Source organism: Tepidibacter formicigenes DSM 15518, from assembly GCF_900142235.1.
Classification (GTDB): domain Bacteria; phylum Bacillota; class Clostridia; order Peptostreptococcales; family Peptostreptococcaceae; genus Tepidibacter; species Tepidibacter formicigenes.
Window position 1 is genome coordinate 57672 of the sequence record NZ_FRAE01000005.1, and the last position, 45806, is coordinate 103477.

The window sequence follows — 45806 nt, forward strand, 5'->3', positions numbered from 1 at the left end:
CAAGCCCATCTATACCAAATACTTTAAGTACATTTAAAGCTTTTGCTCTTCCTTCTTCTGTTTTAAATTCTAAACATCTAGCAGATTTAAGTATTGTTCCACCTCTATGTATTATATCTCCAACAGAAGATAAGTCCATTTCAAACAAATCTCCATCAATTAATCCTCTATAACCTCTATTTACTCCAAAAACCTTACAACCATTATATATACCCGATCTTACTACTGCTCTCACTGCAGCATTCATTCCTGGAGCATCTCCACCACTAGTTAAAACAGCTATTGTCTTCATAAATGTACCTCCTATTTATTCAGGGACATTTGTTGTCCCTATATGTTGTTTTTTATCCCAGTATATATAAAAAAATATATAATAAACTACTTTTTTCAACTAAATTATATCAATAAAATATATTATAACATAATTTTAAATATTTTTTAAACTCATATTTTTAATTTTGACAATTTTTAATTTTAACATTTTGTTTTCCTAAAAAGCATTCTAATTCATTCAATAAATCCTCATTTATTTGTACCATCCAGCTTTTTTCACCTTTGAATGCTTTTTTATTTTTTTCACAATATATATAAACTAATGAATTTCCTTTGTATTTGTTTAAAATATTTTTTATTTCACTTAACATATGTCTGTCGGATATATCTTTTATTTTTATCCATAATTCCTTATCTTCAATCTTTATAATTTCCTCAAATTCATTAGCTATAATTTTTGCATTTTCATCTTCTTTTATACTAAATCTTCCTTTTACATATACAATATTATCTTCTTTTATTAAATGAGAATATTTTTGCAAAATTCTAGGAAATACTATAACTTCAATACTACCATATAAATCTTCAAGCTCTATAAAAGCCATTATATCATTTCTTTTTGTAGTTTTTATAGTCTTGTTAATTATTATTCCTCCAATTATTATATCTTTATTATCAAGTTTTAAAAACTCTTCATAACTTTCTTTAGCTTGTGACAATATATTGTTATTTATATTACTATTCAATTTAAGCTCTCTTTCATATTGTGACAATGGATGACCACTTATATACATTCCTAAAACTTCCTTTTCTAATGAAAGCTTTTCTTTTTCTCTAAATTCCGATACTCTGGGTAAAACATAAATATTTTCTTCCTCTTTATTTGACATTTCAAATAAAGATACTTGCCCAGCTAAATTTTTCTTTCTATCACTTGTTATACTTTCAAGTATTTTTTCAAACCCAGCCATAAGCTGTGCTCTATTAGAATTTATGCTATCAAATGCACCGCATTTTATAAGAGATTCTATAACTCTTTTATTTAAATCTTTAGACTGAATTCTTTTACAAAACTGAATAAAATCTTTAAATTCACCATTTTTTTCTCTCTCAAGTACTATATCTTTTATAACCTTTGATCCTACATTTTTAACAGCTTCAAGTCCGAACCTTATATTATTTCCTTCTACTGAAAATTTTCCAAAACTCTTATTTATATCCGGCTTTAAAACATCAATTCCAAGACTATTACACTCTCTTATATATTCAACCACCTTATCAGTATTTCCCATTACACTAGTAATTAAAGCTGCCATAAACTCTACTGGATAGTGAGCTTTTAAATAGGCTGTTTGATATCCTAAAACTCCATAAGCTGCAGCATGAGATTTGTTAACAATATGTTATCAATAGGCTCTTTATCCTATTTTCTATAGATTCTTATTCTCTATAGTTCAGACTATATCATCTACCTAATTTTCTTAGGTAGTCGGGCGCTCGTGGATTAGTTTATTCCTAAAGCTGGTCACCAATCTAGTCGTTGCACCTTCCTACTTACTTTTATGCCCTTCAGTAGGCTTGGCTCAGGATCACCATCTCAGGCTTTTCCTGAATTCACCCGATTTGCATTAACAATTACTTGTTAATGGCGCTTAACACTTCTTGCCATTTATTAAATTTTCTTTCAAGGTAGATATTTGCATCATTATATAGATATTCAAATATATTAACCATATCTCTCCTAGCACTACATTCTAAATATTTCATATACTCTGTCCTTGAATTTGTATATGAAAACTTTCCGGGAATATACCTTTCCATATCCTTTAGAAAAGCTACTGTGCCTATAATAGAAAAACGCGGAGAACTGTATCTATATATCTTTATACTTCCATCTTTCATTTTATGATATGAAGTAGATAATCCAAGGGAAATAGAACCATCTCCATCAAAATAACCACGAATAAAATGTCTTATAAATTTTTTATTTATACATGGGATTTTTTGTAACTCAGCTGATTTCCCTGGATAAATACCTAGATTTCTTAAATCTAAAGCCATTCTTTTGGACGAAAAATTAAGTACAATTTTTGGCTTGCTATTTTTATAATTTCCACCTTTTTTCTCATATCTTAATTTTCCTGTAAATTCAATTTCACTAGCTATTCTTTCAAGTAGGCATTTATCTTGTTCTATAAGGGATATAACTATATTGTTAAATTTTTCATTTCCTACAAAGCCATCAGCATATAATAATCCCAATATATAAGACTTCTCTTGGCTATCTATTTCTTTAAAATAAAATTCGTTTAGAGTATATCTGTTTCTCCTTTTTGTATTTATCTCAGCTTCTTTAAGTACTCTAGCAACAGATCGCTTTGATACTTGAAGTGCTTCAATAATGTCTTTAAATTCAAAGCCTTTATTAAACATAATTATTATATTATTCTTATCTACCTCTGTAAGATTATTATACGGTTTCATATAGATACACTTCCTTCTATTCATTATTATCTATAGTGTATCTTATTGAATGTTTTTTATTCGTATTATTTAATAAATGTCACTAGTGCATTGTTAACGCATACTTTGCAAAGTCTATCATATCATCATATATTTTATTAGCTGCATCTTCTGGTACTCCATTTCTCACACAGCCTGGAATTTCTATATTTCCATTTTCATCTAATTTCCCATATATAAAATACTGTCTTTCCTGCTCCATTACATCCATTTTTTTCTTACCCATGGCACGTCTAACAAGGTCACTTCTTCCATAAGAATATCCTGCAAGATCTCTAACAGTCTGCATAACCTGTTCTTGGTAAACCAAACAGCCATAAGTCACATTAAGTATAGGTTCAAGCTTTTCATGAATATATTTTACATCTTGAGGATTATTTTTATTTTTAATATACATAGGAATTGAATCCATAGGTCCTGGTCTATATAGTGATATTCCAGCTACTATATCTTCAAAATTATCTGGCTTTAATTCTTTCATAAACTGTCTCATTCCAGCACTTTCTAATTGAAATATTCCAAGTGTATTTCCTGAACTTAAAAGTTCATATACTTTTGAATCATCATAATCCATTTTAGAAAAATCTATCTTTATTCCGTGTTTTTTATATATAAGATCAAGTGCATCTCTTATTACCGTTAATGTTCTAAGCCCTAAAAAGTCCATTTTTAAAAGACCTAACTCTTCTAAAGTAGTCATTGTAAATTGAGTTGTAACTCCATTTTCATGCATATAAAGAGGCACATATTTGTCTACTGACTCTTTAGATATAACAACACCTGCTGCATGAGTTGATGCATGTCTTGGCATACCTTCAAGAGCTCTTGATAAATCTATAACTTCCTTTACAACTTCATCTTCATCATACATTTTCTTTAAATTTTTATTAATTTCAAGAGCTTTGTCTATTGTCATTCCTAGGGCAAATGGAATTTCCTTTGCTATTTTATCTACCTCAGCATAGCTAACATCAAGTACTCTTCCAACATCTCTTATTGCAGCTTTTGCACCCATTGTTCCAAATGTTATAATTTGAGCTACATGATCTTCTCCATATTTTCGTTTTACATAATCTATTACTTCTTCTCTTCTCTCATAACAGAAATCAATATCAATCCTTTATACCCTTCTCTTTCAAGAGGGAGTAGACCATATCTTTCCCCTCAGCATAACCTGTTAGGGGATGCCCCGCTTCGAACTCTTTATGAGCCCTACGTCCCTTTGGACTGGTCGTTGAACTTTCTCCTATTCGGAGCTTAGCTGCTGATTATCCAATTCAACCAATTTTTAAGCATTCACGCCTAGGCTTGTTTCATCCTTACGTTGTAGCTTGGTTGACTCTAAGGACTTCCCAGCAATTCAAGGCACTTTAACTATAATGTTTCCATTATAGACGACTGTGTATTATATTGCATAATTCTTTATATCTATTATATTTTCTATCAAGATATATGGTTGAATCTTTATAAATTAAATCTAAAAATTTTTTAACTTGATTATTTCCACCTAACTCTATACTATAAACTTTGTCTGTTTTTCTTCTTTGATAAAACTTATTAATTGTAGCAATATTATTTTCTTCTATAAATTTTTTAATAAAATTTAACATGTTTTTTACACCAACTATTTTTACACGAAACTCTTTTTTATTACTTGAATTATAAGTAATTGTTCCATCTCCATCCATATATCCTCTAATAAAATGAGGAACTAAATCTTTTTTTATATTAGGTGGCTCTAATCTCAATGTTTTATTTTCAATTACTCCATGTTTAACAAGATTATTAAAAATTTCCTCTCCAAATATTTGAATTCTACAATATTGCTTCTTACTATAACTATTTTCAATTGGGTTATATACTTTTATTGGATATGTTGCTTCTATAGATTTTTTAAATTTTTCTAAATGTTCTTTATCATCAATAGATAATGCAATACCAAACATTTTACTTTTTCCATTTCTTTTTACATATCCATCTGCATATATAAAACCTAACCAATATGCTTTCTCTGAATTATTAATTTCTTTAAAATAATCCTTATTGTAATTATAAAATCTACTATTTTCTTTATTAGTTCTTAATTCTCCTAAATGTTTCTTTATTAAATAAGCTATTCCAGAGGCTGTACATTTAAAATGTTTAGATATTTGTACTGTACTTAATCCTGATTTATACATTTCAACCATATATCTCTGTTGTTCGTGTGTAAATTTAGATTTTCTCGGCATAATATATTCTCCTTATTAAAGACACTATTATTTTGTGTAATTTTTTTCAAAAAAATTATGCAATATATTTACAATCTGGCATAGATACCCTTTCTGGGTTTAAAAATCTTTCAAAAATAAGACCGTATTTAATAGGATCTATATCTGTTATTTTAAGCGAATATGCAACTATAGAGCCTGCTGCACTACCTCTTCCAGGTCCTACCATTATATTGTTTTCTTTAGCAAAATTTATAAAATCCCAAACAATTAAGAAATACTCAACATATCCCATATTTTCTATAACATCTAACTCATAATTAAGCCTTTTTATTATTTCATCTGATGGATTTTCAAACCTTTCTTTTAATCCATCCATACAAAGTTTTCTTAAATAACTACTTGGTGTAAAACCATTTGGAACTTCATATTTTGGAAGATGTATTTGATTAAAATCAAATTCTACATTACATCTTTGAGCTATTTTTACTGTATTTTCCAAAGCACTTTGTGTATATGAGAATAAATCATACATCTCCTCTTTTGATTTTAAATAAAACTCATCAGTTTCAAATTTCATTCTATGTTCATCTTGAAGTATTTTTCCTGTTTGAATACAAAGAAGTATATCATGTGTTTTTGAATCCTCTTTATTTACATAATGAACATCATTAGTAGCAACAAGAGGTATTCCTGTTTCTTCTGATAGTTTAATAAGACTTAAATTAACTTCCCTTTGTTCTTTTAAACCATGATCTTGAAGCTCTAGGTAAAAATTGTCTTGTCCAAATATTTTATTTAATTTAAGTGCTATTCTCTTTGCTTTTTCATAGTTTCTATTTAATAAGCTTTGCTGAACATCTCCTCCAAGACAAGCTGAAAGAGCAATAATTCCTTCACTATGCTTTTGAAGTTCCTCAAAGTCAACTCTAGGCTTATAGTAAAATCCTTCTACATATCCAGTTGATACTAGTTTTATTAAGTTCTTATATCCTGTCATATCTTTTGCAAGAAGTACTAAATGTCCTTGGTATTTATCAAGTTTAGGATCTTTATCTCTTAAGGAACGTGATGCTGTATATACTTCACATCCTATAATTGGTTTTATTCCTTCTTTTTTTGCTTTTTTATAAAAGTCGATAACTCCAAACATACAGCCATGGTCTGTTATAGCAACAGCTTGCATATTAAGCTCTTTGACCCTTTTTATTAGTTTATCTATCCGCGAAAAACCATCGAGTAAACTATACTCAGTATGAACATGAAGATGAATAAAATCTTCAATCATTTTACCTTCACCTCCCTATAAAAATTTAATAATAAATACTTCTTTATTTTATCATGAATATATATACCTTGTGGATATTGTCCATTAATTGACAATGTATAATTATCATATAATCTTAAATATTTAAAGACACGAAAAAAAAATCCCGTACTTTTTTAATACGAGACTTCACTATATATTCTCTATTAATTATTTTTAAAGTATTCTATAATAGAATCCCTTGCAGTATTTACCATTAAATCCATTTCTTCTTCATTTATTACATATGGAGGCATAAAATATATAATATTTCCTAGAGGCCTTAAAAGTACTCCTTTTCTAAGTGCTATTTTATATATGTTATATCCCACTCTTTTTCTAAAGTCAAATTCTTCTTTTGTTTCTTTATTTTTTACAAGCTCTATTGCACCAATCATTCCAATTTGTCTGTACTCTCCTAAATGAGGAATATATGGTAATATACCTTCTATTTTTTCTTTCAATTTATTTGATTTATATATATTATTTTCTAATATATTTTCTTCTTTAAATATTTTTAAAGTTTCACAAGCAACACTACATCCAAGAGCATTTCCACTGTAGCTGTGGCTGTGTAAAAATGCTTTCATTTTATTATAATCATCATAGAAGGCATCATAAATTTTATCACTCATAAGTGTTAAAGAAAGAGGTAAATAACCTGCTGTAAGCCCTTTAGATAGACACATTATATCTGGAGAAATATGAGCATGCTCACAAGCAAACATTTTCCCTGTTCTTCCAAAGCCTACAGCAATTTCATCAGCAATCAAATTAATATCATATTCATCACAAAGCTTTCTAAGCTTTTTAAGATAACTAGGGGAGTAAATTTTCATTCCAGAAGCACATTGAACTATAGGTTCAATTATTATACCACTTATTTCTTCATGTTTTCCTATAACAACTCTCTGTATGTCTTCAAAGCATTGTGCACTACAGTTTTTTCTATCTTTATTATACTTACATCTATAACAATCAGGTCCATCTACTTTTATAGTATCTAAAAGTATAGGCTTATATATTTTATTATAAAAATCTATATTTCCTACAGATAAAGCTCCAATAGTCTCTCCATGATATGCATCTTTTATTGCTAAAAACTTTTTCTTTTTAGTTTTTCCTGTTTGCTGATGGTATTGGAAACTAAGCTTTAAAGCTACTTCAATGGAAGATGATCCATTATCAGAAAAAAATACCTTTTTAAGTCTATCAGGAGTTATATTTACAATATTTTCTGCAAGTTCAATAGCTTTTTCGTGTGAAAAATTAGCAAATATAACATGTTCTAATTTCTGTGATTGATTATATAATGCTTTATTTATTCTTTCATTAGAATGTCCAAATAAATTTACCCACCAAGAAGACACTGCATCTAAATATCTATTTTCATCTGTATCATAAAGGAAAACTCCCTCTCCCTTTTTTATAATTATAGGAGGAAAAGTCTCATAATCCTTCATTTGAGAACAGGGATGCCATATATATTTTAAATCTTTTTCTTGAAGTTTATTCATTTTATTCTCTCCTTTAAAACAACTCTAAAATATTATCTATATTTATATTTTTTTCATACTCATTTTTTATTGTATTTTTATCTAAATTTTCTAGTTTACTTATTTTTGAAATCACTTTAAGTTTTGTTATATTTTTTATAATGTTAATGTTATCCTCTTCATAAAACTTACCACTATATTCATTTATTATTATTCCTTTTACATATATCCCTTTACTTTTTGCAAATTCATATGTTAGAATAGTATGATTTATAGTTCCAACCCCTGCTCTTGCTACAATAACACAAGGTAGTTTTAAGTCTTTTACAAGATTATAAATATAATACTCATTTCCTATTAAAGGAACAATTATTCCTCCAGCCCCTTCAACTACAACATAATCATATTTTTTTATTAGTTCTTTATATGTATCTAATATTTTTTCTTTTTTAATAGTTATATTTTCTATTTTAGATGCAAGATGAGGTGAAACTCCCTCTTCAAAACAATATGAGTTCATAAAGTCATAACGTTCCTCTATATGGCATACATCTTTTACAAACTTTACATCAATAGGAATTATTCCTCCACTTTGAATTGGTTTAAAATAACATGCTTTATATTCATTTTTTCTAAGCATATAAGTAATACCAGCGCTTACAAAAGTTTTTCCAACATCAGTATCAGTTCCTATTATAAATACTCCTTTTCCCAAAATACCACTTCCTTATATCTCTAACCCTTCGCATATTATCATCTCTTTATCCTTTTCTATATCACTTCCAATAGTAGTTAGATAGTCTCCAACAAGTGCTGAATTAACTCCTGATCTAAATCCTATATTCTGCTTATCTTTAAGAGCTATTCTTCCTCCAGCATATCTTATATATGAATCAGGAATTATATATCTATAAATAGCCATTGTTTTTAATATTTCAATAGGAGATAAAGCTTTTATATTTTCAAATGGAGTTCCTTTTATGGGATTTAAGATATTTATTGGTATAGATTTTATATTTAAATTTTTTATCTCAAATGCCATTTTTACTCGATCTTCCATACCTTCATTCATTCCTATTATTCCTCCACAGCAAATATCAAGTCCAGCTTTTATACAATTTTTTATTGTGTTTACTCTATCTCGATAAGTATGTGTTGTACATATATTTTCATAATTATTACTACTAGTTTCTAAATTATGATGATACATACTTACTCCAGCTTCTTTTAATTTTAGGGCTTGATCATAAGTTATAATGCCATGGGATGCACATAAGTTTAAGTTTGTGTCTTTGCTTAATTTTCTATAAATATCTAATATTTTTTCAAAGTCATCTCCTTCAATCCCTCTTCCACTAGTAACTAAAGAAAATCTATGTACTCCTTTTTTCTCCATATCTAAAGCTCTTTTTAAAACCTCATCATAACTTAAAAGAGGATATTCTTTAACACCTGTATTATAATGAGCAGATTGAGAACAGTATTTACAATCTTCACTGCATCTTCCAGATTTAGCATTTATTATTGTACATAAATCAACTTTATTACCTACAAACTCTTTTCTTATTTCATTTCCTCCATTAAGTAAAGCTTCAATACTTTCAATATCATTTTCATCTATATTTGCTATTTTAATTGCTTCTTCATAATTTAAATCTTCTCCATTTAGAACTTTATTCTTAATTGTTTCTATAAAAAGCTTCATTTTATTCATCTCCTTTATTTAACAAGCTCTTTCTTAAATCCTGCTTTTCTAATAGCAGGTATTACATATAAAGATGTAACAGAAACTAATACGCTTAAAATTAAATCTGATGTTATATAAGGAGTGAACCCAGCTGCAATAGCACTTCTTATTGACATTTCTTTTTTCATATATAAATTTATTATCATATATAGATATGAAACTCCAAATAAATAGACAAAGAATAACCCTATCAATACAGGAGCGAATATCTTTGTAAAGCTTACTTTATCTAAATTCTCAGTTAATTTTCCAACTACATAAGAACATACTATAAATCCTATTAAATATCCAAATGTAGGTTGAAATATGTAAGTTATTCCTCCCCCATTCGCAAAAACAGGTATACCTATTAAACCTATTCCTACATATAAAAGCTGTGAATACATTCCATACTTTCCCCCAAGAAAAATTCCAGAATAAGCACAGAATAAAAATTGTAGCGTAAAAGGAACTATTGGAGTTGGTATTTTTATAAAAGCTCCAATTGCTGTAAGTGCTGCAAATATAGAAATTAAAATCATATCACGAGTTTTTATTTTCATAATTAATCCCCTTTCTTTAGTAAATTTTTCTAGGAAGATTGTATAGCATATTATTTTATTTGTCAACCTATTTTTATTTTTAGTTTACAAATAATTTTTAATTATCTTTTTTGTATTTAAACAATAAAAAAAGAATGCTCAAAACTAAGCATTCTTTTTTTATTGTTATTATATTTCTAGTAACTTTTTAGTTAAAAGTTCTTCCATGGCCTTCATTGCTTCTTTTTCATCAGGCCCATCTATAATTATAGTTATTTCTTCACCTTTTGATATACCTAATGCCATAATTCCCATTATAGATTTTCCGTTAACCTTATTTTGATTCTGCTCAACAAAGATTTCCGATGTGAATTTGTTAGCAGTTTGAACAAATAAAGCTGCCGGCCTTGCATGAAGACCTATAGGATTTAATATTTTAAACTCTTTTCTTATCATACCTTTCTACCCTTTCTTTTTAATTCTTCTGCTATTTTTTCAATTTTTCTTAATCTATGATTAACACCTGATTTTCCAATAGGAGGATTTAGCATTTCTCCTAATTCCTTTAAGCTTAAATCTTCATATTCAGTTCTAAGATAAGCAACCTCTTTTAAATTATTTGGAAGAGCATCAATTCCTATTGTATTTTTTATATATTCTATATTTTGAATTTGCCTTATAGCTGCATTTACTGTTTTACTTAGATTTGCAGTTTCACAGTTGACAATTCTATTTACATTATTTCTCATTTCTTTTACTATTTTTACATTTTCCAAATCTAGTAACGCTTTATGAGCTCCCATTATATTTAATAAATCAGATATCTGCTCACTTTCTTTTAAGTATACAACATAATTTTTTTTTCTAACTACTATTTTAGAGTTGAATTCTAAAGAATTTATAAGGTTCTTAAGACTTACACTGAATTCTTCATTGTTAGTTACAAATTCTAGATGATAAGTTTTTTCTGGATCACTTATAGAACCTCCACCTAAAAAAGCACCTCTTATATATGCTTTTTTACAATTATCCTCTTTAAATATATAGTCAGGTATCTCATTATTTATGAGAAATTTTTTACTATCATCCAATATCCCTACTTCTCTTAAAACATCTCTTGCTCCCATATCATTGGTAACTAAAAGTATGTAATTATTATTTTTTTTCAAATTTGTATTCTTTTTAACCATTATTTCTGTATGTATATTGAAGCATAATTTTAGAAGCTTGAATATTTTTCTAGCTATAGCAGGATTCTCTGTTGAAATCTTAAGATTTAATTTTTCAAATCCCATTAATTGAATAGTTCCACTCATTCTTATTATTGCTGCAAGCTCTGCTGTATTACAGCACCTTTTAGTTGAAATAATTCTAGATAATTCATTTTTTGTTATAGTTGAAAACGACATAAATCTCACCTATATAAATATTATATCCAAACAATTTTTAAGTTAACCTATTATATTAATTCTTAAGAATTAATATAATAGGTTAATTTAATTATTAAAGTTTTAAACTAGTGATAACTTTTTTATTTCTTGCAATGCTACTTTTATTATTTCCTTTTCATCATCATATCTTGCTAAATCTACAACTCTATTAATATGAATAAATTTAGCATCTATAAAACCTTCTTCTTTTTGAGGAATAGTATTCATAGATTTTGATTTCATGAGATACCAAAACACAGTTTTATGAACTGTTTTGCTTTCATCCCAATTTTCTTTAAAAGTATAATGAATTTCTCCTAGATATTTTAATATATCACCTTTTACTCCAGCTTCTTCTAATACCTCTCTTAATGCAGCTTCATCCTTTTCTTCGCCTTCCTCGACTTTTCCTTTTGGAAGTACCCAATCTCCATTATACTTTCTTAAGAGAAGTATTGTATTTCCAAATAATACCACGCCACCAGCACTAATTTCTTCTCTCATTTATAGTTTCACTCCTTAAAAAAGCATAATAATAAAAACTTCTACATAAAATCTTCAAATCCTTCTTTTTATACTATTATAAACAATTTGAATAATGTAGTGCATAGAAGTCTTTTCTATTATTATAGAATTTATCTTTTTTTTAGTGCCAATTCGGCTATTATCTTTCCTAGCTTTTCCGAGTTATGTCTTATATATTTTTTCTTAACTTCAACAAGACTAGTTTGCATAACAGATATATCAATCTCATTGAGTTTATTTGTTTGCTTTTTATCTATTAAAACTTGAACTGCACCATCTTGTTCATATTTTTTTAAGTCATCTTTTGAAATTTTTTCATTATTAGCTATAACCAAATCTATTATTCCATTCTTTGTATGACTTATTATTGAGTTTACATGATCATATACATTATATCCATCCGTTTCTCCTGGTTGTGTCATTATATTTGATATATAAACCTTTAGAGCTTTTGTTTTTAGTATAGAATCAATTATACCATCTACCATTAAATTAGGTATAATACTTGTGTATAAACTACCTGGCCCTATAACTACTAAGTCTGCATCTTCAATAGCGCTTAAGACTTCTCTTAGTGGTTTTGGTTTTTTAGGTTCTAAAAAAACTTTATCTATTTTACTATTTTGATTTTTTACTTCTTTCGGTATTAATGATTCTCCTCTAACTATATTTCCATTTTTAAGCTTTGCTACAAGCTTTATATCTTCTGTTGTTACTGGAAAAACTTTTCCTGTAACAGCAAATATCTCCGATATTTTAGAAACAGCTATTTCAAAATTGCCATAAACACCATTCATAGCAGCTAAAAACAAATTTCCAAAGCTCTGACCTTTTAACTGGCCTTCTGTAAATCTATACTGCATTATTTTTTCCATGGTAGGCTCCATATCAGCAAGAGCCAATATACAGTTTCTTATATCTCCAGGAGGAAGCATTCCAAGATCTTCTCTTAAAACGCCAGATCCTCCTCCATCATCTGCAACAGTAACAACAGCAGTAATATTATCTGTAAATTTTTTTAAGCCTCTTAAAAAAATTGATTGACCTGTCCCCCCGCCTATTACAACTATTTTAGGTCCTTTTTTGCATTTATCTATTACTTTTTTATTTTTTAAAGTTTTATAATTTAAGTAAACTGAAATTCCTAAGCTAATACTTCCTATCATCCCCATATAAAAACCAAAATTATTCATTTTATCCTCCAACTACCTTAATGTATAATCCCTGTGCTTTTTTAGCACTCTATAGTTCTTTTCTTTAAGATAGTCATAAAGTAAATTCGCTATAGTCACAGACCTATGTCTTCCACCAGTACATCCAATAGCAATAACCAAGTGATTTTTTCCCTCTTCTAAATATTGAGGTATTAAAAAGTCTATCATATCTGATAATTTTTCAAAAAACTTTACACTTATAGGAGAATTCATTACATATGTTCTGATTATCTCTTCTTCTCCTGTTTTTTCTCTTAATTCTTCTATATAGTAAGGATTAGGTAAAAATCTAACATCAAATACTAAATCTGCATCAAGGGGAATTCCATGTTTAAACCCAAATGATGTTACTGATATTATAAGATTTCCTTTTGTGTCTCCTTTAAGATATATCCTATTTATTTCTTCTTGTAAATCTCTAGGTTTCATATTGCTAGTATTTATTATATTATCGGCCTTTTGTTTTAGTTCATTTAAAATTTCTCTTTCTTTTTTTATTCCTTCAACTATATCTGTATTAGAAGATAATGGATGATTTCTTCTAGTCATTTTATATCTTTTTACTAAAACATTGTCACTACAATCTAAAAATAATATTTCATATTCATATCCAAATTGCTTTAACGTTTCTAAACTATCATTTAAATCTTTAAAAAATCCTCTTCCCCTTATATCTATTCCCAGAGCTATTTTTTCAATAGAACCTTTAGATTGATAGCAAAGCTCTGCAAACTTTGATATAAGAGTAGGTGGTAAGTTATCTACACAGTAAAATCCTATATCCTCTAAAGACTTCATAGCTTCACTTTTTCCTGCACCAGATAGACCTGTTACTACTACAAACCTCAATCACTTCATCTCCCCATCTATATTTATAATACTTTTCATATCAATTCCTGCTTTTTTTGCTCTATAAATTCCATCTATAAAATTACCTACATCCTCTGCTTCATGTGCATCAGATCCTATTGCAAATTTTACACCACTATCTTTTATTAATTTTAATTCTTCTATTGTCAAATGTCCGTGTTTAGAATTTATCTCAAGTGCTGTATCTGTTTCTTTAGCAACTTTTGCGACCTCAATTAAATCTATCATAGCTTTTGCTCCAGGATGTGTTATTATAAATATATCATTTTTTTTCATTGTGTTCACTACTGCATTTGTATTATATTCTATAGCATTTTTTTTTAATGGTCCTAAGAAATTTATAATATGATTCAGAGTTCCTTTTATTAATTTAGTAGGAGTTGATCCAAAATGATATCCTGCCATAACATAATCAAAATACTTTCTTACTTTATCATCAACATCTATATTTCCCTTATCATCTAAAATATTTGCTTCTATTCCCATCAATATATTTATATTTGGATATTTTTCTCTTAACATATCTATTTCTTCTCTCATTTTAGGAATATCTTTATATTTAATTCCAAAACCCATATGCTTATATCCATGGTCAGAAATTCCTATAGTTTTAAGTCCCTTAGAAATAGCAGATTTTACATTATCTTCTATAGTCCCTTTCCCATGGCTGTAAATAGTATGAGTATGATAATCTGCAGTTATATTCATATCAAGTTCCCCTTTTTTAATCTTCTCCGATAATTTTAACTTCTTCCTCTAATACTACATTAAATTTATCGTAGACTGTCTTTTTAATAATATCAAGAAGTTCTAATATATCACTAGCACTTGCATTTCCTGTATTTACCACAAACCCACAGTGCTTTGTAGATACTTGAGCTCCTTTTAGTGTAAGACCTCTAAGTCCACTATCTTCTATTAATTTACCAGCATAGTAACCTTGTGGTCTTTTAAATGTACTTCCTGCACTAGGCATATTGAGTGGTTGTTTAGTAGTTCTTTTTAAATTTAAATCATCGTATATAGCTTTTATATCTTCGTATTTACCCACTTTAAGAGCTACTTTAGCTTCTAATACTATATAATTTTTTTCAGTTATCAAGCTTTTTCTGTATCCAAATTCCATTTCTTCATTGCTAAGTTCAACTATATTTCCATCCATATCTAATAATCTAACAGACTCAACAACATCTTTCATTTCTCCACCATAAGCTCCTGCATTCATTGCAATAGCTCCACCTAATGTGCCAGGAATTCCACTTGCAAATTCAAATCCTGAAAGTGAATTCTTTAAAATATTTTTAGCAAGTTTTGATAGTAATATTCCAGATTGAGCTTTTATAATATTATCTTTTATTTCAAAATCACTATAGTTTTCTGCTATTTTAATTACAACTCCCCTTATTCCACCATCTTTAACTAATAGATTAGATCCATTTCCCATTAAAAAATAAGGAATATTTTCTTTATTTACAAGGATTATTAATTTTTTTATTTCATCTTCATTTCTAGGAGTAACTAAAAAATCTGCTGGTCCTCCTATTTTAAAAGATGTATGATTTTTCATAAGTTCATCTATTAATATATCTTTTTTGTCTAAAATTTCACATAGCTTATGGTAAACATAATCTTTATTCATATACATCCCTCCAAAAAAATATTACATCTTTAAGTATATAATTAAATTTCCCCAAGGTCAAAAGAAAAAGAGATACTTTATTATATAAAGTACCTCTTATAAAAATATTCTCAAAACTATAAAATTAAAAAGGATGTAAACTAAAGAAAACCACTTAAACCATATCTAAATTATATCACACTGTATACAGTATGTAAATATCTATTAAGACTGCTTTTTGAATTACGTTATTTAGTTAAAATTTCGCATTTGTTATCGTTTTCCTCTTTCTTAAAAGGTTTTACATAACATATATAGTATACAACTGGAACTACTATACCTCCACCTACTATATTACCTATTGTTACAGGAATTAAATTCTTAATAAATATTTCTCCCCAAGTTGCTGATAAGCCTAATAATTTGCCCATAGGTATAAAAAACATATTTGCAATACTATGTTCATAACCAGATAATACAAATAGCATTATAGGAAACCAACAAGCATAAGTCCTACAGGAAATACAAATGCTCCTAAAAATTTCATTATTCCAACGTCTATACTTTTTAAAGTCTGCATAACAACAATATCTCCATAAGCACCAAAACTTATAAACATACCTGCAAAAATTCCCAAAAGAATAAGCCTGCTTATCGAAAGATTAGCTTTAGCTATGCCTGACTTTATAGTAGCTTTAGCTACTTCTGGTGGTAGTAAATATCTTTTTTCCATAAACTCTCCCCCCTTGTATTTTTATACCCCTTTCATTTATATTTTATCTTAATTTCTATTTTTTTACAATTGGTTTCGTTTTACTTTTATCAATCTTCTTAAAGTATTTTAAGTCATTAATTTACATTTTTTTGTTTCTTTTCTTAAATTATACTAAATAATATAATTTACTTATTTTTCATAATTAAATAATAATTAATAATATGTTGTTTTTTGTATACATAATGATATAATTTGTATATAATTATAATTAATTATCAATATTTTAACACAATAAGAAAGGAGACATATTCTTATCATGAACAGTAAAAATTACTTAACACCTGATGAAATTGCACTATCAACGATTAAAACAGGTATTAAAAAAATTAATCGTCCTTATATTAAACAATTTATATTAGGTATTTTAGCAGGAGCTTTTATTGCTTTTGCAGCTGAAGGTTCTAACGTTTCAGCTTATGGATTATGGGCAAAACCTGAAACTTATGGCCTTGGAAAAGCCATGGCAGGAGCAATATTTGGAACTGGACTTATGCTTGTTTTATTAGCAGGAGGGGATTTATTTACAGGAAATACGCTTATATTTATGTCTGTACTTGAAAGAAAAGTAAAATTAAGCGATATGCTGAAAAACTGGTTATTTGTTTACTTGGGAAACTTTGTAGGATCCCTACTTATATCATATATGATTGTAAAATCAGGTCAACTACACATGGGAAATAATATGCTTGCAGGAACTACTATAAAAATAGCATCATACAAAGTATCTCTTTCATTTACATCTGCACTTTTCTTAGGAATTATGTGCAACTGGCTTGTATGTCTTGCTGTATGGATGGCTTATGGTGCTAAAGATTTTGCAGGAAAAATACTTGCTATATTATTTCCAATATGGTTATTTATAACATCAGGATTTGAGCATAGCGTTGCAAATATGTACTATATATCAGCAGGAATACTAGCTAAATCAAATCCACATTATGCTGAAGCTTCTCACCTTACTCAAGAAGCTCTAAATGCATTAAATTGGAAATCATTTATAGTAAATAACTTAATTCCTGTAACTCTTGGAAATATAATTGGAGGAGCAGTATTTGTAGGAGCTGTATATTGGTTCTTATATTTAAAGAAATCTAAAAGCGAAGTAAATTCAGAGGAAAAAACTGCAAAGAGTAATTCTTAATTAAATAATACGCCCTAATGATAACGAAAAGTAAAATATGTAAAAAGATTGTATAGTAATTATTAAAATAATTGCCATACAATCTTTTTTATATTTCATATAATATATTCAATTAAAATAAAGTATCATGGCCTATGTAACAAGCTATATTGTTTTCCATAAATAAATCTTGTATTTCCTCCAATTTCTTTATAGGTGTTGGTTCTTCATTTTTATATTTATATTCTTTCCCTAGCTGTCTCCATTTAGACTCCCCTAATCTATGAAATGGAAGTATGTTTATCTCAACTAAATTATTTTCTTTCATAAAACTAATAGTATCCATTATGTTTTCGTAAGTATCATTAAATTGTCTTATTACTGGCATTCTAAGAACTAACCTTCCATTCCAATTAAAGTTTACTAATGACTTTATATTACTTAGTATTAAGTCATTATAAACTCCAGTTTTTTTCTTATGATTTTCTCTGTTCATATGCTTTACATCAATAAATGCAAAGTCTATATATTTAAATGCTTCTAAAAAAGTATCATTCTCTATATAAGCAGTAGTTTCAATGGCAGTATGAAAATAATTTTTCTTACATTCTTTCAAAACATTTATTAAAAATTCACTTTGAATAAATGGCTCTCCACCGCTAAATGTAACTCCACCATCCTTACTCCAAGAGTGACTGTCCCTATTTAGTATTTTTATAATATCTGAAACTTTATACTCTTTTCCACATACTTTTAATGCGTCATAATAACAAACACTACTACATTCAAAAGTTGTACAATTTTTACATATATCCCAATTTAATTTTAGTTTATTATTTTCAAAATTAAGACCTCCATATTTACATATATTTTTACATCTATTACATCCTTTTTCAAATCTACAACTTGTCTGATTAAACATAATATATTTTTTTAATGTCCAACTTTCTGGGTTTGCACACCACTCACATTTTAAAGGACATCCACTCATAAAAACTGTTGTTCTACATCCCGGTCCATCATGTACTGAAAAGCTCTGTATATCAAATATAGTTCCTTTTATTTCATTATCCATAAAAATCCCCCATTTTTATATTTTAATTTGAGTTGTACAATTACTAATTGTACAACTCAAATTAGTATTATTTATCTAATGCTTCTTTATTCTTACCAATTGATAATGGAAGAAATAGAGCAACAATAGCTGATACTAAAAATGAAGCTGTTGCAAACTTTAATGAATTGAAATAGTTCCCAGATATATCATATAAGTATGCACCCATAAAACTTCCAAACGCAGGTCCTATTCCCATAACTATAAGAGTTGATAACCCCCAAATTTTCCCAAAAGTTTTGTTTCCATAAACAGATGCAGCATATCCTGCAACTCCACCAGGTTCAATAGCCCAATAAACAGCAAATATAATACATGATACTATACTTAAAATTGCTGCTCCTTTTCCAGTCATTAAAACTATACATGCTATAACCCCTGTTATAGGTGCAAAAGTAATCATAAGTTTTCTAGCTTTAGTTTCATTTTTTAGTTTACTTACTAATTTATCAGCTATAAATCCCATAAAAGGCATTGTAAATATTCCAGCTATTCCTATTACAACATAAAGATTTGTTGCAGTGGATAATGATAAATTGCAATCTGATGTCCAATACTTTACAATTTGAGTCCAAACTAAAAATTCAGCAACCATACTTGTTAAAAATGCAATAATCGCTCCCCAAATAGGAAAAGTAGAAAAAGCCTGTTTAATACTCCATTCTCTATTATTTGAGCTAACTTCTCTAGGCTTTATTGTGTCAAGCCCAAAAGGCGAAAGTCCATAATATTCTGGATTTTTCTTTGCAACAATAGTAGCAATTATTAACGCTATAAATACAACTAGTGATAAAATTCTCATTGCAAATCTCCAGTCCATTGTTGCAAGAACTTGTTTTGCACCAAGGCTTAGTATAACTTGTGCAACAGGTGCTCCCATAAATGCCATTCCCCACATGGTAGCATACGCTTTGCCTACATACCATTTTCTTACTGATACTGTTGATGATACCCAAAGCATTCCTGTTCCTATACCTGCAAATACAGCATATGGAAGTAAATATGATATATATGTTTTAGCAAAGCTTGTTATTAAAAACCCTAAAGACCCACTAATTGCTCCTAAAAAATAAGCAGGTTTTGTACCCCATTTATCTATTATCATTCCACTAAAGAATGCAGTTACTGCATAAACACTCATCATAAGTGAATAACCAAGAGTTAATCTAGATGCACTCCATCCTAAATTCTTTGCCATTGGTCCCTGTAAAACTGAAAAAGTAGCCCTATACCCAAACAAGCAAAATACAGCAAGCCATGATGCAAGTACAACCATATACCCTAGGTGTTTTGCTCTTTTTTCACTTACTTCGCTTTCTAACATTAATATCAATCCTTTCAATAGAATTGTGGTTAATATTAAATCAAAAGACGCAATATTCAATTGCGCCTTTTAAATTTTAGGATTAAAAATTACTTAAATTTATGTCCCTTGCATGTTATGGCATTTAAATCTCCAAATGTCCAATCCTCTTTATTTAATCCTAAGCATATTCCTATTTCATCTTTATCAGGTTTTTTAAAGTATTCACAGTTTCTGCATTTAGGTGCTAAATCAAACTTAGAACATACTTCACTATCTATGTTAATCATGGAACCTGTTATCCTGCAAATCCCCTTTGATGCATCAACAGGAGAAAAATTTAAGCAATCGTTGTGTTTTGATTTTGACACATTAATCACACTCCTTCATATTCTGTTCTTGCAATAACTTCATCTTGAATAGGTTTACCAATTTCACACCAATATTGTGTAAATCCTGCAACTCTTACCATAAGATCTCTATAGTTATTAGGATTTTTCTGAGCATCTCTTAATACTTTAGAATCTACAATATTATATTGAATATGAAATCCTCCCTTTCTCATATATGCACGAGTTAATTCTAATAAATGCTTAGTTCCCTGCTCTCCTTTTAATGCACTTGGATGTATTTTCATATTCATTTGAGAGTTTTGAGAACGTGAATGATCCCAAACAGTTGCTGATTCAAATAAAGCATATGGTCCATTTTTATCTGTTCCAGGATAAGCTGACATAGAACCATCTGCATAAGTTGTTCCTGCAAGTCTTCCATCTGGTGTTGCAAGTGTTGCAGCCCCTTGTGCTCCATGAGTAGAAACGGATATTTGACAAGCGTACATAGGTTTTGCGTATAATGATTCTGGCTTTCTAACCATACTACAAAACCACTCTTCATATTCTTTTAAAATATTATCTACATAAATATCGTCATTTCCATATTTTGGAGCCGTTAAGCATTCACCGTATATATCATCATATTTTCCACTTGTATCTGATTTTTCTTGATCTACTAATGAAAAGCTTCTAGTTTCTAGTGCATTTTTAAATCCAAAGTTATTAATTACAGCATCTTTTATTTGTTCTAAGCTGTATTTTTTATCATCATAAACTATCTTTTTAATAGCAGCTAATGAGTTAACCATAGTAATAGTTCCACAGCTTTCTACATTGTATGTAGCATTATATCTATATCCCATATTTCCAATATGATGTCCTTTATCAAGACAATCTGGTTTTAAGAATGAATTTATTACTGCCATATTTTGTTTACGCCATATATCGTGCTGTATATTATTAGTCTTTGACAGTACATCTACTGCTTTTTCATAATATTCTTTAAATGTTTCAAATAATTCTTCATAAGTTTTAAGTTCTTTATTATGAGGTTTAAATACCTGAATTCCAGTTCTATGATCTTTTCCATTTGTAAGGACAAGTTCTAATACTTTAGGATTTGCAATAAAGTGAACCCCTACACTTGTTGGTTGACCTGCTCCTCCAGGTATTTCATATTTTTTACCGTTTAAAGTAAGCTCCTTCCAACAACAAGGTGAAGTTTCAAGACATCCACCTATTGCAAAGGATCTTGCTTCTTCTATTGTCATTCCTTCTGACCCATATTGATTAGTTATAAACTCAATTCCTATCCTATTATTCATCCAAGCAGGATATCCAGCTCCTGTTTTATCACACTGCGCACATTTTAATAAGAATTTCTCAGGCAATCTTTCATCATAAAGAACTGATAATGTAGGCTGAGGAGTTTGACATGTAATTCCTGCCTCTACTATTAACATTTCTAAGTCATTCGTAGCAGATTGCCCATCTCTTGTTAATCCTCCAAGACTTAAATTATTAAATGTATTTCCAGATAAAACTCCACCAACAACTCCAGTAGATGCAAAGCAGTCTATACATGTTATTTTTATTCTATAAAGTTCAAGAAGCTCAAGCACTTCTTTTCTACTTATTCTTCCCGCTTCTATATCTTGTTCGTACCATGGATATAATACTTGACCAAGTCTTCCTATAGACATTCCTGATATTGCATCTTCATTAACTACTGCAATATGTAGAGTATATGAAAGTTGAAGAGCCTCTCTAAATGTTCTTGGCTTATTATGAGCAATCCACTCAAGGCAATTAGCAATATCAGCATACTCTTTTTTCTCTTCAATATTTTTAGCTAGTTTTTCAAGTCTTCTTGCATGTTTTGCATAATTTAATATCCAATTTTGAATACCTTCTATTGAGTGAATTACAGCTTCATAAAAATATAATCTATCCATCCCTATAATGCCGTCACCACCAGCATTACCTGCAACCTCATCTTTACATTCTTTAGCCATTTCAATAAGTCTATCAAATCCATATTGTAGAGGATAGTAATAATTTATTACCTCTCTTCCCTGTGGTAAAGTAAATCCTGAGTCAAACATACAAACTAAGCTTCTCATTATATTCTCTTTTGTTTTATAATCTGGAACCATTTTTTCATATTTATGACCTATATCTTCTACTGATTTTCCTATCCATTCATTTGCTACTTTAAGTAATACTGGAATTTCTTCTTTTCTCATTCCAAACTTTCCAGCAATTGATACTACATTTCCAAAGCTTTTTGTAACATTTCCTCCACCTTGCCCAAATTCACTCAATTCTCCTGCACTCGCACTTCCTGACTCAAGTGCTGCTTTATAAAGCTCACTTTCTTTAGCTACAAAAAAGCTTTCAGAAAGCCATGGCATAGGAAATGAACCTCTATAATTGTATGTCTTTTGCATAACTAATTTTTCACCTGGAATAATATTTGGTGTTAAATGTGAAAACGCTTCTTTCAAAGCCTTAGCTCTTCTAACTATAGTAACTTCTCCATCTAATTCCTTCCATTTTCTATTATACCAATAAGGAAACTCCATATTTGCAGTTGACAATGTATTATAAAAGATATCTCTTAACCTTTTGGACCTCGGGGCAGGTTCCTTTTTAATCTCTCTATCTACCATCTCGTCTGGTGCATTCCCTCCATATTGATAATTCATAGATAACCCTTTTGAAGCTAAAATTTCAGCTAGCTTCATTTTTTTACTTTCATCCATATTCACTTTTCCCCCTTTTTAAATGACTTTCATCAATATATTTATATGATTTTAATTTTTAAAATATTATATAATTACTAAACCGAATTAATTTATATTAATAAGGTTAAAATATTATTAAAATGTAAGCATCGGAGGATATATGTAATGAATGAAGAAATACTATCTGATAAACAAGGTCTTTCTATTATGATTATGTTTATAATAGGAACTGCATCTATAATGGCAAGAGGACTTGATGCTAAACAGGATTTATGGATAGCTATTATTTTAGCAATGATTGCTCATATTCCAATTGCACTTGTATGTTCTTATCTTTTGTCAACTTTTCCCGGAAAAAATATATTTGACATTATTGAACTTTGCTTTGGTAATATAATTGGAAAAGTAGTATTAATATTATATACCTTGTTTATATTTCACACAGGAGTATTAGTTTATATGAATTTTACTAATTTCGTTAATACAGTTGCTTTATGGAATACACCTAAAATTATAGTAATGATAATTATTGTTATCTTATCTTCTTATATAGTAAAAGAAGGTATTGAAGTGATTGGAAGATGGGCAGAAGTTTTTTTGATTATATTAATTGGTTTTATATTGATTTCACGATTATTATTAATTAAAGATATGAATATTGATAACTTATATCCCTTTTTAAATAACGGAATAAAGCCAATTATAAAGGGTACTTACTCTGTATTTGCATTTCCATTTACTCAAACTGCAGTATTTACAGCAGCTTTTTCAAGATTTAAAACAAAAAAATCTTATTATAATGTTTATCTTAAAAGTTTATTAATAGGAGGATTAGTTATATTTATAATTTCTGTTACTAACATACTAGTTTTAGGAGTAAATAGAGCTGTAAGTGTATACTATGCTTCATATGATAGCACTTCAAGAATAGATGTTGGAAGTTTACTTCAAAGACTGGAAGTTATAATAGCCGTCGTATTCTCATTTGGAGCTTTTATTAAAGGAAGTATATACTTACTTGCTTCATGTAAGGGAATTTCTAGAATATTCGACATTAATGATTACAAATTTATAGTAATACCTATCTCTCTACTCATGATTAATTTATCTTATTTTTTACACGATGGTGTGAAAGATTATTTTGAATGGATTTTAAATGTATGGCAATATTATGCATTTCCATTTCAAGTAATTTTACCTATTATTGTATTCATCACTGTTGAAATTAGATATAAAAATTTAATAAAAAATATAAAAAAATCCTAATATTATTTTTACCCATACTTAGGATAAAAATAATATAGGATTTTTTATAATTTAATAAACTGGAGTGCAAAAATGTGAATACTTAGGATTATTATCTGTAGTTAATCCAAAGAACTGCTCTTTTATTTGTGAACATACTTTTCCAGGTTTTCCATCTCCAACTTTTCTATTATCTACTTCAACAACTGATGTAACCTCCATGGCTGTTCCACTAAAGAAAACCTCATCAGCACTATAAAGTTCACTTCTTGCTATACTTCTTTCAACCACTTCCATTCCAAGCTCTTCTTTAGCTATTCTCATTACAGTATCTCTAGTTATACCTTCTAAAATATTATCTGATGGTGGGGGAGTTATTAATTTGTTATTTTTAACTATAAATATATTCTCTCCAGGTCCTTCACATACATATCCATCATCTGTAAGCAAAATAGCTTCATCATATCCATTTTGAAGAGCTTCTAAAGATGCTAATGCTGAATTTAAATATCCTCCTGTAGGCTTAGTTCTCGCAGGAATCATGTTATCTGAAATTCTTCTCCATGAAGATACACAAACTCTAAATGCATCTTTTCCTGCAAAATTACCCATAGGCTGACAGTATATCAATACTCTATTGTCATCATCATATACAGTAGGGAATAACTCATTAGACCCTTTATATGCAACTGGTCTTATATATACTGTAGTTTTAAAATTATTTTTTCTAAGTAGTTCTAACGTATAATCGCAAAGCTGCTCAACTGTATAAGGAATATTTATATATAAAGCTTTGCACGAGTTAAGAAGTCTTTCGTAGTGCTCTCTTAGTCTAAATACATAAAGCTGCTTCTTTTCATCGTTCCAATAAGCTCTTATTCCTTCAAAACATCCAAGTCCATAATTGAATGCCTTACATCTCATGCTTATACTTACTTCTTCTTCCTTTACTATTTCACCTTGATAAAAAACATAACTCATAGTTATCCCTCCTAATTTTCAATTAAATAATCTATACTTTTCCCAGGTGGTACAATTGGGTAAACCCCTTCATCTTTGTTTATCTTGCATTCTATAAATAAAGGCTCCTTTCCAAATTCACATTCACTTAATAAATTATTAAGCTCATCCATTGACTTTATAGTATATCCTTTCATTCCATAAACTTTTGCTAAAGCTGAATAATCAATTTCATAATCTAAATCTGTTTGTGAATATCTTTCATCACAAAATAATCTTTGCCACTGTCTTACCATTCCTAAAGTCTGATTATTTAAAAGTAGTATTGTTATAGGAATTTTGTATTTTGCTACAGTTGATAATTCATTACAATTCATTCCAAAACTTCCATTCCCTGTAACTAATAAAACATTTTTATCCATATTAGCAACTTTGGCTCCTATTGCTGCCCCTAGTCCAAATCCCATAGTACCAAGCCCGCCTGATGTTATAAAAGATCTAGAATTTTTAAAATTCCAATATTGAGCAGTCCACATTTGATGCTGACCTACATCTGTTACTACAAAAACATCATCTTTTAACTTTTCATTAAATCTATTTAATATATTTTTAGGATGAAATAAATTTTCATCTATTTCATTTTTTGATTCAAATTGTTTTATTTGTTTTTTCCACTCTCCATTATTTTTATTTTCCATTCTATCTGTAAGAACTTTTAATATTTCATTTAAATTCCCTAGTATATGGTATTGTGATTCTTTATTTTTACTCATTTCTGTTGCATCTATATCTATATGAATAATTTTTGCATTAGGAGCAAATCCATTTGAATTTCCTATAACTCTATCACTGAACCTTGCTCCAATAGCAATAACTAAATCACTATTGGTTACAGCCAAATTATTTTCTCTAAATCCATGCATTCCAACTAGTCCTAAGGATAGTTCATCATCTCTTTTTATAGTTCCAAGTCCCATTAAAGTATTTACAACAGGAATATCTCCTTTTTTAGCAAATCTTAAAAGTTCATCACATGCATTTGCTATTTTTACTCCTCCACCAGCGTAAATAACTGGCCTTTTAGAGTCATTTATTATTTTCACTAATTCATCTAAATTATTTTCGAGATTATTGATATCAAGAATATTCTGATTATTATCAGTGTATTTTTTTACTTTATTATATTCAGCTAAGAATATGTCCTTTGGAATATCTATAAGTATAGGTCCAGGTCTTTTAGTTTTAGCTACTTCAAAGGCTTCATTAACAATAGTCGGAATATCATTTACATTTCTTACTAAATAATTGTGCTTTGTAATAGACATAGTAACACCTGTTATATCTATCTCTTGAAAAGAATCCTTACCTAAAAGCGAAGTTGAAACTTGACCTGTAATAACAACTAAAGGTACAGAGTCCATATAAGCTGTAGCAATTCCTGTCACAGTATTTGTAGCTCCAGGACCTGAAGTTGCTATACATACTCCAACTTTACCAGTGCTTCTTGCATATCCATCTGCACCGTGGATTGCTCCCTGCTCATGAGCTGTTCTTATATGTTTAAAATATTTGTAATTATAAAGGGCATCATATAAAGGAATAACAGCTCCTCCTGGATATCCAAATAAAGTATCTACTCCTTGATTTTTTAAACATTCTAGCAGTAAATTAGCGCCATTCATATTATCACTCTTTCTATTTATATTAAGTACAAATAGCTCCTTTTGAAGCAGAACTCACGATTTTAGAGTATTTTTTAAGGTATCCTGTATACTTATTCTCTTTAATTTTCAAATTACTTCTCCTTTTAGTAAGCTCTTCATCTTCTACAACAAGTTCTAATATCCCATTTACTATATCTATTTTTATAAAATCTCCATCTTCAACTAATGCAATAGGTCCTCCCTCTACTGCTTCTGGAGAAACATGACCAATAGCAGCACCTTTTGTTCCACCAGAAAATCTTCCATCAGTAATTAACGATACACTCTCATCAAGTCCCATTCCTACAAGTGCTGAAGTTGGAGTCAACATTTCTCTCATTCCCGGACCTCCCTTTGGCCCTTCATATCTTATAACTACAGTATCTCCTCTTTTAATTTTCCCATTTAATATAGCTTCAACTGCATCTTCTTCACTATCAAATACTCTAGCTGTAGATATAGTATTCATCATTTTTTCACTTACAGCAGATTTTTTAACTACTGCACCACCTGGTGCTAAGTTCCCAAATAAAATTTTTATTCCTCCATCACTGCTGTAAGGACTATGTATATCTGCTATTACTTTATTATCTAACTTTTCTTTTCCTTGTATCAACTCTTTAACTTTCTTTAAGCTTACAGTAGGTACATCTAAATTTATTAATTCCTTTTTAGATAATTCATTCATAACAGATACTATCCCGCCTGCATAATAAAGATCCTCTATATGATAATCTCCTGCTGGACTTAGTCTGCATAAATTAGGAGTATTAGAGCTTATTTCATTTATTTTATTAAGATCAATATCTACTCCTGCTTCATGAGCAATAGCAGTTAAGTGAAGTACTGTATTTGTAGAGCACCCTAATGCCATATCTACTGTTAATGCATTTTTAAAAGAATCTTTAGTCATAATATCTTTTGGAAGTACATTTTCTTTTAAAAGCTTCATTATCTGTATTCCTGTTTTTTTGGCAAGTCTTTTTCTCTGTGAAAATACAGCAGGTATTGTTGCATTTCCCTCAAGTGCCATACCTAGTGCTTCTGTCATACAGTTCATTGAATTTGCTGTAAACATTCCTGAGCAGGAACCACAAGTAGGACATGCACTTTCTTCAAGATATTTAAGTTCTTCCTCAGTCATATGTCCACTACATACTTTTCCAACACCTTCAAATACAGTTGTTAAATCAGCTTTTTTTTCATTAAACCTTCCAGCAAGCATTGGCCCTCCACTCACAATAATACTTGGTATGTTTATTCTTGCTGCTGCCATAAGCATTCCAGGAACAACTTTATCACAGCTAGGTATTAATACTAGAGCATCTAGTCCGTGGGCTTTTGCCATTATTTCTATACTATCTGCTATAATTTCCCTGCTTACTAAAGAATATTTCATACCTTCATGATTCATAGCAATTCCATCACAAACTGCAATAGCTGGAAACTCAAGAGGGGTTCCCCCTTCCATTAATACGCCTCTTTTTACTGCATCTGCTATTTGTCTAAGCTCTACATGTCCTGGTACTATTTCATTAAAAGAATTAACAACTCCAACAAGTGGTTTATTTATTTCTTCATCTGTAAGTCCTGCTGCTTTTAACAGTGACCTATGTGGTGATTTTGTTATTCCAAATTTTACAGATTCGCTTCTCATATTAATCCTCCTAATCATTTATCCAAGACATCATTTCTCTTAAGTTTTTTCCAACTTCAACAATTGGATGCTCTAGCTCTTTATTTCTAAATGAATTAAATACTGGTCTATTTATCTCATTCTCTACTATCCAATCTTTAGCAAATTTTCCATTTTGAATTTCTTTAAGAACTTGTTCCATTTCTTTTCTAGTGTCTTCATTAACAATTCTTTTTCCAACCATATAGTCTCCATATTCTGCTGTATCACTTATGCTATATCTCATTTTTTCAAATCCACCTTCATAAAGTAAATCTACAATTAACTTCATTTCATGAAGACATTCAAAATATGCTATTTCTTTTTGATATCCTGCTTTTACTAAGGTATCAAATCCTGCTTTAATAAGCTCTGTTACTCCTCCACAAAGCACAGCCTGCTCTCCAAATAAATCAGTTTCTGTTTCTTCCTTAAAAGTAGTTTCAAGTACTCCTGCTCTTGTAGCTCCAATTCCACTTGCATATGCAAGTGATAGTTCCTTAGCATTTGATGTATAATCCTGATAAACCGCAAATAGCGCAGGTACTCCCTTACCTTCTTTGTAAACTCTTCTAACTAAGTGTCCAGGTCCTTTTGGTGCAACCATAAAAACATCTACATTTTCAGGTGGAACTATTTGATTAAAGTGAATATTAAAGCCATGGGCAAAAGCTAATGCATCTCCTTCTTTTAAATTAGCTTTTACATTATCATCAAATACTTTCTTTTGCTTAGTATCCGGAAGAAGCATCATAATAACATTACTTACCTTTACTGCATCTTCTACATTCATAACAGTTAATCCATCTTCTTTTACTTTATCCCAAGACTTGCTTCCTTCATATAATCCAACGACTACATCTACCCCACTGTCTTTTAAATTAAGTGCATGAGCATGGCCTTGACTTCCATATCCTAAAACTGCTACTTTTTTCCCCTCTAGTACATCTAAATTTGCATCCTTTTCATAATACATTTTTGCCATTTTTAATTACCCCCTATAATACTTTTATTTCTTTAACATCTACTAGTTTTGACATTTGATCTACCATTTTATTAACTAAACAACCTTCATCTTCTAATAAAATATCCAAATTGATAAAACTATTATTAGATGTCATATTAAGCTCTTTTATGTTAAATTCTTTTCTTCTCAAAACACTTGTGACTCTTATAAAGCTATCTATTCCTTGATTGAGTTTTGCATAAACTCTGTTTTCCATATACATCCCTTCCTTTTCTTTGTATTCTGAATATTCTGAATTAAATCATTGAAATTCACCTATTTTTCATCACCTCTTTATCTCTAATACTATTTATAGGCAATAAAAAAATTCGCTTCATGCTATCGCATGGCTCATGTCGCCAACGAGTCCTAACGGACTCCGTTGCTCAAAATAGTTGATACTTTTATTCAGTTACCAAAGTTACAGTTTAAAAAATTTATAGTTTCCTATAGAATAAAAATAAAAAAATCTTTCATCTCAACAAATATATAATACATATATATCTATAGAGACGAAAGATTACTTTCGCGGTACCACTCTATTTGCAGCAAATATTACTGCCCCTTTATTCAGGTCGACCTTGAACATTTAGCTCTTAGTGAACCCTAACCATATATCGGTGGTAACCGTCCTTGTTTACTCGAATAAAATCTTTCAACTCAGAAGCTCTGGAGTGATCATTATACATTTTTATTAACACCAACTTTCAGCAAACGTTGGCTCTCTGTAGTTAATACATAAATGTTTTTGTCTCCGTCTTCGCTTTGACATATTGACTTTTATGATGTTATACAGGATTATATATCCATAAGAAAATATTGTCAATATGTTTTTTCTGAAAATATTAAATTTTTTAAAAAAACTTATGTTTATGTAAAATTATTTTAATATTTGAGCTACTATATTATTGACCCATTTTTTAGATGCGACTCTAAAAAATCCGATAATTCCTTTAACTATTTCTTCACAGTATACTAAAAATACAATTACATAAATAGGATATTTAAGAAATGCTCCTAAAAATGCAAGTGGAACTCCTATAAGCCAAACAGATCCCATTTCCAAATATAGTGAAAATTTGTTATCTCCTCCACTTCTTAATATACCAACTATTAATATTACATTATAGGTTTTTAAACTCATAAATACAGAAAGTACAGTTAATATTTTAACTACATCTTTATATAAATCTGTTGAGATATTAAACATAGATAATATTAACGGAATCAGTAAATATAATATTAATCCTACTAATCCTCCAACTGCAAATCCTAAAATTGAAAACTTCTTAGAATATTCAACTGCAGTATCTTCATTATTTGCTCCTATTTCATTTCCAAGCATAACTGCACAAGCATTTGCAAGCCCCATTGAAACTACCATAAAAAAGTTTTGAATTGTGTTTGAAATTTGAGTTGCTGCTATTGCTCTAGTTCCAACTTTAGCATAGGCTATAGAATACATTACCATTCCAAGAGCCCAAAATGCATCATTTAATATTACAGGTGCTGATTTTTTTAATACAGTTTTTATAAAATTAATTGATACGCTCTTAAAATCATCTATACTAATCTTTAAAGGATGATCTTTTTTATATACATATGCTAAGATAATTGCCATTTCTATAGTTCTTGATATAAGCGTTGCAAGTGCAGCTCCTGCTACACCCATTTGAGAAAATCCAAATTTTCCAAATATTAACACATAATTAAGCGACGCATTTATAAATATACAAATAGCACTTACAATCATAGGAAGCATAGCTCTATTAATGCTCCTAGAGCTAAAGCCATATGCAAAGCTTATAGCTGTAATAGGATAACTTATACATACTATTTTTAAATACCTTCTTGCAAAATCAACTACTTCCTTATCCTTTGTAAAAATATTTATTATAATATCTGAGCCAAATAATACTAAAGTTAAAAATATTAAACTCAATATTAATCCTGACATAATTGATATTGAAAGAGTTTTTCTTATATTATCTATATCTTTTTTACCCCAAAACTGAGAAATAAACATAGACGCTCCACTGTTAATTCCAAATATTATGATAACATACAAGAAAAATACTTGATTCGCAATTCCAACTGATGCAATTTGATTTTCTCCAAGCTTTCCTATCATAACTGTGTCTATCATATTAAGTGATGATGTTATTAGATTTTGAAGAGCAATAGGTATTGCTAGTAAAAGCATATTTTTATAAAATTTATTATCTTTAAAAATACTATTAATCATATCTATGTTCTCTCCCAACCATATTACTATATTTATATAGGGCTGCCTTAATAGAAAAATAACTTACCTCATCTGGAAGAACTTCTTTTATAGGCTTTAATTTTTCTCCTCCTATATTTTTTATAGCATCAAATATTTCTTTTTTATATTCTTTTTGAATGAATTCATCTAAATCTATATCCAGTCCTTCATCAAAACATTTTAATAAATGACTTTCTATAGTAACTTTTGTAAGATTTCTTTCTTTAATTATTTCTTCTATTTCTTTTCCTTCTTTATACATATTGTATGTTATTATATGTGTTTTAATTTTTTCTTCTTTAGTCTCATTTATATTTTCTTTGTTTAACTTTATAACATTATTTTCACTAATATATTTATTTATTATATTTAGGAACTCTTCTCCATACTTTTGAAGCTTTAACTCTCCTACTCCTTTGATATTTAAAAGTTCATTTTCATCTTTAGGTAAATATTCACTCATCTCTCTAAGTGTTGTATCCGAAAAAACTACATATGGAGGAATCCCTTCTCTTTGGGATATTTCTTTCCTTAGATTTCTTAATATATTAAATAAAGTATTATCCTTATTAATAACTTTGCTTTTCTTGTGTATCTTCATAAATACTTTTTCATTTCCTTTTAATACTGATACTGATTTTTCTTTAAGTTTTAAAACTGGATACTTACCTTCTGTTATACTTAAATAATCGTCTGCAATAAGCTTATTTATTATATCCTGAATTTCCTTTATAGTATACTCTTTAACTATTCCGTAAGTAGACAACTTGTCTAATCCTAAGTTTAATATTCTTTTATTCTTTGAACCTCTCAAAACATCAGCCACTAAATTTATTCCATAATTTTCTTTCATTCTATAGATACAAGAAAATATTTTTTGTGAAAGTACAGTTATATCTTGAGTTTCTCTATCATCATTACAAATACTACAGTTTCCACATTTCTCTTTTGTATTTTTTTCTCCAAAGTATTCAAGTATATATTTTCTTAAACACTTAGAGGTGTGACAGTAGTCTATCATATCTTGAAGCCTTTTATATTCATATCCTTTTCTATTAATATTTTTTAAAGTCTTTTCTATGAAAAATTTTTGAGTTTGAACATCTTGAGGATTAAATAAAAGGACACATTCACTAGGCTCTCCATCTCTTCCTGCACGCCCTGCCTCTTGGTAATAGCTTTCCATATTCTTAGGCATGTTATAATGAATTACATACCTAACATTTGATTTGTCTATCCCCATACCAAACGCATTTGTAGCAACCATTACATCAATATTATCATAAGAAAAATCTTCTTGGGATTTTGTTCTTTCATGTTCACTAAGCCCTGCATGATAAATTCCTGCATTATATCCTTTTTCTATGAGTTTATTGTAAAGATTTTCTGTTTCTTTTCTTGTAGCTACATATATTATTCCAGTTTCATCTTTTTTATCTTCAAGATAATTTAATATAAAATCTTTTTTATTTTCTCCTCTAATTACAGAAAAAGTTAAATTTTCTCTATCAAATCCTGTTACATATACATTAGGAGTGTTTAATGATAATAAATTTTTTATATCATTTTTAACTTCTTCTGTAGCAGTTGCAGTAAAAGCAGCAACTATTGGTCTTTTATTAAGTCTATTGATAGTTTGACTTATTCTTGTATAACTTAGTCTAAAATCGTGTCCCCACTGAGATACACAATGTGCTTCATCTACTGCTATTAAAGAAACTTCAACATCATTTAAAAAATTTAAAAATTCTTGTGAGTCTAATCTCTCTGGTGCAGCATATATTAATTTATATTCTCTATTTCTAGCATCAAATAATCTTTCTGTTATTTCTAAATTAGAAAGTGTACTGTTTATATAAGTAGATCTTATCCCAATACTATTAAGAGAATCTACCTGATCCTTCATAAGAGAAATCAAAGGCGAAATAACTATTGTAACTCCATCAAAAGCCATGGCAGGCACTTGAAAGCACAGAGATTTTCCTGCTCCTGTAGGCATTATAGCTAAAGTATCTTTTCCTCCTAATATACTTTCTATAACTTCTTTTTGTCCTTTTCTAAATTTATCATATCCAAAGTATTTTTTTAATATATTCTTCTCTAAACTATACATAGAATTTACTCCTTTAATTTTGTATAATCAATATATTTATTCAATAACCAAAAACAAATTATTCATACATAATTAAAATAATTTTATCATAAATTATTTTATTTTAAAAAAATACTTTCAAATGCATGTAAATGCTTAGGGTATAAAAAAGTCTTTATTCTAAAGATTTTACAATGTAGACTTTTTTAAAATTTCATGGCGCCAACGAATTCTAATGAATTCCGTTGCTTAAAACTCATAACGGAATTTATATTTATCCACAATTTAAAGAGGAATATAATTTCCTATTCGTTATAAAAAAAGAGTGTAAATTTTTACACTCTTTTATACTGCTCTTTTATCATCTTTTTTGTTTACATATATATTCTTACAATTAGTTTCTTTTATGAAAAATGTAAATACAAATCCAATTATCGCTGAAATAAAACAATATAAAAATGCTTTATGATAAAGCTCTATAGAAGATAACGTGCCTCCAAATTTATCGAAAACTTTTCCTAGAAGTGGAGGTACAATAGCTGCTCCAAAAAATCCTCCTATATTTACTACAGAAGTAGAAATACCAGCTATCTCAGGTGGGTTTATCTCTTTAGAACATGCCCATCCTAATACAAATGCTGAACATGTAAAACCTAATGTAAATAATAAAAACATTAAAATTGGAGATGGTATTTTCCCAGCAAATGCTATAATTCCCCAAGTAATAACATAAATAGATCCAAATACAATCATAGGCAACTTTCTCTTTTTTATTTTATCTGATATTTTACCTATTGCAATACTACCTATTGCAAGTCCTAATACTGGAGAAATCATATAATTTGCAGCAGATACCTTAGATATTTTATAAACATCAACTATATATGAAGCTCCCCATGCACCAGTTAGGGAGACAAAGGCTCCAAAAAATCCAGCAAATATCATAAATCCTGGCCAAGTTCTAGGATTACTTATAACCTTTATAAATCCTTCTTTTAAATTAACTTTTTTATTGTTATTTTCAAATTCTTGTTTTCCTTCTATTTGAGCAATAGATGGAAGATTCATTTCAGTTGGGTTATTTCTAACAAGTAAATAACATAAAATTCCTATTATTATAGAAAAACCCCCCATTACAACAAATGAATATCTCCATGTTATACCTGCAACTAACAGAGCTAGAGGAGTTTGAGCTATTATACCACCTAAGTTACCTGCAAATGATGTTATTCCTGACATTGTTCCAAATTCACTTTCTTTGAACCATTGAGATTGTATTTTAAGTATTGGAATAAATACTACTGATACTCCAATTCCTACTAGTAATCTTCCTATAAATGCCCAAAATATACTTGGAGCTAATCCAAATATAATAGAACCAATTCCTGAAGCTATTACTCCTATTGATACAGTTTTTCTAGCTCCTAAAGAATCTGCTAATATTCCAGCTGGAATTTGCATAATCATGTAAGCATAAAAATACATTGATCCTAAATTAGCAAATGTAGTTCCTGATATAGAAAATTCATTTACTAAATCTTCTTTTACAACCCCAGGAGCAAGTCTGTGGAAAAATACTATTATATAAGCAAAAGCAAGTATGCCCCAAACAATCCACCTGTAGGTCATAAGCTTTTTTACTTTAGTTTCTTCTATATTTTTCATTAGTAATTTCCTTTCAATTATATTTTTTAAAAAAACAAGATAACTATTTTTATATTCTATTATAGTTATCTTGTTTTTTTACATGATTATTTTATTATACAGCTTTTTCTTCTTCAAACTCCATTCCTTTTTCAATCGCTTTTAGATTTAAGTCTATGAATTTTTCCTTTACATTTTCCTTTACAGCTTTATTCCAATCTATATTGTCTATTTTTAATGCTTTTATAAGACCTCCAAGCATCACTATATTTTGAGCTTTTATATTTCCAAGCTTAACTGCTTCATCAGCTGCGTTTATAATAGTTATATTATCAAATTTTTCTTCCAGCTTTTCAAGTACTTTTTCTGGGTATTTTTCTTTTCCTGAAAGAACAGTAGCTGAAGGTATTTTATAGTCATTTATTACTATTTTACCATCTGGTTTTAAATACTCAAGCCATCTTAAAGCTTCTACCTTTTCAAAGGCTACAATTATATCAGCTTGCCCTTTTCCTATTATAGGAGAGTATACTTTTTCTCCATATCTAACTTGAGTTGTAACGCTACCCCCTCTTTGAGCCATACCGTGAACCTCTGACATTTTAACATCATATCCTGCATCTATTAATCCACTTGATAATACTTTAGAAGCTAATATTATACCTTGTCCTCCAACTCCTACTAATAGAATGTTTTTTACTTTGTTCATTATTATTCACCTACCCTTTCTATAGCATCAAATGGACAAACTTGAGCACACACACTACAACCAACACACATAGTCGGATCTATTTTCACTGTATCATCTAATGATATAGCAGGACATCCAGATTTTAAACACATTTTACAAGTTTTACATTTTTCTTCATTTACTTTAAATGGTTTGGTATTGATCTCAAACTGTTCTTTATCTTCTAAACTTAATTTTTTAAGAACACAAGGCCATTTAGTTACAATAACAGAAGGCTCATTAGCTTCAAGTGCCTCATTTACTGCTTTTTCTGTTTCTTCTAAATTAAGTGGGTTAACTACTTTTACATTATTTACACCTACTGCCTTACAAAGATTTGGGATATCTATAGAAATAGTTTTGTCTCCCATTAATGTATATCCTGTTCCTGGATTTTCTTGATGTCCAGTCATTCCAGTTATTCTATTATCAAGTATAATTGTAACTGAGTTTCCTTTATTGTATACTACATCAACTAAGCTTAAAAGTCCTGTATGGAAGAATGTTGAATCTCCTATTACGCTTACAACTTTTTTATCTACATTGTTTATATTAAATGCTTTTTGAGCGCCATGGCCAGAACTAATAGAAGCCCCCATACAAATACAAGTATCCATAGCATTTAATGGTTCCGAAGATCCTAATGTATAACATCCAATATCTCCAGTAATCATTATATTTTTCTTTTTAGATAAAACATAGAATAATCCTCTGTGAGGACATCCTGCACATAAAGTTGGAGGTCTTGATATGATATCCTCTTTTAAAACTTCTACACTACTTGCAACTTCATTTTCTATACCAAGTAATGAACTGGCTATTATATCCGGATTAAGCTCTCCTATTCTTGGAATTTTTTCTTTTCCTATACAGTTAATTCCTCTTGCTTTTAATTGCTCTTCTATATACGGCTCAAGCTCTTCTATTACATATAAAGTTTCTACTTCATTTGCAAATTCTTCTATCTTCTTAAATGGAAGAGGATGAGTAAATCCAAGTTTTAAATAGGAAACATTATCTCCAAATACTTCTTTAGCATATTGATAAGCTATACCAGAAGTTATAACTCCTATTTTTTTATCATTCCATTCAATTTTATTTAAATGAGTATTATTACTAAATTCTTCAAGTTTTTTTAATTTATCCTCAACTACAACATGTAGTTTTTTACCATTAGCAGGTGTTGCAACAAATTTAGATATATTTCTAGTATAAGGCTTAGTACTAACCCCTTCTCTATCATTAAATTCAACTAAAGTTTTAGAGTGACATATTCTTGTTGTTACTCTAAATAAAACAGCAGTATCAAATTTTTCAGATATCTCAAGAGCATCTTTTATAAAATCTTTAGCTTCTTGAGAATCACTAGGTTCAATCATTGCTATTTTTGCAAATTTAGCATAGTATCTATTATCTTGCTCATTTTGAGATGAATGCATTCCAGGATCATCTGCAGAAACTAAAACAAGTCCTCCATTAACCCCTGTATATCCATATGTCATAAGAGGATCTGCTGCAACGTTTACTCCTACGTGTTTCATAGCAGCAAGAGATCTTGCTCCTGCAATAGATGAACCTATAGCTACCTCTAAAGCTACCTTTTCATTTGGTGCCCATTCACAATAAACATCTTCTTTATATAAGACCATGTTTTCAAGTATTTCAGTAGATGGTGTTCCAGGATATGCACAAGCTACAGTTCCTCCAGCTTCATAAAATCCTCTAGCAATGGCTTCATTACCTGTCATAAGCTTTTTCATCTAAATTCCCCCTTGTTATTTTAAGCATATATTTTATTTTCTTTTAATACTCCATCTAATTTAGTTATAAATTTTTTAGTTTGTTCAAGCGTTCCAGTACTTACTCTTAACCAGTTGTCCCAATTCCATAGATATCCTGGTCTTACTATTATTCCTTTTTTAAGAAGCTTTTCAAATACTACTCTTGAATCCATTCCTACGTTTACAAATATGAAATTTGCATTTGATTTTATATATTCAAAGTTATTTTCTTCAAAATATTTCTCCATCATGTCTATAGACTTATAATTAAGCTCTACTGTTTTTTGTGTATGCTCAGTATCATGTAGTGCTGCAATACCAGCTACTTGTGCAAGCCTATTTACATGAAAAACAAGCTTAATCTTATTCATTGCTTCACAAATTTCCTTAGAAGTTAATAAATATCCTACTCTTACAGCTGCAATTCCTGATACCTTCGAAAACGTTCTCAGGATAATCGTATTTAATCTCTTTTTTAATATACTTAAGGTATCTGGATAATCAGTATTTTTTATTGCATAATCATAATATGCTTCATCAAATACTATTACAACATCATCTGGAACATTCTTTACAAGATATTCAATTTCCTCTTTAGTCATTATATTTCCTGTTGGATTATTAGGATTACATACAAATATTAATTTTGTTTTATCATTTATTCTTTCTATAAAAGCTTTAAAATCATGTTTATAGTTTTTAAGCTCTACCTGATGAGCTATCCCACCCATAAACATTACTTCACTTGCATATTTACCAAAGCTAGGATTTGCCATTATAGCTTCATCACCTGAATTTATAAAAGTTTGTGCAATCATTTTTAAAAGTTCTTCTCCACCATTACCTACTACAATATTTTCAGAAGTTAAATTGTGTTTTTTAGCAAGCTCTTCTTTTAATTTAGTAGAATTTGGATCTGGATAAATATGAATATTTTCTGCTTCTTTTTTAATCGCTTCAATTGCCTTTGGTGATGGTCCTAATGGATTTTCATTTGATGCAAGCTTTTCAATATCTTCTATACCCAATTCTCTTTTTAATTCTTCTATAGATTTACCTGGAATATAGGGCTTTATTGAAGATACTTCATTTTTAAACAAGTTTTTTCCCATCTTTTCATTCCCCTTTATTTTAAATTTAATAAGAAATTGATTATTTATGAGAATTTTAAGAATTATCTTTATTTTAAGCAAATATCATGCCAACAGTATAATCCTACTGAAAGTGTCTATTTTTATAAGGAGTTAGTATGTATACTTATTTAAAAAAGGGTTAAATGGTATTAATTTTTATACCATTTAACCCTTTAAGTATTTAAATACTCTTCTTCCATAATCAGTTATTACTGTTCCACTTCTCCCTTTAAATATCTCTACCATAAGAAATTTTTCAAGATTAATTAATATTATTCTTATCTCCTGCTCACTTATAAAAATTCCTTTCTTTTTTGCAAGTTGATATAGACTTCTTCTTCCAAGCCTTTTTTTATCAATATAGCTATTTTCTAATTCTTCTAAAACAAATAAATATTTTTGAATATTTTTTCCTATATATTCTAAGAAATTTTCTAAAAGTTTCTTTTCTTCAGAGTCTAAAATATAATAATTTAAATTTTCTTCATTCCAAAAAGGTAAATCATCTACATCTACATTTTCTAATCCTAAGTTGGAAAAGTACTCAATGTAATTTTTAAGTTCTCTAACATTGCCTCTCCAATTATGACTAAGTAATAATTCTTTTGCATCTTCAGTCAAATTAAAATTACAATTAAATTGATTTTTCATTTGATTAACAAGAAGAAGTATATCTTCTTTTCTTACTCTTAGTGGAGGTATTTTTAGAGGAAGAACATTTAATCTATAATATAAATCTTCTCTAAACTCACCTTTTTTTACCATTTCCTTTAAATCTCTATTAGTCGCTGCTATTACTCTTATGTTAATTTTAATTAACCTATCTCCCCCAATCCTCATAACCTCTCTTTCTTGAAGAACTCTTAAAAGCCTTTTTTGAAGGTTTAAAGGCATTTCTCCAATTTCATCAAGAAACAAGGTTCCGTTATGAGCCAATTCAAAAAGACCTGGTTTTCCTCCTTTTCTAGCTCCTGTAAAAGCTCCTTCTTCATATCCAAAAAGTTCACTTTCCAAAAGACTTTCGGGAAATGCTCCACAGTTTATAGCAACAAATTGATAATCTTTTCTTTTTGAGCTGTTATGTATTGCTTGAGCAAACAATTCTTTGCCTGTTCCGCTTTCTCCACTAATTAAAATAGAAGAATCTGAATTTGACATTCTTTTTGCAATATCCTTACATTTCTTTATTAAATCACTTTTTCCCAATATATCTTCAAATCTATATTTAGCTATATGACCTTTTCCTATAAGCTGAGCTCTTAATTTATGCTGTTTTATCTCTGTATCACTGAATTTTTTAAGTATAGCAACTGCACCATAATTTTTATTAGAATGAACTATTGGATGAACAGATACTACAACGTCATATCCATTTATTTTTATAAGTTTTTCTTTAATTGGGTTTAAAGTTTTAAGTACATAGTCAAAAGGTATTTTAGATAATATTTCAATGCCATTTTTCCCTATAACTTCATCTTTTTTATATCCTATAATATTCTTTGCACTTTCATTGTAAGAGTAAATATTTCCATTAGAATTAACTGCAATAATTCCATCATCTAAAATTTGTAATAAAATATCTAACTGACTTTCAAACCTATTTGTCTTTCCTATCATATCTGCTAGTCCAAAATTTGTAGTTACAATTTCTTTATAGCTTTTTTCAATATTCTGCCTTTGAAGAATATGAACTAAATCAAGCTTTACTCCTATATCAATTATTGTACTAAGATCTAAAAGAGAATTTCCAATATCAATAATTTTATTAGGCGAACCTATAATGTTTTTATTTCCTCCTAATAAAATTAGAATTTCTTCATCTATACTCTCTTTGCATCCTGGATAAATAGGAATTAATTCAATATGCCTTGCTCCTAATTGATATATTACAGAAGTCATCTGCAAAGCCATTTCTTCACTTTCATCTAAAAGTAAAGCTCTTTTTCCTTCTTTAATATTCATAATTTTTTGCAGGGCTACTTTAGATATTGTTCTATTAGCAATAACTATTTCAGTTTTCTTTTCAATATACTTTTTTATCATTTTAAAAGCATTATAGGATGGAACCAGTACAACATCTGCTTTTATTCCTTCTTTTATATTTTTATTTTCAATACAAAATTTTTCAACAATTATATTTTCCGAAAATAAACTTTTAATTTGTTCATAATAAGTATTAACTGTTTGAGAGCTGTAACTTATAATAGCTAATTTTTTCATATACATCCCCACCCTTAGTTTAAAGGATTATAATTTCCTATTCATTAAAAAAGAAAAAGGGGTAGTCAAAAAACTACCTCCCCCTTTCTTATTTTCTTTCTTTGTCAAACTCTTTAAGATTATGCTCTTTCCACTGCAAATTAACCTTACTATAATTTACTTCATTAACAAATGTATTTTCCCAAATATTATTTACTTTAAGCTTGTTTTTAGATGTGCTATTTGCAACAGGTAACATTATACTTTGTATATAAGTATCTTTTCCTATTTTTATTATATATTCATATTCGTTCTTTAATTTTTCTAAATCATATACTTTAGTTTCATCTTCATTTACGAAGTTATTAATAGCATCTAAGTTGTACTCTTTTTCGATATAATATAAATTAGCTCCATTATACTTTGCAGATTTAATTTTAACCTGCGCAAGCCCCATACGAATTTCATCATCCTCTATGAATTTTTCTACTCGTTCTTTAACAATTTCATTTATTTCATTTGTATCAAGTCCTGCTGACATATCTAAAGACATATTACTTGTAGGCTCAAATACACTTATATGTTCATCATTACTTATATCTCCTCTATAGGCTGAATCCTCATATTTATTATAGTAAAAATCATCATAAAAATAATCTCTATCATTAAAAGTATTCCAACTCTTTGTTACTTTTGTTTTGAAATTGTATTTTTTCATTTTTAGCTCTTTCAAATCATTTAAATTTATTATTGATTTTGCTGTAATAATTTTTCCTAAATATTTGCTAAGACACTCTTTATCTAACTCAAAAGAATTTACCATATTCTCAAAACTATTTCTCTTTTTATCATCTTTATATTGTTCTTCTGTCATTATTGCAGACACTAAATATTTATATCCATTTCCTACTGCATAAAGATTATGTACAATATATGGTTTCTTAGTAACTGTTTTATATTTAATAACTACATGATAAGTATCAATATTCCCTTGTTTTCTTGCTTCTGATTTTATTATATCATAAACATCACTATTGTAATTATCTTTAAATAATTGAATTTCTTCTTGTGCCCACTTCGAAGCATTTTCGCCTGCTTCAGCTGAACTAATTAAACTAACAGTAATTCCTTCAGATATTTTTAACTCATCTTCACTATCTTCTTCGATTTTACTATCTACATCTAACTCTTCATCACTATATACTGGTCTAAATTTTTGATAACGAGAATTAGGTGTTCCTTCTACTTTCCAATAAGGGCTCATTACTAATTTCCAACCATAGCTTTTATTTTTGTATTCTCTAGTAGTACTAACTGAATCTGATAGTTCTTTAATGTATGGATTATTTTCTTCAAAAGAAAGTTTAAAGGAAGATGCTAATTTATCAAACATTTCTTCATGTTGTCTATAGAATTCTCCATCCATGCTTATAGTTAAATCGTATATATAGTTATTAGCTATATATATTCTATTTTCAATATATTCTCCAAGTTCTTCTGCTGCTTCATCTACCATAAAACGATCATAAACTTTATTTGCTTTTATTGTACGAATATATCTTTGTCCTAAATTATCTTTAACTATATCAACAACAAATTCCTTATCTCCCCAATCCCAATAATTCTCTCTTATTGATTCATTTTGAATTTTATAAAGCATTTCTTCTAAAGTTAATTCATCTTTATTTTTATTTACTTCTAATTCAACAGATGCTTGATAACTGTTTGTTGACATGTCAAAAAAATTTGCTCGCTCTGATTTATAAATAACAGCATCATCTGGTAAGTGCATAGACCATTTATATATACGGCTCCCCACTTCATTTTTCATTTTATCTTCTTTACTTGAAAATACTTCATATAAGTCAATTTTTCCATCATCATCTACAGCATATACTACTGGATTAATTAATCCAATAATCAAAATTACAGAAACTATAAAAGAAAAAAATCTTTTCATATTACTCCTCCTTTCCTATTTTAAAATTTCTTTCTCTGGTTGTTCTTTTAATATTACTGTAATATCTATCTTTTCATTTCCTCTACTAAATGTTAGTTTCACTTTATCACCTGGTAGATAATTTTTTAAAACTTCATTATATTGAGCTATAGATGTTATAGACTTTCCATCTATTGCTTCTAGAATATCCCCTTCTTTTACTTGATTGAAATTTACTACTGCATCCTTTCGAATAGTTACTACTTTTAAGCCTTGATTACTTGGAATTCCAAGCATAGCTGCCCAGTTTTCTTCAAATTCAATTCCTGTAAAGCATCTTCTTATTTTACCAAATTTATTATAATGATCTAAAAAGTAATTGATATTGCCTACTGGAATTGAAAAGTTCATTCCTTCAAAAAACATAGATCCTAATGTATTAATACCAACTAACTCACCATTCATATTAACAAGAGGACCTCCGCTATTTCCTGGATTAATAGATGCATCAGTTTGTAAATAAGTGTAAGAACGATCTACTGGTCTGTTAAGTCCACTTATAATTCCTTTGCTAGCACTATTTCTATAACCAAAAGATAAAGGTGTACCTATTGCTATAACTTCATCTCCAACTTTTATTTCATTTTCATTTGCTAATTTTATAGGTTTTAAATCAGTTCTATTAATCTTTAATAACCCTAAATCCATTTCCTTATCTGAATATAAAAGTTCAGCTTTATATACATTCCCATCATATGTAACTACATAAATTTCATCTAAACCATCTACTACATGGTTGTTGGTTATTATTCTGCCTTCATTGTTTATTATAACCCCTGAACCATGTTGTAAATTTTTAGGAAACTTTGAATATATATAATCTCTTTCCCTATACTTTTTGTTCTCTCCTATAATAGCAACTACAGATTGATTTACTTCATCGATTACTTGTGATACTTTCTTTTTTTCTTTTTCTAATTCTTGTTGTAATTCTTGGACTTGCTTTACTAGTTTTTCTAAATTTTCCTGTTTATCTTCTGCTGCAAAAACTGGTGTAGTCATTGAAAATAACATCGTAATGCCTAAGATAAAACTTAAAATTTTTCTCATAATTAACCCCCTTTTTATATATTATTTGAGCTTAGTTTTGTTCAACTAACCAACTATGATTTTACCATATTTTTCAATTGATTGTAATAAATATATTAATTATTCTAAAAAAAAATAAAAATTAATATGTTCTATAATTATGATATAATTTATTAGGGTGATTTATATGCAAATATTAAAAAATGACTGGCAAAATTTATTAGAAGATGAATTTAAAAAAGATTACTACTTAAAACTTAGAAAATTTTTGATAAATGAATATAAAACAAAAACTATATATCCAGATATGTATGATATATTTAACGCTTTACACTATACAGAGTATAAAGATGTAAAAGTTGTTATATTAGGTCAAGATCCATATCATGGTCCTAACCAAGCACATGGTTTGAGTTTTTCTGTAAAACCAAATGTACCAGCTCCTCCTTCTCTTATTAATATCTATAAAGAACTTAATAATGATTTAGGCTATTATATTCCTAATAATGGCTACTTAAAAAAATGGGCTGATCAAGGAGTTATGCTTCTTAATACTGTATTAACAGTTAGAGCAGGTCAGGCAAACTCTCACAAAAACATAGGTTGGGAACATTTTACTGATAAGATAATTAGTTTATTAAATGATAGAAAAGAGCCTATTGTTTTCATATTATGGGGAAAAAATGCCCAATCTAAACTTAATATAATAAAAAATTCAAGACATTACATAATAAAATCTCCTCATCCAAGCCCATTATCTGCACACAGAGGTTTTTTGGGGAGTAAACCTTTTTCTAAAACTAATAAATTCCTTATTTCAATAGGTAAAAATCCTATAGACTGGCAAATTGAAAATAAATAAAAGCTAGGTATTAATACCTAGCTTTTATTTATATACACCACTTTACAAGAAAATCTAACTTGCTAAATCCTCTACGTTAGCGTATTGACGTAGATATGGTATGCGAGATAGATTTTTCTTGATTTGGTGTATTTTCAACAACTTGCTAAAAAATAATTCTTCCCTAATGGCTTCGCCGATTATATGCTTAGCTTCTTGTGGACTACAAAATCTATACGCTTTAAAAGTAGCACTAATAAAAGGTAGTAAAATCATAGCTGAATATGCTACCCCTATAAGATTTATATATTTTTCTATAGATATTTTACTTCTAACCATATATGTTCCTAATGACCAAAATAATTTTTGCTGATAG

38 protein-coding genes, 3 pseudogenes and 1 other annotated feature (1 of these 42 only partly in view) are annotated in these 45806 nt (G+C 28.8%); of the genes and pseudogenes, 3 read left to right on the forward strand and 38 right to left on the reverse strand.

Features of this window, described 5'->3' with window-relative positions; genetic code table 11:
* The 19 genes and pseudogenes from pfkA to BUA77_RS14310 form a co-directional block, all read right to left on the reverse strand.
* Window positions 1-292: the 5' end (the start) of a 6-phosphofructokinase gene (gene pfkA / locus BUA77_RS00790; protein ID WP_072886507.1), read on the reverse strand. The gene continues 668 nt to the left of window position 1, outside the view; the window shows 292 of its 960 coding nt (coding positions 1-292); its start codon is at window positions 290-292; its stop codon lies beyond the left edge, outside the window.
* Window positions 293-452: 160 nt separating this feature from the next.
* The gene (locus BUA77_RS00795; RefSeq protein ID WP_072886508.1) at window positions 453-1589 is read right to left on the reverse strand and encodes a helix-hairpin-helix domain-containing protein; all 1137 of its coding nucleotides are present in this window, start codon (window positions 1587-1589) and stop codon (window positions 453-455) included.
* A 319-nt stretch (window positions 1590-1908) separates the two neighbouring features.
* Window positions 1909-2757, reverse strand: coding sequence for a hypothetical protein (locus tag BUA77_RS00800; RefSeq protein WP_072886509.1), 849 nt, complete (start codon window positions 2755-2757; stop codon window positions 1909-1911).
* Between the two features lie 97 nt (window positions 2758-2854).
* Window positions 2855-3913: pseudogene (dnaE, locus tag BUA77_RS00805) on the reverse strand (DNA polymerase III subunit alpha); the annotation flags it as partial.
* A 271-nt stretch (window positions 3914-4184) separates the two neighbouring features.
* Window positions 4185-5027, reverse strand: coding sequence for an LAGLIDADG family homing endonuclease (locus BUA77_RS00810; RefSeq protein ID WP_072886510.1), 843 nt, complete (start codon window positions 5025-5027; stop codon window positions 4185-4187).
* 73 nt (window positions 5028-5100) lie between these two features.
* Window positions 5101-6294, reverse strand: a pseudogene (dnaE, locus tag BUA77_RS00815) (DNA polymerase III subunit alpha); the annotation flags it as partial.
* 185 nt (window positions 6295-6479) lie between these two features.
* Complete coding sequence (gene bioA, locus BUA77_RS00820) at window positions 6480-7829, reverse strand: adenosylmethionine--8-amino-7-oxononanoate transaminase (RefSeq protein ID WP_072886512.1); 1350 nt, start codon at window positions 7827-7829, stop codon at window positions 6480-6482.
* A gap of 13 nt (window positions 7830-7842) precedes the next feature.
* Window positions 7843-8523 (reverse strand): dethiobiotin synthase, encoded by a 681-nt coding sequence (gene bioD / locus BUA77_RS00825; RefSeq protein WP_072886513.1) that lies wholly within the window; start codon window positions 8521-8523, stop codon window positions 7843-7845.
* Between the two features lie 12 nt (window positions 8524-8535).
* Window positions 8536-9513 carry a biotin synthase BioB gene (gene bioB / locus BUA77_RS00830; RefSeq protein ID WP_072886514.1) on the reverse strand — a complete coding sequence of 326 codons (978 nt, stop codon included), beginning with the start codon at window positions 9511-9513 and terminating at the stop codon, window positions 8536-8538.
* Window positions 9514-9527: 14 nt separating this feature from the next.
* Window positions 9528-10097 carry a biotin transporter BioY gene (locus tag BUA77_RS00835; RefSeq protein ID WP_072886515.1) on the reverse strand — a complete coding sequence of 190 codons (570 nt, stop codon included), beginning with the start codon at window positions 10095-10097 and terminating at the stop codon, window positions 9528-9530.
* 168 nt (window positions 10098-10265) lie between these two features.
* Window positions 10266-10532: an HPr family phosphocarrier protein gene (locus BUA77_RS00840; RefSeq protein ID WP_072886516.1), complete on the reverse strand. Its 267-nt coding sequence runs from the start codon at window positions 10530-10532 to the stop codon at window positions 10266-10268.
* Complete coding sequence (whiA, locus tag BUA77_RS00845) at window positions 10529-11485, reverse strand: DNA-binding protein WhiA (RefSeq protein WP_072886517.1); 957 nt, start codon at window positions 11483-11485, stop codon at window positions 10529-10531. Before whiA ends, BUA77_RS00840 begins: the two co-directional genes overlap by 4 nt.
* 102 nt (window positions 11486-11587) lie before the next feature.
* Window positions 11588-12010: an NUDIX hydrolase gene (locus tag BUA77_RS00850; RefSeq protein ID WP_072886518.1), complete on the reverse strand. Its 423-nt coding sequence runs from the start codon at window positions 12008-12010 to the stop codon at window positions 11588-11590.
* Window positions 12011-12141: 131 nt separating this feature from the next.
* Complete coding sequence (locus BUA77_RS00855) at window positions 12142-13224, reverse strand: gluconeogenesis factor YvcK family protein (RefSeq protein ID WP_072886519.1); 1083 nt, start codon at window positions 13222-13224, stop codon at window positions 12142-12144.
* Window positions 13225-13236: 12 nt separating this feature from the next.
* Window positions 13237-14094, reverse strand: coding sequence for an RNase adapter RapZ (gene rapZ / locus BUA77_RS00860; RefSeq protein ID WP_072886520.1), 858 nt, complete (start codon window positions 14092-14094; stop codon window positions 13237-13239).
* The gene (locus tag BUA77_RS00865; protein ID WP_072886521.1) at window positions 14095-14823 is read right to left on the reverse strand and encodes a PHP domain-containing protein; all 729 of its coding nucleotides are present in this window, start codon (window positions 14821-14823) and stop codon (window positions 14095-14097) included. It abuts the gene before it with no gap.
* A gap of 16 nt (window positions 14824-14839) precedes the next feature.
* Window positions 14840-15754, reverse strand: coding sequence for a UDP-N-acetylmuramate dehydrogenase (gene murB, locus BUA77_RS00870; protein WP_072886522.1), 915 nt, complete (start codon window positions 15752-15754; stop codon window positions 14840-14842).
* A gap of 227 nt (window positions 15755-15981) precedes the next feature.
* Window positions 15982-16221 (reverse strand): formate/nitrite transporter family protein, encoded by a 240-nt coding sequence (locus BUA77_RS14305; RefSeq protein WP_072886523.1) that lies wholly within the window; start codon window positions 16219-16221, stop codon window positions 15982-15984.
* Window positions 16221-16466, reverse strand: coding sequence for a formate/nitrite transporter family protein (locus tag BUA77_RS14310; RefSeq protein WP_072886524.1), 246 nt, complete (start codon window positions 16464-16466; stop codon window positions 16221-16223). Before BUA77_RS14310 ends, BUA77_RS14305 begins: the two co-directional genes overlap by 1 nt.
* A gap of 298 nt (window positions 16467-16764) precedes the next feature.
* On the opposite strand from BUA77_RS14310, the gene BUA77_RS00885 reads away from it, so the two are divergent.
* Window positions 16765-17649 carry a formate/nitrite transporter family protein gene (locus BUA77_RS00885; protein ID WP_072886525.1) on the forward strand — a complete coding sequence of 295 codons (885 nt, stop codon included), beginning with the start codon at window positions 16765-16767 and terminating at the stop codon, window positions 17647-17649.
* Window positions 17650-17761: 112 nt separating this feature from the next.
* On the opposite strand, the gene hpdA is transcribed toward BUA77_RS00885, so the two are convergent.
* The 4 genes from hpdA to hpdB form a co-directional block, all read right to left on the reverse strand.
* Window positions 17762-18703 (reverse strand): 4-hydroxyphenylacetate decarboxylase activase, encoded by a 942-nt coding sequence (hpdA, locus tag BUA77_RS00890; protein WP_072886526.1) that lies wholly within the window; start codon window positions 18701-18703, stop codon window positions 17762-17764.
* A gap of 67 nt (window positions 18704-18770) precedes the next feature.
* On the reverse strand, window positions 18771-20066 hold the full coding sequence (locus BUA77_RS00895) for an MFS transporter (protein WP_072886527.1): 1296 nt from the start codon (window positions 20064-20066) through the stop codon (window positions 18771-18773).
* 89 nt (window positions 20067-20155) lie between these two features.
* The gene (gene hpdC, locus BUA77_RS00900) at window positions 20156-20416 is read right to left on the reverse strand and encodes a 4-hydroxyphenylacetate decarboxylase small subunit (protein WP_200773896.1); all 261 of its coding nucleotides are present in this window, start codon (window positions 20414-20416) and stop codon (window positions 20156-20158) included.
* Window positions 20417-20421: 5 nt separating this feature from the next.
* The gene (gene hpdB, locus BUA77_RS00905; protein WP_072886528.1) at window positions 20422-23145 is read right to left on the reverse strand and encodes a 4-hydroxyphenylacetate decarboxylase large subunit; all 2724 of its coding nucleotides are present in this window, start codon (window positions 23143-23145) and stop codon (window positions 20422-20424) included.
* A 147-nt stretch (window positions 23146-23292) separates the two neighbouring features.
* Here hpdB and BUA77_RS00910 point away from each other — a divergent pair, with 147 nt between their 5' ends.
* On the forward strand, window positions 23293-24393 hold the full coding sequence (locus tag BUA77_RS00910) for a GerAB/ArcD/ProY family transporter (RefSeq protein ID WP_072886529.1): 1101 nt from the start codon (window positions 23293-23295) through the stop codon (window positions 24391-24393).
* Between the two features lie 51 nt (window positions 24394-24444).
* On the opposite strand, the gene BUA77_RS00915 is transcribed toward BUA77_RS00910, so the two are convergent.
* From BUA77_RS00915 to BUA77_RS00980, 14 genes are all read right to left on the reverse strand, one after another.
* Entirely contained in the window at window positions 24445-25353 is a 909-nt protein-coding gene (locus tag BUA77_RS00915; protein ID WP_072886530.1) for a branched-chain amino acid transaminase, read from the reverse strand.
* An 11-nt stretch (window positions 25354-25364) separates the two neighbouring features.
* Window positions 25365-27014: a biosynthetic-type acetolactate synthase large subunit gene (gene ilvB, locus BUA77_RS00920; protein ID WP_072886531.1), complete on the reverse strand. Its 1650-nt coding sequence runs from the start codon at window positions 27012-27014 to the stop codon at window positions 25365-25367.
* A 22-nt stretch (window positions 27015-27036) separates the two neighbouring features.
* Window positions 27037-28692, reverse strand: coding sequence for a dihydroxy-acid dehydratase (gene ilvD, locus BUA77_RS00925; protein WP_072886532.1), 1656 nt, complete (start codon window positions 28690-28692; stop codon window positions 27037-27039).
* Window positions 28693-28702: 10 nt separating this feature from the next.
* The gene (gene ilvC, locus BUA77_RS00930) at window positions 28703-29695 is read right to left on the reverse strand and encodes a ketol-acid reductoisomerase (RefSeq protein WP_072886533.1); all 993 of its coding nucleotides are present in this window, start codon (window positions 29693-29695) and stop codon (window positions 28703-28705) included.
* Between the two features lie 13 nt (window positions 29696-29708).
* Window positions 29709-29933, reverse strand: a complete 225-nt coding sequence (locus tag BUA77_RS00935) for an ACT domain-containing protein (RefSeq protein WP_072886534.1) — start codon at window positions 29931-29933, stop codon at window positions 29709-29711.
* Window positions 29934-30221: 288 nt separating this feature from the next.
* Window positions 30222-30486: a binding site (T-box leader), on the reverse strand.
* 110 nt (window positions 30487-30596) lie between these two features.
* Window positions 30597-31961 (reverse strand): MATE family efflux transporter, encoded by a 1365-nt coding sequence (locus tag BUA77_RS00940; protein WP_072886535.1) that lies wholly within the window; start codon window positions 31959-31961, stop codon window positions 30597-30599.
* A complete protein-coding gene (gene recQ, locus BUA77_RS00945; protein WP_072886536.1) occupies window positions 31954-34095 on the reverse strand; it encodes a DNA helicase RecQ in 2142 nt (713 codons plus the stop codon). Before recQ ends, BUA77_RS00940 begins: the two co-directional genes overlap by 8 nt.
* Window positions 34096-34419: 324 nt before the next feature.
* Window positions 34420-35739: an MFS transporter gene (locus BUA77_RS00950; protein ID WP_072886537.1), complete on the reverse strand. Its 1320-nt coding sequence runs from the start codon at window positions 35737-35739 to the stop codon at window positions 34420-34422.
* Between the two features lie 94 nt (window positions 35740-35833).
* Window positions 35834-36427 carry an indolepyruvate oxidoreductase subunit beta gene (locus BUA77_RS00955; RefSeq protein WP_072886538.1) on the reverse strand — a complete coding sequence of 198 codons (594 nt, stop codon included), beginning with the start codon at window positions 36425-36427 and terminating at the stop codon, window positions 35834-35836.
* A gap of 2 nt (window positions 36428-36429) precedes the next feature.
* On the reverse strand, window positions 36430-38208 hold the full coding sequence (gene iorA / locus BUA77_RS00960; RefSeq protein ID WP_072886539.1) for an indolepyruvate ferredoxin oxidoreductase subunit alpha: 1779 nt from the start codon (window positions 38206-38208) through the stop codon (window positions 36430-36432).
* Between the two features lie 20 nt (window positions 38209-38228).
* Window positions 38229-39341: a histidinol-phosphate transaminase gene (gene hisC, locus BUA77_RS00965; protein WP_072886540.1), complete on the reverse strand. Its 1113-nt coding sequence runs from the start codon at window positions 39339-39341 to the stop codon at window positions 38229-38231.
* Between the two features lie 186 nt (window positions 39342-39527).
* On the reverse strand, window positions 39528-41582 hold the full coding sequence (locus tag BUA77_RS00970; protein ID WP_084605368.1) for a sigma-54 interaction domain-containing protein: 2055 nt from the start codon (window positions 41580-41582) through the stop codon (window positions 39528-39530).
* A gap of 88 nt (window positions 41583-41670) precedes the next feature.
* Window positions 41671-43521, reverse strand: coding sequence for a hypothetical protein (locus BUA77_RS00975; protein ID WP_072886542.1), 1851 nt, complete (start codon window positions 43519-43521; stop codon window positions 41671-41673).
* 15 nt (window positions 43522-43536) lie between these two features.
* On the reverse strand, window positions 43537-44610 hold the full coding sequence (locus tag BUA77_RS00980; protein WP_072886543.1) for a S1C family serine protease: 1074 nt from the start codon (window positions 44608-44610) through the stop codon (window positions 43537-43539).
* Window positions 44611-44776: 166 nt separating this feature from the next.
* Between BUA77_RS00980 and BUA77_RS00985 the strand changes: the two genes are divergently transcribed.
* The gene (locus BUA77_RS00985; RefSeq protein WP_072886544.1) at window positions 44777-45451 is read left to right on the forward strand and encodes a uracil-DNA glycosylase; all 675 of its coding nucleotides are present in this window, start codon (window positions 44777-44779) and stop codon (window positions 45449-45451) included.
* A 54-nt stretch (window positions 45452-45505) separates the two neighbouring features.
* Here BUA77_RS00985 and BUA77_RS13650 read toward each other — a convergent pair.
* Window positions 45506-45806: pseudogene (locus BUA77_RS13650) on the reverse strand (IS701 family transposase); the annotation flags it as partial.

Coding starts and splice junctions, on each gene's coding strand:
- BUA77_RS00795 (WP_072886508.1), bottom strand. CDS start 1,589: ATGGCAGCTTTAATTACTAGTGTAATGGGAAATACTGATAAGGTGGTT.
- BUA77_RS00800 (WP_072886509.1), bottom strand. CDS start 2,757: ATGAAACCGTATAATAATCTTACAGAGGTAGATAAGAATAATATAATA.
- BUA77_RS00810 (WP_072886510.1), bottom strand. CDS start 5,027: ATGCCGAGAAAATCTAAATTTACACACGAACAACAGAGATATATGGTT.
- bioA (WP_072886512.1), bottom strand. CDS start 7,829: ATGAATAAACTTCAAGAAAAAGATTTAAAATATATATGGCATCCCTGT.
- bioB (WP_072886514.1), bottom strand. CDS start 9,513: ATGAAGCTTTTTATAGAAACAATTAAGAATAAAGTTCTAAATGGAGAA.
- BUA77_RS00835 (WP_072886515.1), bottom strand. CDS start 10,097: ATGAAAATAAAAACTCGTGATATGATTTTAATTTCTATATTTGCAGCA.
- BUA77_RS00840 (WP_072886516.1), bottom strand. CDS start 10,532: ATGATAAGAAAAGAGTTTAAAATATTAAATCCTATAGGTCTTCATGCA.
- whiA (WP_072886517.1), bottom strand. CDS start 11,485: ATGTCGTTTTCAACTATAACAAAAAATGAATTATCTAGAATTATTTCA.
- BUA77_RS00850 (WP_072886518.1), bottom strand. CDS start 12,010: ATGAGAGAAGAAATTAGTGCTGGTGGCGTGGTATTATTTGGAAATACA.
- BUA77_RS00855 (WP_072886519.1), bottom strand. CDS start 13,224: ATGAATAATTTTGGTTTTTATATGGGGATGATAGGAAGTATTAGCTTA.
- BUA77_RS00865 (WP_072886521.1), bottom strand. CDS start 14,823: ATGAATATAACTGCAGATTATCATACTCATACTATTTACAGCCATGGG.
- murB (WP_072886522.1), bottom strand. CDS start 15,754: ATGAATAAAGATTATGTTTACCATAAGCTATGTGAAATTTTAGACAAA.
- BUA77_RS14305 (WP_072886523.1), bottom strand. CDS start 16,221: ATGCTATTTGTATTATCTGGTTATGAACATAGTATTGCAAATATGTTT.
- BUA77_RS14310 (WP_072886524.1), bottom strand. CDS start 16,466: ATGGAAAAAAGATATTTACTACCACCAGAAGTAGCTAAAGCTACTATA.
- BUA77_RS00885 (WP_072886525.1), top strand. CDS start 16,765: ATGAACAGTAAAAATTACTTAACACCTGATGAAATTGCACTATCAACG.
- hpdA (WP_072886526.1), bottom strand. CDS start 18,703: ATGGATAATGAAATAAAAGGAACTATATTTGATATACAGAGCTTTTCA.
- BUA77_RS00895 (WP_072886527.1), bottom strand. CDS start 20,066: ATGTTAGAAAGCGAAGTAAGTGAAAAAAGAGCAAAACACCTAGGGTAT.
- hpdB (WP_072886528.1), bottom strand. CDS start 23,145: ATGGATGAAAGTAAAAAAATGAAGCTAGCTGAAATTTTAGCTTCAAAA.
- BUA77_RS00910 (WP_072886529.1), top strand. CDS start 23,293: ATGAATGAAGAAATACTATCTGATAAACAAGGTCTTTCTATTATGATT.
- BUA77_RS00915 (WP_072886530.1), bottom strand. CDS start 25,353: ATGAGTTATGTTTTTTATCAAGGTGAAATAGTAAAGGAAGAAGAAGTA.
- ilvB (WP_072886531.1), bottom strand. CDS start 27,014: ATGAATGGCGCTAATTTACTGCTAGAATGTTTAAAAAATCAAGGAGTA.
- ilvD (WP_072886532.1), bottom strand. CDS start 28,692: ATGAGAAGCGAATCTGTAAAATTTGGAATAACAAAATCACCACATAGG.
- ilvC (WP_072886533.1), bottom strand. CDS start 29,695: ATGGCAAAAATGTATTATGAAAAGGATGCAAATTTAGATGTACTAGAG.
- BUA77_RS00935 (WP_072886534.1), bottom strand. CDS start 29,933: ATGGAAAACAGAGTTTATGCAAAACTCAATCAAGGAATAGATAGCTTT.
- BUA77_RS00940 (WP_072886535.1), bottom strand. CDS start 31,961: ATGATTAATAGTATTTTTAAAGATAATAAATTTTATAAAAATATGCTT.
- recQ (WP_072886536.1), bottom strand. CDS start 34,095: ATGTATAGTTTAGAGAAGAATATATTAAAAAAATACTTTGGATATGAT.
- BUA77_RS00950 (WP_072886537.1), bottom strand. CDS start 35,739: ATGAAAAATATAGAAGAAACTAAAGTAAAAAAGCTTATGACCTACAGG.
- BUA77_RS00955 (WP_072886538.1), bottom strand. CDS start 36,427: ATGAACAAAGTAAAAAACATTCTATTAGTAGGAGTTGGAGGACAAGGT.
- iorA (WP_072886539.1), bottom strand. CDS start 38,208: ATGAAAAAGCTTATGACAGGTAATGAAGCCATTGCTAGAGGATTTTAT.
- hisC (WP_072886540.1), bottom strand. CDS start 39,341: ATGGGAAAAAACTTGTTTAAAAATGAAGTATCTTCAATAAAGCCCTAT.
- BUA77_RS00970 (WP_084605368.1), bottom strand. CDS start 41,582: ATGAAAAAATTAGCTATTATAAGTTACAGCTCTCAAACAGTTAATACT.
- BUA77_RS00975 (WP_072886542.1), bottom strand. CDS start 43,521: ATGAAAAGATTTTTTTCTTTTATAGTTTCTGTAATTTTGATTATTGGA.
- BUA77_RS00980 (WP_072886543.1), bottom strand. CDS start 44,610: ATGAGAAAAATTTTAAGTTTTATCTTAGGCATTACGATGTTATTTTCA.
- BUA77_RS00985 (WP_072886544.1), top strand. CDS start 44,777: ATGCAAATATTAAAAAATGACTGGCAAAATTTATTAGAAGATGAATTT.